The following is a 56541-nucleotide window of genomic DNA, read 5'->3' as shown; positions in this document are numbered from 1 at the left end:
TGGCCTTTTTTAATGGCGTCGCCGGGCGACCAGAGTGAATTTATAGTCGTCGCTCTTAAAGATATTCCGGCTGTATTCAAACACCTTGCCGTCTTTTAAAAAACCGCGCGAGATTTTCTCCAGCGTCGGACGCGCCGGATCGAGATTCAGGGCTTTCGCCACTTCCGGCGTCGGCATCACCGCCAGGATCTCCTGTTCGCTGCGGTCGATCACGCGCTTTTTCACCGCTTCGATATAGTGATATTTCGATTTCTCCATCACTTCCCAGGTGAGATCCGGGAATAGCGCCAGCGGCATCCAGGTCTCCTCCAGCGTGACCGCTTTTTGCTTAATAAACCGCAGCCGCTTAACGTGCCACACCTTGTCGCTTTCGGTCAGATTCAACTGCCCGGCGAGGTGCGGGTCCGGGTTAATCACTTCGAAGGTTAATACCTCGCTGTGGGTTTCAACGTTCCGGTCGGCCAGTTTCTCGTAAAAGCTGGTGAGCTGGTAAATATCGTAATTGACCCGCTCCTCCTTCACATAGGTCCCGCTGCCCTGGATGCTCTCAACCACATTCTGCTCGGTAAGCTGTTTCAGCGCCTGGCGCACCGTCACCCGGCTGACGCCAAACTGCGCCTGCAATGCCGATTCGGTGGGCAGCGCGTCGCCAGGCTTTAACAGCCCCTGTTCGATCTGCTGACCAATCGCATCCGCGATCTGGCGATACTTCGGCTTCTGCGCCATTCCAACCCCCGTTTAATACTATTCCCACACGATTTAACGATTCTGGCAGAATGCGGGGGATAGTAAACAATACAAATACAATACAAATATTGCTAAAATTGAAAGTGATCACATAAAGGTATTATTAATTCTGTCAGGATAGACCCATGCGGCAACTGACGCCGCGAGTCAATCTGAGCGAGGACGTATGGACCTGACCGCGTTAACCCATCCTGACTGCGTTTTACTCCGCCAAACCTTTGCCGATCGCGACCAGGCGTTACGGAAGCTGGCAGAGAGCCTGATGCAGCAGGGAAAATTGCAGGATGTGGATCTGTTTTTGGCTGATGTGCTGGCGCGTGAGGCGCAGGGCCCAACGGCGTTAGGTGAAGGACTGGCGGTGCCGCACGGTAAATCGGCGGCGGTCGCCTCAGCCAGCTTCGCGCTGGCGACGCTGGCGCAGCCGCTGGCCTGGCAGGGGGTTGACGGCGATGAGCAGGTGAACCTGATTATCCTGCTGGCCATTCCGCCTCAGGAGGCGGGGTCGACGCATATTCAACTGCTGACCGAACTCACCTCGCGGCTGGTGGATGACGCGGTGCGCGAGCAATTGCTGGCGGCAACCTGCCCGGAGCAGGTGTTTGCGCTACTGAATGCCCAGCCAGAACAGCCACCCGCTGCGCCGCAGCCGGCGCAACAGAAGCCGACCATCGTCTGCGTTACCGCCTGCCCGGCGGGCATCGCCCATACCTTTATGGCGGCGGAGTATCTGGAAAAAGCCGGACGCCAGATGGGCATCAACGTCCATGTGGAAACCCAGGGGGCAAATGGCATTGAGGGGCGGTTGACGCCGGAACAGCTGCGTGATGCCCGCGCCTGCATTTTTGCCGCCGAAGTGGCGGTTAAAGAAGCCGAACGCTTTGCGCATCTGCCGTGTTTATCCGTGCCGGTCGCCGAGCCAATCCGCCGTGCGCCGGAACTGCTCCAGCAGGCGCTGGCGCTGGAGCCGGTTTCAACGAAACAACGCCCCGCATCCACAGAACCCGCCGCGCGCGGCGTGAAAGCGGAGCTTAAGCAGGCGCTGCTGAGCGGTATTTCTTATGCCGTACCCTTGATTGTGGCGGGCGGGACGGTGCTGGCGGTGGCGGTGCTGCTGGCGCAGATCTTCGGTTTACAACATCTGTTTGATTTAGAGAACTCGTGGCTGTGGATGTACCGCAAGCTGGGCGGTGGGATGCTCGGCACGCTGATGGTGCCGGTACTGGCGGCATACACTGCGTATTCCCTGGCGGATAAACCGGCGTTAGCGCCCGGCTTTGCAGCAGGGCTGGCTGCCAACATGATCGGCGCGGGTTTCCTCGGCGGCGTGGCAGGGGGGCTGATCGCCGGTTACCTGATGCGCTGGGTGAAGCGCCATATCCGCCTCTCCAGCCAGTTCAACGGCTTCCTGACTTTTTACCTTTATCCGGTGATTGGCACGTTAGTGGCGGGCAGCCTGATGCTGTTTGTGATCGGCGGGCCAGTGGCCTGGCTAAATAACGGGCTGACCCAGTGGCTTAACGGGCTGTCAGGCACCAACGCGCTACTGCTCGGGGCGATTATCGGTTTTATGTGCTCCTTTGACCTGGGCGGACCGGTGAACAAAGCCTCCTACGCGTTCTGCCTGGGTGCGATGGCGAATGGCGTGTTTGGTCCCTACGCCATTTTCGCATCGGTAAAAATGGTGTCGGCCTTCACGGTGACCGCCTCAACGCTGATCGCGCCGCGTCTGTTTAAGCAATTTGAAATTGAAACCGGGAAATCCACCTGGCTGCTGGGGCTGGCGGGGATCACCGAAGGGGCGATCCCGATGGCGATTGAAGATCCGTTACGGGTCATTGGTTCCTTCGTGCTGGGGTCGATGGCGACCGGTGCCATTGTGGGGGCAATGCATATCGGTTTGTCGACCCCAGGCGCGGGGATTTTCTCGCTGTTTTTACTGCACGACGGCGGATTTGGCGGCGTGGTCGCGGCAGCGGGCTGGTTTGGCGCGGCGCTGGTCGGCACGGCAATTTCTACCACCATTTTATTGCTCTGGCGTCGTCATGCGGTGAAGCATGGCAAGTATGACGTCTGTGCTGAGACTGAATAAAAGGAAACCCCGATGAAAGCGGTATCGCGTGTTCACATTACTCCCCATATGCACTGGGATCGCGAGTGGTATTTTACCACCGAAGAGTCGCGTATTTTGCTGGTCAACAATATGGAGGAGATCCTCGCCCGGCTGGAGCAGGACCCGGAGTATCCGTTCTACGTGCTCGACGGCCAGACGGCGATCCTCGAAGACTATTTCGCCGTGAAGCCGGAAAACCGCCAGCGGGTCAAAGCGCTGGTCGCGGCGGGAAGGTTAATTATCGGCCCCTGGTATACCCAGACCGACACCACCATCGTAGCGGGGGAGTCGATTGTCCGTAACCTGATGTATGGCCTGCGTGATTGTCGGGAATTTGGCGAGCCGATGATGATTGGTTACCTGCCGGATTCGTTTGGCATGTCGGGCCAGCTACCGCATATCTTTAACGGCTTTGGCATTACCCGCGCCATGTTCTGGCGCGGCTGCTCGGAGCGCCACGGCAGTGATAAAACCGAGTTTTTATGGCAAAGCGGGGAGGGCAGCGAAGTGGTGGCCCAGGTGCTGCCGCTGGGTTACGCCATCGGCAAATATCTGCCTGATGACGAAGCGGGTTTACGTAAACGGCTCGACAACTATTTTGAGGTGCTGGAAAAGGCCTCGCTGACCAAAGAAATCCTGCTGCCGAACGGCCACGACCAGATGCCGCTCCAGCAAAATATTTTTAATGTGATCGCGAAACTGCGCGAGATTTACCCGCAACGCGAATTTGTGATGAGCCGTTTTGAAACGGTGTTTGAGCAGATTGAACAGCAGCGTGAACGGCTCGATACGCTCAAGGGCGAGTTTATCGACGGCAAATATATGCGCGTGCACCGCACCATTGGCTCAACGCGGATGGATATTAAAATTGCCCATGCGCGCATTGAGAACAAAATCGTCAATCTGCTGGAGCCGCTGAAAGCTATCGCCTGGAGCCTGGGTTTTGATTACCACCATGGCCTGCTGGAGAAAATGTGGAAGGAGATCTTAAAAAATCACGCCCATGACAGTATCGGCTGCTGCTGTAGCGATAACGTGCACCGGGAGATCATGGCGCGTTTTGCGCTGGCCGAAGATATGGCGGATAACCTGCTGCGTTTTACCCAGCGCAAAATTGTCGATGCCATGCCAGAAGGGCAGGGCGACAAGCTCACGTTGTTTAACCTGATGCCGTATCCGCGCCAGGAAGTGATTAATACCACGCTGCGAATTCGTGCCGCACAGTTTGCGCTGCGGGACAGCGCGGGCAACCCGGTGGAGTATTTCATCCGTGATGCCCGGGAAATCGACCCGGGGCTGGTGGACCGGCAAATTGTCCATTACGGCAATTACGAGCCGTTTATGGAGTACGACATCCAGTTGTGCCAGGTATTGCCGGCCATGGGCTATCTGACACTGGATGTCATCCCAGAGAAAGGGCAGCAAAAAGCGTTGCCGGCCTGTACCGATGCCTTGCTGGAAAATGGCTTCTGGCGCATCGATATCAATCCTGACGGCACCTTGAAAATGCGGGATAAGCAAACCGGTCTGGTTTATGACCGGGTGCTGACGCTGGAGGACGGTTCCGATGATGGCGATGAATACGACTATTCCCCGGCGCGTGAGGAGTGGATTGTCTGCTCATCTGAGGGTGAACATCAGGTTGAGGTGATCCACGAGGCCTGGCAGAGCACGGCGGTGCTGCGTTTAACGATGGCAGTGCCCCAGGATCTGGCCGAGCGTGCGCGCCGTGAAGCCACCGGGCGCATCGACGCGGAGTGCCGCATTACCCTGGCGCACCATCAGCGGCGGGTGGATGTGGAAATGATCATTGATAATCAGGCCGACGACCACCGCCTGCGGGTACTGATCCCGACGCCGTTTCACTGCGAAAACGTACTGTGCGACACCCAGTTCGGCGCGATCCAGCGGCCCGTTGAGGATAGCGCGATGGCAACCTGGCAGCAGGAAGGCTGGAAAGAAGCGCCGGTGCCGGTGTGGAATTTCCTTAATTACTGCGCGCTGGAATCACAACGCCAGGGGATGGCGCTGTTTAGCGAAGGGCTGCGGGAAGTGGAAATCATCGGCGAGCGGCAAAAGACCTTTGCGTTGACGCTGTTGCGCGCGGTCGGGCTGCTGGGTAAAGAGGATTTATTGCTGCGTCCTGGGCGGCCTTCCGGCATTAAGCTGCCGGTTCCTGACTCGCAAATGCGTGGCAAACTGCATTGCCGCTTTAGCCTGTTCAGCTATACCGGGACGGCGGCCGGAGCAGGCGTTGCGCAGCAGGCCCGCGCCTGGCTAACGCCGGTGCAGTGCTATAACAAAATCCCGTGGAACGCGATGAAGCTAAACAGCGTGCCGTTCACCACGCCACGGCATTATTCGCTGATGACCATGTCGCCGGTCGAGTGCCAGTTGAGTGTACTGAAAAAAGCGGAAGATGATGAGGCGCTGATCGTGCGCGTTTACAACCCATCCCACGATGAAACCTGTGAAGGGCGGCTCGCGTTTACGGTACCCGTTGCGCAATGGCAGGAAACGGACATGCAGGAAACGGTGTACCCGCATCGTCAGTGTCAATCTGCCACAACCGGGGAGTTAAAACCTGGTCAGTCGCGAACGTTTAAAATGACAATAACCGCGCAGTCCTGAATAAATCACGACGCCTGAAGGGAAACCAACAGGCGTCAATTTTTTATATAAAAGTTAATTGTTAATTAAATGATAATAAAGTGAACCTGTTGTTATGAATAACCAATAAAAACGGCGTTTAAATAAAATTTCGTGATGTATTTAACACTCTTTCTATTTCCCTCTATTTAATTTTACCTGTTCGGGTCCCTACCGCCTCTTTCCTGCCAATTATTGCTGGCAATTAACTCACCTGCCAGGGGTGCCACAAATAATTAACAATATGATCACCAAGGTTTCTCGTGTGAAACATAATTAACATGAATGTCATAAATTGAGTGAGATCAATGCTTAACGCGCGGTCATATCACGATAATTTTGTAAATTTGCGCCAAATCAATCTAGCGCTTCTAACTCATTTTCGCTATAAATTGATCACCGTCGAAAAATGCAAATAACACTATGCAAAAACCTGTTTATTGTAAGGGAATTGCGGCGTAGTATATTTGCGGGATCAATTTGTATTTCTTATTAACGTATTTGCAACCTTACTCGCTTCTCTGTCACATTGTGCCGGGGGAATCGTGATGTTATGGAAGCAATATTTGTATTGGGGCATGCGTTTGGGGACCGATAACGGCAACCGCGTTCAACGTCTTCATGCAAAGAGCAAGGAGTCAAGATGTTAGATATAGTCGAACTGTCGCGCTTACAGTTTGCCTTGACCGCGATGTATCACTTTCTGTTTGTGCCGCTAACGCTGGGTATGGCGTTCCTGCTGGCTATTATGGAAACGGTCTATGTGCTTTCCGGCAAACAAATCTATAAAGATATGACCAAATTCTGGGGCAAGTTGTTTGCAATCAACTTCGCTCTGGGTGTCGCTACCGGTTTGACCATGGAGTTCCAGTTCGGGACTAACTGGTCTTACTATTCGCATTATGTAGGCGACATTTTTGGCGCGCCGCTGGCTATCGAAGGCCTGATGGCGTTCTTCCTCGAATCTACGTTTGTTGGTTTGTTCTTCTTCGGCTGGGATCGTTTAAGCAAAGTGCAGCACATGGCGGTAACCTGGCTGGTGGCACTTGGCTCTAACCTCTCCGCGCTGTGGATTCTGGTGGCGAACGGTTGGATGCAAAACCCCATCGCTTCCGACTTTAACTTCGAAACCATGCGTATGGAGATGGTCAGCTTCTCCGAACTGGTGCTTAACCCGGTTGCTCAGGTGAAGTTCGTTCACACGGTGGCCTCAGGTTATGTTGCCGGCGCGATGTTTGTGCTGGGCATCAGCGCCTGGTACCTGCTGAAAGGCCGTGATATCGCTTTCGCTAAACGCTCCTTTGCTATTGCCGCCAGCTTCGGTATGGCTGCGGTGCTGTCCGTTATCGTACTGGGTGACGAATCCGGCTACGAAATGGGCGATGTGCAGAAAACCAAACTGGCTGCCATTGAAGCGGAATGGGAAACCCAACCCGCGCCTGCCGCCTTTACCCTGTTTGGTATTCCGGATCAGGATAAACAGGAAAACCACTTCGCGATTCAGATCCCGTACGCGCTGGGCATTATCGCTACGCGTTCCGTCGATACCCCGGTTATCGGCCTGAAAGATCTGCTGGTTCAGCATGAAGAGCGTATCCGTAACGGGATGAAGGCTTATCAACTGCTGGAAGAGCTGCGTGCCGGTTCTACCGATCAGGGCGTTCGCGACCAGTTCAACGCGGTTAAGAAAGACCTTGGCTACGGCTTGCTGCTGAAACGCTATACCCCGAACGTCACGGATGCGACTGAAGAGCAAATCCAGCTGGCGACCCAGGATTCTATCCCGCGTGTTGCTCCGCTGTACTTCGCGTTCCGTATCATGGTGGCGTGCGGCATCCTGCTGCTGGGCATCATCGCGGCGGCGTTCTGGACCGTTATCCGCAACCGTATCGGCGAGAAGAAATGGGTGCTTAAAGCGGCGCTGTATGGCCTGCCGCTGCCGTGGATTGCTATCGAATCCGGCTGGTTTGTGGCGGAGTATGGCCGTCAACCCTGGGCGGTAGGTGAAGTGCTGCCGACGGCGGTGGCTAACTCCTCCCTGACTGCGGGCGACATCATCTTCTCAATGGTGCTGATTTGCGGCCTGTATACCCTGTTCCTGGTGGCCGAACTGTATCTGATGTTCAAATTTGCGCGCCTGGGCCCAAGCAGCCTGAAAACCGGCCGCTATCACTTTGAGCAATCAAATGTGGGTTCTCAACGTCAATACGAAGAGTCAGTAGTCGACTCGCAACCGGCACGCTAAGACAGGAGACGTCAAATGATCGATTATGAAGTATTGCGTTTTGTCTGGTGGTTGCTGGTTGGCGTCCTGCTGATTGGCTTCGCCGTGACAGACGGTTTTGATATGGGGGTCGGCATGCTGACCCGTTTCCTGGGTCGTAACGACACCGAACGTCGTATTATGATCAACTCCATCGCCCCGCACTGGGACGGTAACCAGGTGTGGCTGATCACCGCAGGCGGCGCGCTGTTCGCGGCGTGGCCGATGGTGTACGCCGCTGCGTTCTCCGGCTTCTATGTGGCGATGATTCTGGTACTGGCGTCGCTGTTCTTCCGTCCGGTCGGTTTTGACTACCGCTCCAAGATTGAAGACACCCGCTGGCGCAACATGTGGGACTGGGGCATCTTCATCGGTAGCTTTGTTCCGCCGCTGGTGATTGGCGTTGCCTTCGGCAACCTGCTGCAAGGCGTACCGTTCAACGTGGATGAGTACCTGCGTTTGACCTACACCGGTAACTTCTTCCAGCTGCTCAACCCGTTTGGTCTGCTGGCAGGTGTGGTGAGCGTGTCGATGATCATCGCCCAGGGCGCAACCTATCTGCAGATGCGTACCGTGGGTGAAATCCACCTGCGTAGCCGCGCAACGGCGCAGGTCGCCGCGCTGGTGATGATGGTGTGCTTCGCGCTGGCTGGCGTGTGGGTGATGTTCGGTATTGACGGTTATGTCGTGACCTCAACGCTCGATCATCACGCATTCTCTAACCCGCTGACTAAAGAAGTCACTCGTGAAGCTGGCGCCTGGTTAGTGAACTTTAATAACGCGCCGGTTCTGTGGGCTATCCCGACGCTGGGCGTGGTGCTGCCGCTGCTGACCGTGCTGATGTCCCGTGCGGAGAAAGGCGCGCTGGCATTCGTGTTCTCTTCATTAACGATTGCCTGCGTGATTCTGACGGCGGGTATTGCTATGTTCCCGTTTGTGATGCCGTCCAGCATCATGATGAACGCCAGTCTGACCATGTGGGATGCGACATCCAGCCAGCTGACGCTGACCGTGATGACCTATGTCGCTATCGTGTTTGTGCCCATTGTTCTCCTGTACACCGCATGGTGCTACTGGAAAATGTATGGCCGCATCACGAAAGAGCACATCGAATCCAACTCAACCTCTCTGTACTAGTAAGGAGCTGATTATGTGGTACTTTGCATGGATTCTCGGCACGCTTCTTGCCTGTGCGTTTGGTGTGATTACCGCGCTGGCGCTGGAGCATGTCGAGGCCGCTAAGCTCGGTAAAGAAAAACACTGATGAGTAAAATTATCGCTCAGCTGTATGCGGTAATGGACAAGGGCCCGTTACGGGCCCTTTCCTTAGTGATGGCGTTAGTGCTGGCGGGTTGTATGTTTTGGGACCCGTCGCGTTTCGCGGCCAAAACCAGCGACTTAACCGTCTGGCACGGCCTGCTGCTGATGTGGGCGGTGTGCGCCGGGGTGATCCACGGCGTCGGTTTTCGTCCACGGGCCATCCACTGGCAAGCGCTGTTCTGCCCGCTTCTCGCCGATATCGTGCTCATCGCCGGGCTGGCGTTTTTCTTCCTCTGAGCACGATTTCACCGTTATGAATTATGGGCTTTCACAAGCCCATAAATTTTTACTTACCCTTTACCTCTACCCATTCCAAACCCCCTTCCTCTTGCGTATAGTAGCAACGTTTATTTGCATTACCGGGATGTAGAGTGAGCACAACGCTGTTTCGATGGCCGGTTCGGGTCTATTACGAAGACACCGACGCCGGTGGTGTGGTTTACCACGCCAGTTACGTCGCTTTTTATGAAAGAGCACGCACAGAGATGCTGCGCCACCACCACTTTAGTCAGCAAGAACTAATGGCGGAGCGTGTGGCCTTCGTGGTACGCAAGATGACGCTGGAGTATTTTGCGCCTGCCCGACTCGACGATATGCTCGAAATTCAAACTGAAATTACGTCGATGCGTGGAACATCCCTGGTTTTCACGCAACGGATCGTCAATGCAGAACAGCAAACCCTCAATGAAGCTGAGGTGCTGATCGTCTGTGTTGATCCACTCTTAATGAAGCCTCGTGCGCTTCCCAAGTCTATTGTCGCGGAGTTCAAGCAGTGACTGACATGAATATCCTTGATTTGTTCCTGAAGGCTAGCCTTCTGGTCAAATTTATCATGTTGATTTTGATTGGTTTTTCCATCGCATCCTGGGCCATCATTATTCAGCGAACGCGTATTCTCAACGCCGCAACCCGTGAAGCGGAAGCTTTTGAAGATAAGTTCTGGTCGGGCATTGAGTTATCTCGTCTGTATCAGGAAAGCCAGGGGCGCCGCGAAAATCTGGCGGGCTCTGAGCAGATTTTTTATGCCGGTTTTAAAGAGTTTGCCCGTCTGCATCGCGCTAACAGCCATGCGCCGGAAGCGATTGTCGAAGGGGCGTCGCGCGCAATGCGGATCTCGATGAACCGCGAACTGGAAACGCTGGAAACTCATATTCCTTTCCTCGGTACGGTCGGTTCTATCAGCCCGTATATCGGGCTGTTCGGCACCGTATGGGGGATTATGCATGCCTTTATCGCGCTGGGCGCGGTGAAACAGGCCACGCTGCAAATGGTCGCGCCGGGTATCGCGGAAGCGCTGATTGCCACCGCCATCGGCCTGTTCGCGGCGATCCCTGCCGTTATGGCATACAACCGCCTTAACCAGCGCGTGAACAAACTGGAACTGAACTACGACAACTTTATGGAAGAGTTCACGGCGATCCTGCACCGTCAGGCATTCGCAAACCCAGAGAGCACCAAGGGGTAAGCCATGGCCAGAACTCGTGGACGGAGCCGTCGCGAACTGAAGTCCGAGATCAACATCGTTCCGCTGCTGGACGTGCTGTTGGTGCTGTTGCTGATTTTTATGGCGACCGCGCCGATTATCACCCAGAGTGTGGAAGTCGATCTGCCGGATGCGATGGATTCACAAACCGTCAGCACTAATGACGATCCTCCGGTGATTATCGAAGTGTCCGGAGTAGGGCAGTACAGCGTGGTGGTTGAAAAAGATCGTATGGATCAGTTGCCTTCCGAGCAGGTGATTGCCGAAGCGCAGCGCCGCCTGCAGGCGAATCCAAAAACGGTCTTCCTTATCGGGGGCGCCAAAGAGGTGCCTTATGATGAAATCATCAAAGCGCTGAACCTGTTGCATCAGGCGGGTGTTAAGTCTGTGGGCTTAATGACGCAGCCTATCTGAAAATCCGCTTAACAGGCGAAAAGTTTTTGGGAACCGAGAGTGTCAAAGGCAACCGAACAGAACGACAAGCTGAGACGAGCGATCATCATTTCAGTGGTGCTGCATATCATCCTGATTGCAATACTGATCTGGAGCTCGTTTGACGAAAACATTGACGCCAGCGCAGGCGGCGGTGGCGGCTCGGCAATTGATGCCGTCATGGTCGATCCGGGTGCCGTGGTAAATCAGTACAATCGTGAGCAGGAGCAGCGCGCCAGCGCGAAACAGGCTGCCGAGCAGCGTGAAAAGCAAGCCCAGCAGCAGGCAGAAGAGTTACGTGAAAAGCAGGCGGCTGAGCAGCAACGTTTGAAGGACCTGGAAAAAGAGCGCTTGCAGGCGCAGGAAAACGCCCGCGAGCAGGCTGAGCAGCAGAAACAGGCTGAAGAAGCGGCGAAACGGGCTCAGGAACAGCAGAAGCAGGCTGAAGCCGCCGCCGCGAAAGCCGCCGCTGACGCCAAAGCGCAGGCGGACGCGCAGGCCAAAGCGGCCGCAGACGCCGCGAAGAAAGCGCAGGAAGACGCGGCTAAAGCCGCTGCCGCCGCGAAGAAACAAGCGGAAGCCGAGGCAGCAAAAGCCGCCGCGGACGCGAAGAAGAAAGCCGAAGCTGAAGCCGCGAAAGCCGCCGCAGAAGCCGAGAAAAAAGCGCAAGCCAAAGCCGCTGCCGACGCAGAGAAGAAAGCCCAGGCCGAAGCCGCTAAACAGGCTGCCGCAGAGAAAGCGGCAGCAGAGAAGGCCGCCGCCGAGAAAGCTGCAGCAGCCAAAGCGGCGGCGGACAAGAAAGCGGCCGCTGAAAAAGCCGCCGCCGAGAAAAAAGCGGCAGCAGCCAAAGCAGCGGCAGAAAAAGCCGCAGCGGCCAAAGCGGCAGCCTCTGACGTTGACGACCTGTTCGGTGATTTAAGTTCAGGTAAGAATGCGCCGAAAACCGGGGGCGGTAATAAAGGAAACACGGCATCCGCTGCGGGTCAGGGGAATAATAAGACCAACGGCGATAGCGGCGCGAGTAATGCTGATATCAGCCGGTATACAAATCAGATTAAAGTGGCTGTTAAAAGCAAACTTTATAACGCAGATTTGCTTGCCGGTAAGTCTTGCGATTTACATATCTCTTTGAGACCTGACGGCTCATTGAGCAATATTGAATCGAAAGGCGGCGATCCAGAGTTATGTGCTGCGGCGTTGAACGCGGCGCGTGCCGCCAATATGCCGGTACCGCCCAGCAAAGAGGTCTATGAACGTGTCAAAGACGCTACGCTGGTGTTCAAGCTGTGATCGAGACTTTCAGTTTACGCCTCTGGCTCTAAACTAAAGTGGTCATGTAGGTTTAAAATTTGGGTTTGTTAACATTCTGCTAAATTATCGTGGGCATTATGTCCGGGTAAGGGAGAAATGATGAAGCAGGCATTACGAGTAGCATTAAGCTTTTTGATGCTGTGGGCAGCGGTGCTGCATGCAGAAGTGCGTATTGAAATCACCGAAGGGGTGGATTCAGCACGTCCGATTGGTGTTGCTCCATTTAAATGGGCAGGCCCGGGCGCTGCGCCGGAGGATGTCGGCGGTATTGTTTCGGCTGACCTTCGCAACAGCGGTAAATTTAATCCACTGGACCGTTCACGTCTGCCGCAGCAGCCGGGCTCCGCTCAGGAAGTCCAGCCTGCCGCATGGTCGGCACTGGGCATTGACGCCGTGGTGGTAGGGCAGGTGACACCAAACGGCGACGGCAGCTATACCGTGGCGTATCAGCTGGTGGATACCGGCGGCGCGCCGGGCACCGTGCTGGCTCAGAACTCTTACAAAGTGAACAAGCAGTGGCTGCGCTATGCGGGCCACACGGCGAGTGACGAAGTGTTCGAAAAACTGACCGGTATCAAAGGCGCGTTCCGTACCCGTATCGCCTACGTTGTACAGACTAACGGCGGCCAGTTCCCGTATGAGCTGCGCGTATCCGACTACGATGGCTACAACCAGTTCGTGGTGCACCGTTCGCCGCAGCCGCTGATGTCCCCGGCCTGGTCTCCGGACGGTTCTAAACTGGCTTACGTAACCTTCGAAAGCGGTCGTTCTGCGCTGGTTATCCAGACGCTGGCCAACGGCGCCGTGCGTCAGGTGGCTTCCTTCCCGCGTCACAACGGTGCTCCGGCCTTCTCGCCAGACGGCTCCAAACTGGCGTTCGCGCTGTCTAAAACCGGTAGCCTGAACCTGTACGTGATGGATATTGGCTCTGGTCAGATCCGTCAGGTTACCGACGGTCGCAGCAACAACACCGAACCAACCTGGTTCCCGGATAGCCAGACTCTGGCCTATACCTCTGACCAGGCGGGTCGTCCGCAGGTTTACAAGGTTAGCGTTAACGGCGGCGCGCCGCAGCGTATCACCTGGGAAGGTTCTCAGAACCAGGATGCGGACGTAAGCGCTGATGGCAAATTTATGGTGATGGTGAGCTCCAACGGCGGCGCTCAGCACATTGCTAAACAGGATCTGGTAACGGGCGGCGTACAAACTCTGTCGTCAACGTTCCTGGATGAAACGCCAAGTCTGGCACCTAACGGCACGATGGTAATCTACAGCTCTTCTCAGGGGATGGGATCTGTGCTGAATTTGGTTTCAACAGATGGGCGTTTCAAAGCGCGTCTTCCGGCTACTGATGGACAGGTCAAATTCCCTGCCTGGTCGCCGTATCTGTAATAATAATTAATTGATTACTAAAGGAATCATTGAAATGCAACTGAACAAAGTGCTGAAAGGGCTGATGATCGCTCTGCCTGTAATGGCAATCGCAGCGTGTTCTTCTAACAAGAATGCAAGCAACGATGGCAGCGAAGGCGGCATGCTGAACGGCGCCGGCACTGGTATGGACGCTAACGGCAGCGGCAACATGTCTTCTGAAGAGCAAGCGCGTCTGCAAATGCAGCAGCTGCAGCAGAACAACATCGTTTACTTCGATCTGGATAAGTACGACATCCGTTCTGACTTCGCTGCAATGCTGGATGCTCACGCTAACTTCCTGCGTAGCAACCCGTCTTACAAAGTCACCGTAGAAGGTCACGCGGACGAACGTGGTACGCCTGAGTACAACATCTCCCTGGGTGAACGTCGTGCTAACGCCGTTAAGATGTACCTGCAGGGTAAAGGCGTTTCTGCTGATCAGATCTCCATCGTTTCTTACGGTAAAGAAAAACCTGCCGTTCTCGGTCATGACGAAGCGGCTTACGCTAAAAACCGTCGTGCCGTACTGGTTTACTAAGAGAATCGCATGAACAGTAACTTCAGACATCATCTGATGAGTCTGTCGTTACTGGTTGGCATAGCGGCCCCCTGGGCCGCTTTTGCTCAGGCGCCAATCAGTAGTGTCGGCTCAGGCTCGGTTGAAGACCGTGTCACGCAACTTGAGCGTATCTCTAACGCTCACAGTCAGCTTTTAACCCAACTCCAGCAGCAACTCACCGATAACCAGAATGATATTGATTCCCTGCGCGGTCAGATTCAGGAAAGCCAGTATCAGTTGAATCAGGTTGTCGAGCGTCAGAAGCAGCTGTTGTTGCAGATAGATAGCCTTAGTAACGGCGGTGCAGCCGCACAGTCCGGCGATACCAGCGCGCAGAACAACGCTGGCGCAGCCGCTGGCGACAGCGCGGCAAACGCGCCTGCTGCCAGCACAGGCGCGCCGGTGCAAAGCGGTGATGCGAATACCGACTACAATGCGGCTATCGCATTAGTGCAGGATAAGTCACGCCAGGATGACGCTATCGCGGCATTCCAGAACTTTGTGAAAAAGTACCCGGATTCAACGTATCAGCCGAACGCCAACTACTGGCTTGGGCAGTTGAATTACAACAAGGGTAAGAAAGACGATGCGGCGTATTACTTCGCCTCGGTGGTGAAAAACTACCCGAAATCACCGAAAGCCTCTGACGCCATGTATAAAGTGGGCCTGATCATGCAGGACAAAGGCGATAGCGCGAAAGCCAAAGCGGTGTATCAGCAAGTCATCAGTAAATATCCCAATACCGATGGCGCGAAACAGGCGCAGAAACGCTTAAGTGCAATGCAATAGTTCAGGGTTCGACCAGAATGCGGTTTTTCTGGTCTCACCGTGTGAAACTTAAGCAGTTAAGTGATCTCTATCGAAATTTTTGTTGCGCCTGATTCTGAAATCAGTAATATATGCCGCCGTTGCCGAGGGATATGAAACAAACCCGAGGTGGCAAAAAGTGGGTCGTTAGCTCAGTTGGTAGAGCAGTTGACTTTTAATCAATTGGTCGCAGGTTCGAGTCCTGCACGACCCACCACTATCAAGGTGGAAAGCAGTAGCAAAACGTGAAGGATAACGTTGCGTCAGCAACGGCCCGAAGGGCGAGGCGAAGCCGAGTCATCCTGCACGACCCACCAATTAAAGTATTAGTAGTGCCTCAGTGGGTGATTAGCTCAGTTGGTAGAGCATCTCCTTTACACGGAGGGGGTCGGCGGTTCGAGCCCGTCATCACCCACCACTTGGGTCGTTAGCTCAGTTGGTAGAGCAGTTGACTTTTAATCAATTGGTCGCAGGTTCGAATCCTGCACGACCCACCAATATTTAGGTGGAAAGCAGTAGTAAAGCGTGAAGGATAACGTTGCGTCAGCAACGGCCCGAAGGGCGAGGCGAAGCTGAGTCATTCTGCGCGACCCGCCAATATTAAGTTTTACCCGCATTCAGATGTGACCCTGTAGGGGTCGTTAGCTCAGTTGGTAGAGCAGTTGACTTTTAATCAATTGGTCGCAGGTTCGAATCCTGCACGACCCACCACTCTGAAAATAATCTGCGGCAGCATTTCCCGAAAGGGTCGTTAGCTCAGTTGGTAGAGCAGTTGACTTTTAATCAATTGGTCGCAGGTTCGAATCCTGCACGACCCACCAATGCAAAAAAGCGCCCTAAAGGCGCTTTTTTGCTATCTGCGATATACAAGATTCGAACCTGCAGCAGGTTCGGGTCTCACGAAGTGAGACAACGGAGCCGCTTGCGGCGACGGCCCGTAGGGTGAGCGAAGCGAGTCATCCTGCACGACCCACCAATGCAAAAAAGCGCCCTAAAGGCGCTTTTTTGCTATCTGCGATAGACAAGATTCGAACCTGCAGCAGGTTCGGGTCTCACGAAGTGAGACAACGGAGCCGCTTGCGGCGACGGCCCGAAGGGCGAGGCGAAGCGAGTCATCCTGCACGACCCACCAATGCAAAAAAGCGCCCTAAAGGCGCTTTTTTGCTATCTGTAGTCCATACAACGATTAGAAGCGGTAACCCACGCCAACGTTAAAGCCGTTGATTGAGCGGCTGCCTTCCAGGTCCGCATTGGTTCCTTCATACCCCACGTTAACCGAGAAGTTTTCTACCGGGTTAAAAATCACCCCTGCGCCATAGGCAAATGAGGTGGATTTCTCAGAAATGCTGTCGCGGCCAACATAGCCGTCACCCGCGTTATGCCAGGTGGTACGGCCTTCCGCTTTTGAGCGCGCAACGCCGCCCAGCGCATACAGAGAAACATACTCATTAATACGATAAGCCGGCCCCACTAACAGGGAGTAATATTTCGCTTCAACGTGGTTCTCAATATAGTCTGAGGCGAGATAATAATTCTGGTCATCATCGCCTTTCATATAGGTGAAAGAACCCAGGAAGCTTACTGGCGAATCAAATTCATAACGGTACTGAACATTAACGCCACGGATATTTTTGAAATCCTCAACCTTGCTTTGCGCATAACCTACTGAAAACGTATGGTTATCAGCCAGCGCTGCGCCACTTACCATCCCGCCTACCAATAAAATTGCCAGAGATACCTTTTTCATTGTTGTTAATCCTTTTTATGTGCCGTTTGTATTTTTCCCTGGGCGAGCCGGTCCTTTACTCAACAAAAATACCGCCTCATCCCGGGCGGATAAAATTGTTACTTTTATGTTTACTCGTTGAAACACAGAACATTCTTAAAGGCGCGAAAATGGCCTTTTCAGCCATCCCAAAATATGGTGGGTAATATCAGAGTTAATAAAAAACCAGATTACTGTACCCGTGCAATTTCCCCACGACTTTTGCTGCGCGATCGGCTATCTTGTTTAGCATATAAAACAATCCTGCCTTTTCAGGCAGGAATCAGGCGCTGTAACCACTAAATGGTTCAGCCAGCAAAACGAGATTGCATGATGAGCGTAATGTTTAGACCTGAAGATGCCATTTACCCATTCCCGCCCAAACCGCGCCCGCTAAGCGATGACGAAAAGATTTTCTATAAAGAGAAAATCAAACGCCTGCTGAAACAGCGCGATGCCGTGATGGTGGCGCATTATTACACCGACCCGGAAATCCAGGCGCTGGCGGAAGAGACCGGTGGCTGCATTTCAGATTCGCTGGAAATGGCGCGCTTTGGCGCAAATCATCCCGCCTCGACGTTGCTGGTTGCAGGCGTGCGGTTTATGGGCGAAACCGCCAAAATCCTCAGCCCGGAAAAAACCATCCTGATGCCGACTTTGCAGGCGGAATGCTCGCTGGATTTAGGCTGCCCGATTGAGGCGTTCAGCGCGTTCTGCGATGCGCACCCGGATCGCACCGTGGTCGTTTACGCCAACACTTCGGCAGCAGTGAAAGCGCGCGCCGACTGGGTGGTGACCTCCAGTATCGCGGTGGAGTTAATCGAGCATCTCGACAGCCTGGGCGAAAAAATTATCTGGGCCCCGGACCGTCATCTCGGCAATTACGTGCAAAAGCAGACTGGCGCAGACGTTCTGTGCTGGCAGGGTGCCTGTATCGTTCATGATGAGTTTAAAACCCAGGCGCTGACGCGTATGAAAGCACTCTATCCGCAGGCCGCAGTGCTGGTGCATCCGGAATCCCCGCAGGCGATTGTCGATATGGCCGATGCGGTGGGTTCAACCAGCCAGCTTATTGCTGCCGCCAAAACGCTGCCGCACCCGCAGCTGATCGTGGCCACCGATCGCGGGATCTTCTACAAAATGCAGCAGGCCTGTCCGGAGAAAGAGCTGCTGGAAGCGCCGACGGCGGGTGAGGGGGCGACGTGCCGCAGCTGCGCCCACTGCCCGTGGATGGCGATGAACGGCCTTCAGGCCATCGCAGAAGGGCTGGAAGCGGGCGGTAGCGCCCATGAGATCCATGTGGATGCCGCGCTGCGTGAAGGCGCGTTGGTGCCGCTTAACCGCATGTTGGATTTTGCGGCTACACTACGTCGTTAATAATGTTAATAAACGACGCGTATCACAGTACGCTTTGGGGAAAATATGGATTTTTTTAGCGTTCAGAATATCCTGGTTCACATTCCGATTGGCACCGGCGGTTATTCCTTGTCATGGATAGAAGCGATTGGCACCGTCGCCGGGCTGCTGTGTATCTGGCTGGCGAGCCTCGAGAAAATCATCAACTACTTCTTTGGGCTGATTAACGTCACGCTGTTTGCGGTGATTTTTTTTCAGATCCAGCTATACGCCAGCCTGCTGCTCCAGCTCTTCTTCTTTGTTGCCAATATCTACGGCTGGTACGCCTGGTCCCGGCAGACCAACAACAACGAAGCGCTGCTAAAAATTCGCTGGCTACCGTTGCCGAAAGCCATGGGCTGGCTGGCCGCCTGCGTGGTGGCGATTGGTTTGATGACCGTGTATATCGATCCGGTGTTTGGTTTCCTGACCCGCGTCGCGGTATCTATTATGCAGGCGCTGGGCCTTAACGTGACCCAACCGGAACTTCAGCCAGATGCTTTCCCGTTCTGGGATTCCTGCATGATGGTGCTGTCGATTGTGGCGATGATCCTGATGACCCGTAAATACGTCGAGAACTGGCTACTGTGGGTGATTATTAACGTCATCAGCGTGGTGATCTTCGCGTTGCAGGGCGTGCTGGCGATGTCTCTCGAATATATGATTCTGACCTTTATCGCCCTGAACGGCAGCCGGATGTGGATTAAATCAGCCCGCGAGCACGGCTCACGGGCGCTGAGTTAATGATGATGGTGATGCGCGTCCGGCGTTGACTGGTACAGATGGCAATCCGGCCCGCTACAGGGCTGGTATTCCATCTGCACCGTTGCATGTTCAACGTGATACTCATGTTCCAGGAAATGGTGAATGCGGCTTAACAGCGCGTCATGATCGTGCGGCGGGATCACCTGAACATGCAGCGTCATCACCGGTTTTTCGCCCACCAGCCAGATGTGCACATGATGCACGTCGCGCACTTCAGGAATTGAACGGCTGAGGTTGCGCTTCAGCGCCGCGATATCCAGCGCTTTTGGCGCGCCTTCCAGCAGTTCGTTCACGCTTTCTTTAAGTAATCGCCAGGCGCTGCGCAATACCAGGCACGACACCAGCACCGAGAGTATCGGGTCGACCGGGGTCCAGCCGGTCCACAGGATCACCAGCGCGGCGATAATCGCCCCCACCGAACCCAGCAAATCCCCCAACACATGCAGCGCAGCGGCGCGCACGTTCATATTTTTCTCTTCGCTGCCGCGATGCAGGATCCAAAATGCCAGCAGATTGGCGAACAGTCCGGCGACGGCAATCACCATCATGGTCTTCCCGGCAATCGGCTGTGGATGATAAAAACGTACAAACGCCTCGTACACAATCAGCACGGTGATCAGCACCAGCGCGATGGCGTTAATAAATGCGGCCAGCGTGGTCAGCCGCAGCCAGCCGAAAGTATGCTGATTATTCGGCGGGCGGCGGGCGAAATAAACCGCGAGAAAGGCGAACAGCAGCGCAGCGGCGTCCGTGAACATATGTCCGGCGTCGGCGAGCAGGGCCAGCGAGCCGGAAATCAAACCGCCGATGACCTCCAGCAGCATAAAGGTGGCGGTAACGACAAACGCAGCCAGCAGCCTTTTGCTGTTGCCGTTGCTGTCAGAAGCGGGTGAATGAGAATGTGAGTGGGCCATAGCTACCTGATTTCTTGTTAGCATCCATGAATGATCAGGTTAAGTTACCAAAAATAAAGGAGAGCGAAAGCTCTCCTTTGTATCAATCACTGTTTATTAGTGAGTGGTGCCGTCAGTGTTGGGGTTGACGTTATCGCCACCCTGGCCAGTCTCGACTTTGTCGTTTACGTCAGGACATTTACCGTCTTTACACTGGGTGTTTTTATGGATCTCATCGGATGAGGTTGGGCCGGTAGAGGTTGCACTGTTGGTGCTGCTGGAGTCAGGATGCAGCATGGTGCCGCCAGTGCCTGTCCCGGTGGTCCCGGTACCGGAAGTGCCCGTATTGGTGCCGGTGGTGCCGGCGTTGCTCATATTTTTATTGCCGGTATTGATATCATTATTATCAACACCTTTTGGCGCGACGTTTTCTTTTGCTTCCGGCGTGCCTACCCCTGCGCTTGCCGCAGCGTTAGCGGTGCCGGTATTGTCGCTGGAACCGGCGTTATTGTCTGCGGCCAGAGCCGCGCCACTGGCTAAAGAGAGCGTTGCGCTAAGAATCAATGCAGTCAGTTTGTTCATCGTCATGCTCCTGTTTTAGTCATTGTGCTGGAAAGCTTTCTTCCAACGTTACGTCAGATTGTGCTGGCAATAATCTGAAGCTAAGTTAAAAAATTTGCAGCTCGGTAATAAGTCAGCATGCAATTTTAGAAAAAGGCAAAAACAGAGTGGTTACAAGTAAAAATTGTAGACTCGATCGCGCTTTTCGCTACTTTCTGGCGTTTATTAGCTTATTTCCAGGAATTTTCTGCCCGAAGTGTAAAAGCGCGTTTACACTTCGGGCGTGACGAGATAGATTGAAGGGATTGCACTTACTCGAAATTGTTGAGCTCCACTGGAAAGATCATGAATTATCAGAACGACGACTTACGAATCAATACTATCAATGAGTTATTACCCCCTGTTGCACTGTTAGAAAAGTTTCCCGCCACCGAAAAAGCCGCTGAAACCGTTTCTCAGTCACGTCAGGCTATTCATCAGATCCTGAAAGGCCAGGACGATCGTCTGCTGGTGGTGATCGGCCCGTGCTCCATTCACGATCCTAAAGCCGCGAAAGAGTATGCCGCCCGCCTGCTGAACCTGCGCGAAAGCCTGAAAGGCGAGCTGGAAGTGGTCATGCGTGTCTATTTTGAAAAGCCGCGTACCACGGTGGGCTGGAAAGGGCTGATTAACGATCCGCATATGGATAACTCTTTCCAGATTAATGACGGCCTGCGTATCGCCCGTAAACTGCTGCTGGACATCAACGACTCTGGCTTACCGGCCGCTGGCGAGTTCCTGGATATGATTACGCCGCAATACCTGGCGGATTTGATGAGCTGGGGAGCCATTGGCGCGCGTACCACTGAATCTCAGGTACACCGCGAACTGGCATCGGGTCTTTCCTGCCCGGTTGGTTTCAAAAACGGCACCGACGGCACCATTAAAGTGGCCATTGACGCCATCAACGCCGCCAGCGCGCCGCACTGCTTCCTGTCGGTAACCAAGTGGGGCCATTCTGCTATCGTCAACACCAGCGGCAACGGCGACTGCCATATCATTCTGCGCGGCGGCAAAGAGCCGAACTACAGCGCAGCGCATGTGGCGGAAGTCAAAACCGGCCTGACCAAAGCGGGTTTAACCCCACAGGTGATGATCGATTTCAGCCATGCCAACTCCTGCAAACAGTTCCAGAAGCAGATGGAAGTGGGCGCGGACGTATGCCAACAGATCGCCAACGGTGATAAAGCCATTATGGGCGTGATGATTGAAAGCCATCTGGTGGAAGGCAACCAGAGCCTGGACAGCGGCGAACCGCTGGTGTACGGCAAAAGCGTGACCGACGCCTGCATCGGCTGGGACGACACCGAAACGCTGTTGAACCAACTGGCTGCAGCGGTGAAAGCGCGTCGCGCCTAAGCGAATCGCGGCAATAAAAAAGGCGTGGTCGCTACCACGCCTTTTTCGTATTCGGTAGCGACTTACTTCGCTTTACCCTGGTTGGCTACCGCCGCAGCTTTCGCCGCGATCTCGTCAGCGTTACCCAGATAGTAGTGCTTGATCGGTTTGAAGTTTTCGTCGAACTCATATACCAACGGCACGCCGGTCGGGATATTCAGTTCCAGAATTTCGTCTTCGCCCATATTGTCGAGGTATTTCACCAGCGCGCGCAGGGAGTTGCCGTGTGCAGCGATGATTACGCGCTCGCCGCTTTTCAGGCGCGGCAGAATAGATTCATTCCAGTACGGGATCACGCGATCGATAGTCAGCGCCAGGCTCTCAGTCAGCGGCAGCTCTTTCTCGGTCAGTTTTGCATAACGCGGATCGTGGCCCGGATAACGCTCATCGTCACGGGTCAGTTCCGGCGGGGTTACCGCAAAGCCGCGACGCCACTGTTTAACCTGCTCGTCACCGTATTTTTCTGCGGTTTCCGCTTTGTTGAGGCCCTGCAGCGCGCCGTAGTGGCGTTCGTTGAGTTTCCAGGACTTCTCAACCGGCAACCACGCCTGGTCCAGCTCATCCAGAACATTCCACAGAGTGTGGATGGCACGTTTCAGCACAGAGGTATAAGCAAAATCAAAGCTGAAGCCTTCTTCTTTCAGCAGCTTGCCCGCCGCTTTGGCTTCGCCCACCCCTTTTTCAGACAGGTCTACGTCATACCAACCGGTGAAGCGGTTTTCGTTGTTCCACTGACTTTCACCGTGACGAACCAGTACCAGCTTAGTAACAGCCATAGATATACTCCTGGGTTAAATGATAACGATAATCATTATATTGCCGTGCTCGCGACAGCGGCAATGCTAATTCTCTAACATAGCGAAAATAGCGGCAGAGTGTAAGGCGGTTGTGACGTCAGGGTTATGATTTTGTCGTGTAAAGAGCAGAAAATCAGCGATGTGGCGAAAAAAAGCCCTCCATAAAAGGAGGGCTTAGCGGTTATTGCGGTTTGAACTGATAAATCGTCACGCTGCGATACGCTTCGCCAGGGCGCAGGATGCAGTCCGGCTGCGGCCATTCCGGATGGTTCGGGCTATCCGGCAGGAATTCGCTTTCCAGCGCCAGCCCTTGCCAGGCGGAATAATTGCCTTGCTCGCGCGCCGGTGTGCCTTCCAGGAAATTCCCTGAGTAAAATTGCAGGGCAGGAGCGGTGGTAAATACCGTCATCTGCAGTTTGTCATCGCTTGACCAGAGATGCGCCGCCGGCCGGGACAGGTCGCCTTTGGCCTGCAATAAAAACGCGTGATCGTAGCCTTTGACCTGCTGCTGATCGGCATCGCTCATAAAATCCTGGGCGATAGTTTTCGGCTGGCGGAAATCAAAGCTGGTCAGCGCCACTTTAGTCAGATCGCGCGTTGGAATGCCCATGCTGTCTACCGGCAAATAGGCGTCGGCAAAAAGTTGCAGGCGGTGATTGCGCACATCGCCCTGCACGCCATCCAGGTTGAAATAGGCGTGATTGGTCAGGTTCACCGGGCAAGGTTTATCCACCGTGGCGCGGTATTCAATCACCAGCTGGTTATCCTGCGTCAGGGTGTAATGCGCCCATGCGCGCGCTTCGCCAGGAAATCCCTGATCGCCATCCACAGAGGTGAGGGTATACACCACTTCCGATTCATTCTTGCGTTCGATCAGCCAGCGGCGTTTATCAAAACCTTCCGGCCCGCCGTGCAGCTGGTTTTCGCCCTGGCTTGGCGTTAACGTGTAGGTTTCGCCATCCAGGGTAAAGGTCGATTTGGCGATGCGGTTGGCGTAGCGGCCAATGCTGGCGCCTAAAAAGGCGGTCTGGTTTTGCCACTCTTCCGGCGAGGGGCAGCCCAGCAGGGTTTCACGCACCGTACCGTCGCTCATCGGCACCCGTGCGGATAACAGCGTCGCGCCCCAGTCCATTAATGTGACCACCATCCCCGCGCTGTTGCGCAGGGTGGTGAGCCGATAGGGCAGCCCGTCAGGGGCGAGCGCCGTGGTTTCTCTTAGCACTGTCCGGCTCCTTCTGATGCTTTGCACACATAAAAGGTTTCTTTAATGCCCGTTTTCGCCTGGTACTGATTAGCGACGGCCTCTTTAACCGCGGGGACTAACGCGTCCGGCATCAGCGCCACGATGCAGCCGCCGAAGCCGCCGCCGGTCATACGCACGCCGCCTTCGTCGCCAATCACGTCTTTAACGATCTCTACCAGGGTGTCGATCTGCGGGACGGTGATTTCAAAATCATCACGCATCGAGGCGTGAGATTCCGCCATCAGCACGCCCATGCGTTTCAGATCGCCGCGCGCCAGCGCGTCTGCGGCTTCAACGGTACGGGCGTTTTCAGTCAGCACGTGACGTACGCGTTTCGCAACAACCGGGTCCAGCTCGTTCGCCACCGCGTTGAACTGCTCCAGCTTCACATCGCGCAGCGCTTTCTGGGTAAAGAAACGCGCGCCGGTTTCGCACTGCTCGCGGCGGGTGTTGTATTCGCTGCCCACCAGGGTACGTTTAAAGTTACTGTTGATAATGACCACCGCCACGCCTTCCGGCATCGGCACCGCTTTGGTGCCCAGAGAGCGGCAGTCGATCAGCAGGGCATGATCTTTTTTACCCAGCGCGGAAATCAGCTGATCCATAATCCCGCAGTTACAGCCAACAAACTGGTTTTCCGCTTCCTGGCCGTTAAGGGCGATTTGCGCGCCGTCCAGCGGCAGATGATAAAGCTGCTGGAACACGGTGCCGACCGCCACTTCCAGCGATGCCGACGAGCTTAATCCCGCGCCCTGCGGCACGTTGCCGCTGATCACCAGGTCCGCGCCGCCGAAATTGCGGTTGCGCTGTTGCAGATGCTTCACCACGCCGCGCACGTAGTTAGACCACTGCTGGGAATCGTGGCTGAGGATCGGCGCATCCAGAGAAAACTCATCGATTTGATTGTCATAATCGGCGGCAATGACCCGCACCTGGCGGTCATCACGGGCCGCGCAGCTAATCACGGTCTGATAATCAATGGCGCAGGGCAGCACAAAACCGTCGTTATAGTCGGTGTGCTCGCCAATCAGGTTGACGCGCCCCGGTGCCTGAATGGTATGGGTGGCAGGGTAGCCGAACGCGTCAGCAAACAGGGATTGGGTTTTATCTTTCAGACTCATTGTTATTCTCCGGACTCGCGAAAGTGGATGTCGCTTACTGCGCGCAGGCGCTCGGCAGCTTGCTCAGCGGTTAAATCACGCTGGGTTTCGGCCAGCATTTCATAGCCCACCATAAATTTGCGCACCGTGGCGGAGCGCAGCAGCGGCGGGTAGAAATGGGCATGCAACTGCCAGGGCGCGGCATCGTCTGCGGTAAACGGCGCGCCGTGCCATCCCATGGAATAGGGGAAGGAGCACTTAAACAGGTTGTCATAGCGGCTGGTGAGTTTTTTCAGCGCCAGCGCCAGGTCGCGGCGCTGGTCGTCGCTCAGTTCGGTAATGCGTGTGACGTGCGCTTTCGGCAGCAGCAGGGTTTCAAACGGCCAGGCCGCCCAGTAAGGCACCACGGCCAGCCAGTGCTCGGTTTCTACCACGGTGCGGCTGCCGTCCGCCAGCTCGCGCTGAACGTAGTCCACCAGCATCGGGCGGCCCTGTTCGGCAAAATACTCGCGCTGCAGCTTATCTTCCCGCGCCGCTTCGTTGGGCAGGAAGCTGTTAGCCCACACCTGGCCATGCGGATGCGGGTTGGAGCAGCCCATCGCCGCGCCTTTGTTCTCAAACACCTGCACCCACGGATAGGTTTTACCCAGCTCTTCGGTTTGCGTCTGCCAGGTGCTGACCACCTCTTCCAGCGCAGCGACGGTGAGTTCCGGCAGCGTTTTGCTGTGATCCGGCGAGAAGCAAATCACCCGGCTGGTGCCGCGCGCGCTTTCGAGGCGCATCAGCGGATCCTGAGTTTCCGGCGCATCCGGCGTATCGGTCATCAGCGCTGCAAAATCGTTGGTAAAAACGTACGTGCCGGTGTAGTCCGGGTTTTTATCGCCGGTAACCCGCACATTACCCGGGCACAGGAAGCAGTCGGGATCGTGGGACGGCAGCACCTGGCTTGACGGCGTCTCCTGAGCGCCCTGCCAGGGGCGCTTGGCACGGTGCGGCGAAACCAGGATCCATTGCCCGCTGAGCGGGTTATAGCGGCGATGCGGATGATCGACCGGGTTAAACTTTTCCATCAGCGTTCCTTAATCTGCATAACCTTGCGGATGGCGCGATTGCCAGCGCCAGGTGTCCTGGGCCATTTCATCCAGCGTGCGCGTGACGCGCCAGTTCAGTTCTTTATCCGCTTTGCTGGCGTCGGCCCAGTAGGCCGGGAGATCGCCGTCGCGGCGCGGCGCAAAGTGGTAATTCACCGGCTTGCCGCAGGCTTTGCTGAAGGCGTTAACCACATCCAGCACACTGCTGCCGACGCCCGCGCCGAGGTTGTAAATATGCACGCCCGGTTTGCCCGCTAACTGCTGCATCGCGGCGACATGGCCGTCGGCCAGGTCCATCACGTGGATGTAATCGCGCACGCCGGTGCCGTCCTGGGTCGGGTAGTCATTGCCGAAAATCGCCAGCGAGTCGCGGCGGCCTACCGCCACCTGGGCGATATACGGCATCAGGTTATTCGGGATGCCCTGCGGGTCTTCGCCCATATCGCCTGACGGGTGCGCGCCGACCGGGTTGAAATAGCGCAGCAGCGCGATGCTCCATTGCGGGCTGGCTTTTTGCAGGTCAGTGAGGATTTGTTCCACCATCAGCTTACTTTTGCCATACGGGCTTTGCGGCGTGCCGGTAGGGAAGCTTTCCACGTAGGGGATTTTGGGCTGGTCGCCGTACACCGTGGCGGACGAGCTGAAAATAAAATTGGTCACGTTGGCGGCGCGCATGGCGGAAATCAGGCGCAGCGTGCCGTTGACGTTGTTATCGTAATATTCGAGCGGCTTTGCGACGGATTCGCCCACGGCCTTCAGCCCGGCGAAATGGATCACGGTATCAATGGCGTGATCGTGCAGAATTTCGGTCAGCAGGCTTTCGTTGCGAATATCCCCTTCGATAAACATCGGCTGTTTGCCGCCCAGGGTTTCAATAACCGGTAACACGCTGCGTTTACTGTTGCAGAGATTATCAAGAATGATGACGTCGTGGCCGTTTTGCAGCAGTTGCACGCAGGTATGACTGCCTATGTAACCGCTACCACCCGTTACTAAAACTCTCATCTTTCGCTCCATTACGCTTATGGTATGTATTAATCCTAGCATAACAGACGGTAGTAAACTGTGATATCGGATAAAATAGTGGAATCGTTTACACTAAATTATCACGTTGATTCATTTCCCTGATAAATGATTTTAAAACAAGGTATTAGCAGCGGGAAGGTGCGGCAAGTCTGAAAATGGGCGCGTGTCGCGCCCTTGTCCTGACTATTTCAGTGCGGCGAATTGATAACGGTAAACTTCACCGTCCGGCACAAAGGTCAGGCGATGGGTAATACAGTCCGGCGCGTCTTCCGCGTGGTGTGAGACAAACAGCAGTTGGGTGGTGCCTTCGCCGATCAGCACATCGACAAAGCGCCGTACCAACTGGCGGTTAAGCGGATCGAGCCCCTGTAACGGCTCATCGAGGATCAGCAGGGTGGGGTGTTTGACCAGCGCGCGGGCGATCAGCGCCAGCCGCTGCTGCCCCCAGGAGAGACTCTGGAACGGCGCGTCGGCCATCTTGTCGCTGATGCCGAGAATATCCAGCCACTGGCGGGTGAGCTTACGCTGACGATCCGACACCGCCTGATAGATGCCGATAGAATCGAAATAGCCGGAAATAATCACATTTCGTACCGTGGTGCTGACCCGGTAATCAAGATGCAAGCTGCTGCTGACATAGCCAATATGCTTTTTGATATCCCAGATGGTTTCGCCGCTGCCACGACGGCGGCCAAACAGGGTTAAATCGTTACTGTAGCCCTGGGGATGATCGCCGGTAATCAGGCTCAGCAGAGTAGATTTGCCCGCGCCGTTCGGCCCGACAATTTGCCAGTGTTCGCCGGGATTTACCGTCCAGCTCAGCTTATGCAAAATCGGGCGATCGTTATACGACACCACGCCATCGCGCAGCACGATACGCGGGGCGTCTGCCGCCAGCGTCACCGGCGTGATCACATCGGGTTCGGGAAGGGTTGCGCCCGCCAGCTTTTCACTGTGCGCCAGCTGGGCGATCAGCGCCTGCTCCAGCAGTTGCGCTTTTTTCCCCACCTCAGTCAGTACGCAGTCCGCCAGCACGCCAGCGTTTTCGACAAACGCCGGGATCTCGTCAAAGCGGTTTAATACCAGCGCCAGGGTATGGCCCTGCTGGTGTAACTGGCCCAACAGCTGGGCAAGCTGCTCACGGGAGTGCACGTCCAGGCCGTCGAACGGCTCATCCAGGATCAACAGATCCGGATCGGGCATCAAGGCCTGGCACAGCAGGGTTTTGCGGGTTTCTCCGGTAGAGAGATATTTAAAGCGCCGCTCAAGCAGATGGCTAATGCCGAAGCGTTCCGCGAGCAGCTGGCAGCGCGCAGGATCGTGGATCTCTTCCTGAATTATTTGCGCGGTAGTGCGCCCGGTATCCTCTTCGCCGGGGCTGAGCAAATCAGTGTTATTACGCTGCCACTCTTCGCTGACCAGCTTTTGCAACTGCTCAAATGACACGCGCACGATGCGCTGGAAAGCGCATTCGCGCTGGCCTTTCAGCAGCGGCAGCTCCCCCGCGAGCGCCCGGGCCAGCGCTGATTTCCCGCTGCCGTTGGCACCCACAAACGCCCAGCTTTCACCGGCGCGCAGGGTTAGCCCGGCAAGTTCAAGGGTACGGGTATCGCCAATACGAAACGTGCCTTGCGAAATATGCAATACTGACATGTGTTATCCCATTTTTTGCAGCAAATAAGCATCAGGGATACGTCGCGCGCCCGGAATTGTCAACCGGACGCGGGGTTTTAGCACAGCGTGGCGACGATCAAGGAATCGGCATTAAAAAATGCTGTGACCTCAGCACCTTCTTCTGGATTGAGCGCCGCGACCTGTGCAGCCGTCAACGTGGCGCACACCCGCTGCCCACCAGCCACGGTAACGACCACTTCACTCTGCTCCCCGGCGTGTTCAACCGCGCTAATAACTCCAGCGAGCTGGTTGTCCGCGCCCGCTGCCTGGGCCGCGTCGCGGGTGATATGCACCCAGGGCGCTTTCAGCAGCACCAATACTTCCCGGCCATTCTCCAGCCCGAGCCGCTGCGCGCTGCGCGTGGTAATCGCCGCGTTTAATCGGGTGACGCCATCCGCCAGTAAAATGGTGAGATGTTCCTGTACCGAGTGGCGATCGCGATGCGTCACGGTGCCGAACCACTGGTTACGGGCGCTGGTTTGCAGAGAAAACCGCGAGATCGCCGCCAGCAGGCTGTCCAGCGGCAGGCTGTCATCGCTCAGCACGTCGAAGGCTTTCTGCTGGATTTGCCCCAGCAGATCGTAGAGCTGGATCAGGCGCTTGCCGTAAGCCGTCACTACCGCGCCGCCGCCGCCTTTGCCACCGGTCGCCCGGTCCACCAGCGGCTGGTCGCTGAGCTGGTTCATCTCGTTGATGGCGTCCCAGGCGCTCTTATAACTGATGTTGGCGAGCTTCGCGCCCTGGCTAATTGAACCGGTATGTTCTATTTGTTTAAGCAGCGCAATGCGTCGCGGGTCAGCAAACAGGCGCTGCTGGAGTTTAAGAGTAAGAAGAATTTCCGCTTGCATATCCGGCTCCTGGTAAAACGGCTATTGTGACTGAAAGCCGGACGACGACGCAAATGGCACAAAAAGGAGAGTGCGTTTTTTATGAGGGACGTTAAAATAACGCTCCCTGTATTCTGGAGGCTACCATGTTAGAGTTGTTGAAAAGTCTGGTGTTTGCCGTAATCATGGTGCCCGTGGTGATGGCTATCATCCTGGGTTTGATTTATGGCCTGGGCGAAGTATTTAACGTCTTCTCCACCATTGGTCACAAAGACCGCTCAAAGCAGCAGCACTGATTCCCCTAACGCCCGGTTTATCCGGGCGTTTTCTCTCAAGTCCCCTCACATTTTGCCGATTAATGCTTTGAATATCTGATGTGCACCGTTATATTTCTCGCTACATAACGATGCTCAATGGAGAAGCACATGGCGAACAAATGGTTAAAACTGACGGCGGGTATGGCGTTGTCTTTAGGGCTGGCGACACAAACCCTGGCGGCTGACGGCAAAATCACCGTCTTTGCGGCGGCGTCCCTGACTAACGCAATGCAGGACATTGCGGCCCAGTATAAAAAAGAGAAGCAGGTGGACGTGGTATCCTCATTTGCTTCTTCATCGACGCTGGCGCGTCAGATTGAAGCGGGCGCACCGGCGGATCTGTTTATCTCCGCCGACCAGAAATGGATGGATTACGCCAGTGATAAAAAATCCATCGACACCGCCAGCCGCGAAACGCTGCTGGGCAACAGTCTGGTGGTGGTGGCGCCGAAAGCGAGCCAACAAGGTGATATCGCCATTAACCAGAAAACCGACTGGCAGAGCCTGCTGAAAGGCGGCCGTCTGGCGGTGGGCGATCCAGAGCATGTTCCGGCAGGCATTTACGCCAAAGAAGCGCTGCAAAAGCTCGGCGCGTGGGATAAAGTCAGCCCAAGCCTGGCCCCGGCGGAAGACGTGCGCGGCGCGCTGGCGCTGGTGGAGCGTAACGAAGCGCCGCTCGGCATCGTTTACGGCTCTGACGCGGTTGCCGGTAAAGGCGTGAAAGTGGTGGGCACCTTCCCGGAAGATTCCCACAAAAAAGTGGAATACCCCATGGCCATCATCGACGGGCATAATAACGCCGAGGTGAAGGCGTTTTACGATTACCTGAAAGGGCCGCAGGCAGCGGCAATCTTTAAACGATACGGATTTACCACCCACTCATGATCTTAACGGAACCCGAATGGCAGGCCGTGTTGCTGAGCCTCAAAGTCTCATCGATTGCAGTAATGATCAGTTTGCCCTTCGGGATCCTGTGTGCCTGGGTGCTGGTAAGATGCAGCTTCCCGGGCAAATCGCTGTTCGATAGCCTGATCCATCTGCCGCTGGTGCTGCCGCCCGTTGTGGTCGGGTATTTGCTGCTGGTGGCGATGGGGCGGCGCGGGTTTATTGGCCAGTGGCTGTACGACTGGTTTGGTCTCACCTTCGCCTTTAGCTGGCGCGGCGCGGTACTGGCCGCCGGCGTCATGTCATTCCCGCTGATGGTGCGCGCGATCCGCCTGGCGCTGGAAGCGGTAGATTTAAAACTCGAGCAGGCGGCGCGCACCCTCGGCGCAGGCCGCTGGCGGGTGTTTTTCACTATCACCTTGCCCCTGACCTTACCCGGCATTATCGCCGGTACTGTACTGGCCTTTGCCCGCTCGCTGGGCGAGTTCGGCGCGACCATTACCTTTGTGTCCAATATTCCTGGCGAAACCCGCACCATTCCTTCCGCCATGTATACCCTGATCCAGACGCCGGGGGGCGAAAGCGCGGCGGCGCGGCTGTGCCTGATTTCCATCGTGCTGGCGGTGATGTCGCTGATGATCGCCGAATGGCTGGCCCGCGTTAGCCGTAAGCGGATGGGGAACTGATCATGCTGGAACTCAATTTTTCCCAGACGCTGGGCAGCCATCATCTGAATATCAATGAAACCCTGCCGGGCCAGGACGTGACGGCGGTTTTCGGCGTTTCCGGCGCGGGTAAAACCTCGCTGATTAACGCCATTGGCGGGCTAACCCGTCCTGAATCCGGGCGGATTGCGCTTAATGGCCGGGTACTGAGCGACGCGGAACAAAAGATTTTCCTGCCACCGGAAAAACGCCGGGTCGGCTATGTATTCCAGGATGCGCGCCTGTTCCCGCACTATAAAGTGAGCGGAAACCTGCGCTACGGCATGGCGAAGTCCATGGCCGGGCAGTTCGATAAGCTGGTGGCGCTGCTCGGCATTGAGCCTCTGCTGGATCGCTTGCCCGGCGCGCTCTCCGGCGGCGAAAAGCAGCGGGTAGCGATTGGCCGCGCGCTGTTAACCGCGCCGGAGCTGCTGCTGCTAGACGAGCCGCTGGCCTCGCTGGATATTCCGCGCAAACGCGAATTGCTGGCTTATCTCCAGCGGCTGACGCGCGAGATCCAGACCCCCATGCTCTACGTCAGCCATTCGCTGGAAGAGATCGTCCAGCTTGCCGATAACGTGCTGGTGCTGGATAACGGCAGCGTCAAGGCGTTTGGCAGCCTGGAATCGGTATGGGGCAGCACGGTGATGCACCCATGGCTGCCGCGCGAACAGCAAAGCAGCGTGCTGAAAGTCAGCGTGCTGGAGCACCATCCCCATTACGCCATGACCGCGCTGGCGCTGGGCGATCAGCATATCTGGGTCAACCGCATCGATAAGCCGTTGCAATCAACGCTGCGTATTCGCATTCAGGCGTCGGATGTGTCGCTGGTATTGCAACCCCCGGTTAACAGCAGCATCCGCAACGTACTGCGGGCGAAAGTGGTCAATCTGCTGGATGATGACGGGCAGGTGGAAGTGCAGCTGGACGTCGGCACCCGGACGCTGTGGGCGCGCATCAGCCCCTGGGCGCGGGATGAACTGAGTATCAAAGCGGGCCAGTGGCTGTACGCGCAGATCAAAAGCGTGTCGATTACCGCCTGATCACAGCAGGTGCTGATAAATCGCCTCGGCGATGCTCGGCTCGGTATTCAGGCCAATCACCGTGTTGACGCGATCTTTAATCGCCTGGTCGGCGTTGCCCATGGCGATGCCGAGCCCGGCGCGCTCCAGCATACTTAAATCGTTATAGTTGTCGCCGAAGGCCACCACGTCCTGCATGGTCATGCCCTGGGACTCGACCCATTGCGCCAGGCGGTTGCCTTTGCTGTTGCCCGCCAGCGCCACGTCCACCTGATCGTGCCACGACCATTCGCAGGCAAAGCCAAATTGTTCTTCAATATGCGCCACTACCTCATGCAGCCTGCCCAGATCGTGATCGGTGAGCGCGAATTTCCAGATGGCGTCGGCCTGCTGCGCCGCTTCGCGCAGGGAAGGCACCTGCAAAAACACCGGACGCTGATGTTCCGGTAAACTGCGCGCCCAGTTTTCGGTGCGCAGGACGTGCCCGGTCGGCAACTGGTACAGCATGGCGTTGTCTACATACATCAGGCCGTGAACCTGGTGTTGCTCCAGCACATCAATCAATTGCCGGGCTTCAACGGCGGGCATAGGATTGGATGCAAGCACCTTTTTTGCATGATAATCATACAAATAAGTGCCATTACAACAAATAGCAGGTGTATCCAGCGCCAGCGCCTGATAAAAAGGATGGATGGCGACATGATGGCGACCGGTGACAATCAGCACCTGATAACCTGCTTCGCGCGCGCGCTTTAGCGCTTCCAGCGATTCCGGCAAGATGGTCTTTTGCGGCGTAAGCAGGGTTCCGTCTAAATCAAGGGCGATGACACGATAGCGCATGGGCAGATTCCCGTCAGGTATTGTTCAGAAAAGGTTCGGTTGATGGTACACCGCAACCGCGCCGGGTCAAAATCACCGTTTCGCCTTCGGCACATTGCGACAAAACGCGCTACCCTTTTGAAGACTTAACGCTCACGTGAGGAAAGGAGTATTCATGAAACAAACCGTTTATACCGCCAGCCCGGAAAGCCAGCAGATCCACGTCTGGCGTCTTAACCCAACGGGCGAGCTCACGCTGTTGCAGGTGGTCGATGTGCCAGGCCAGGTGCAGCCGATGGTCATCAGCCCGGATAAGCGTTACCTCTACGTTGGCGTGCGCCCTGAATTTCGCGTCATCGCGTATCGCATCTCCCCGGACGAAGCCACGTTAACCTTTGAAGCGGAAGCGGCGCTGCCCGGCAGCCCGACCCATATTTCCACCGATCATCACGGCAAATTCCTGTTCAGCGGCTCTTATGGCGCTGGCTGCGTTAGCGTCACGCCGCTCAACGACGGTATCCCTGGCGAGGTGGTGGATGTGGTGGAAGGGCTGGATGGCTGCCACTCCGCGAACATTTCCCCGGATAATCGCACCCTGCTGGTGCCTGCCCTGAAGCAGGATCGCATTTGCCTGTTTACCGTGAGCGATGACGGCAACCTGACTGCGCAGACCCCGGCGGAACTGACCACCGTGGAAGGCGCAGGCCCACGTCATATGGCGTTCCACCCGAATCAGCAGTTTGCCTACAGCGTGAACGAGCTGAATGGCACCGTCGACGTCTGGGCGCTACAGTCGCCGAACGGCAAAATTGAATGCATCCAGACCCTGGACATTATGCCGCCGGACTTTGCCGATACCCGTTGGGCGGCAGATATTCATATCACCCCGGATGGCCGCCACCTCTACACCTGCGACCGTACCGCCAGCATCGTGACGGTGTTCAGCGTCTCCGAAGACGGCAGCGTGCTGGCGGTGGAAGGGTTCCACCCGACCGAAACCCAGCCGCGCGGCTTTAATATCGACCACAGCGGTAAATTCCTGATCGCCGCCGGGCAGAAATCGCACCATATTTCTGTGCATGCGATTGAAGGCGCGCAGGGCCTGCTGCGTGATGTCGGGCGCTATGCCGTGGGCCAGGGCCCGATGTGGGTGGTGATCGACGCGCGCTAATGGCGTAAAAAAAGCGGACAGGCCTGAGGCGTGTCCGCTCGATTATCAGGCGCATTTTTTAATGCGCCTTTTTTATTACTGTTTCGGCTCGGCAACCACCTGGCTACCCAGGCCACGGTTGTTGAACTCCCACATGCGGTTGAAGTTGTTGTCGTTCAACTCGCGCTGCAGTTTGTCATCCGCCATGGTGCCGGTATTGCCCGCGAACGGACGTTTGGAACCCAGCGCATCGCCCCAGGGTTTGGCTTTGTTAAAGCCTTCGTTAATCACGCTATCGCGGATAACGACCTGTCCGTTTGAGGTCTGGTTAGCGGTATAGCCATTTTCAGTCGCTTCGATATCCCACGCGCGGCCCAACTGCGCCACGCCGTCGCCGCTCGCCACGAAGCGGCTGTTGGTCGCCAGGAAGCCGTACCAGATGTTCGGCTGAGTGGCTGGGGCAAATACGTAGCCTTCCTGCTGGGTACGGGAATTCACCACCCGGAACTCGGTGTTATCGAACACCACCGCGCCGCGACCGGCAACCAGATCCACGTCGCCTTCCACATAGCTGTTGGTCACCAGGGTGCGGGTCTGACGGTTGTTCACGAAACGGTTTTGCAGATCGCTGTTAGTCACCAAGAAGGTGTTCTGACGGCCCAGAATATTCACTTTATCGATCTGTACTTTGTCGCCATCGCTACGCAGCGCCACCGCCTGGTGATTACCGGCATCCACGCTGTCGCCCAGATTGTTTTCGATGGTTAGATTATGCAGTTGCAGCCCGTTGTTCTGGGACCACACCACGGCGGAACACATCACGCCGACCGTGGCCTCGCGGCGATTCTGGCAGTTATCGAACATATACCAGGCCGGTTTGCCCGGCATATATTTACCTGACGGGTTAACCGTATGACGCCAGGCCGAGCGATCCATTTCAGAATCCAGCGCCGCGCCGATTATCACGTCCGCCGGGTTTTCACCCAGGCCGTACAGCGTCACGCTGCCGGACGCCGCAGGAATATACACCGTGCCTTCATAGGTGCCGGGCATAATCGCAATGTACTGACGGGTGCTGGTGTGCTTGATAATCGCCGCATCCACCGCCGCCTGAATCGAGGTATGGGTCACGCCTGCGGTGCCTGCCGGGCCAACCACGAAGTTAGGCTGGGCGGGAATGGCGATTTTCGCCGGTGACCACGGAGCCGCGTTCGGGTCCATTTCAGAGAAATAGCGTGCCGCGACAAAGTTCTGCGCTTCGTTAGCCGACAGGATCGGGCGCGATGCGGTGCCTGGCGCTGCCTGCTCGGACGGACGTTGGTCCGGCGGCGTTGAGCTACAAGCGGTCAGTGTCACGCCAACGGCAAAAGCCAGCGCCAGACGGGAAACCGAAAATCTGTTCAAGGGATGCTCCTTGCTGTGTCAAAAAGGATGAGTGCGTAAATAGCCTGCTTTTTTAACCTAACTTGATCAAAACGGGAAGCTAAAGCGCTAAAAAGTTAATTTTATCCGTGCTTTCGTGAACTGTGAATGGCAGGCAGGTTGACAAGTCCAGCAGGTTACCAATAAATGTATAGACAACCCATGACAAGCGAACATCATGATCACAACCCTGCTTCCCGGTGATGTTATCTGGCGCAACGGGCGTCTTGCCACGCTCAACCCGGCTATTGATACGCCCTATGGGCTGCTGGAACATCACGATCTTATCGTCCGCCAAGGCACGATCCTGGCCGTAACGCCCGCGCATCCGCACCCCGCCTGTGAAATTATCGACCTGCAAGGACGTCTGGTGACGCCGGGACTGATTGATTGCCATACCCATCTGGTTTACGGCGGCAACCGCGCCGCCGAGTGGGAACAGCGGCTGAACGGCGTTTCCTACCAGCAAATCAGCGCCCAGGGCGGTGGAATTAATGCCACCGTCAAAGCCACTCGCGCCGCGTCTGCCGAACAGTTGCAGCAAACGGCGCAGCAGCGGTTGAACGCGTTGATGCGTGAAGGGGTGACGACGATTGAAGTGAAATCGGGATATGGGCTAAATCTGGACGGTGAAGAGAAAATGCTGCGGGTGGCGCAACAGCTGGCGGCAACCAATCCGGTCGAGATCTGCGCAACCCTGTTGGCGGCCCACGCCACGCCGCCGGAGTATAAAGGCGATCCCGACGGCTATATCGACTACGTCTGTGAAACGATATTGCCCGCGCTATGGGAGCAAAAATTGTTCGACGCCGTAGATGTGTTTTGTGAAAACGTTGGCTTCAGCGTGGCGCAGACCGAACGGGTGTTTGCCGCCGCGCAGGCGCTGGGCATCCCGGTGAAAGGCCACGTTGAACAGCTTTCTAATCAGGGCGGTTCGGCGCTGGTGGGGAAATACCACGGCCTGTCCGCCGATCATATTGAATATCTCGATGAGCGGGGCGTAATGGCGCTTCAACAGGCTGGCAGCGTCGCGGTGCTGCTGCCCGGCGCGTTCTATTTCCTGCGTGAAACCCAGCGCCCGCCGGTGGAACTGCTGCGCCAGCATAATGTGCCGATGGCGATCGCCACCGATATCAACCCCGGCACCAGCCCGTTCGCCAGCCTGCATCTGGCGATGAATATGGCTTGCGTCCAGTTTGGCCTGACGCCGCAAGAGGCTTGGGCAGGCGTGACGCGCCACGCCGCGCGGGCGTTAGGGAAGCAGCATACGCACGGGCAGCTTGCTGCCGGGTTTGTGGCCGACTTTATCGTCTGGGATGCCGAACAGCCGGTGGAAATGGTCTACGAACCCTGCCGCAATCCGCTCCATTGCCGGGTTTATCGCGGCGAGGCTCAATTTTTAGAGGGGAAAACCCTGTGACACTCTGGCAATCGGCAAACGCCGCGTTATGGCAGGGGCGCAACGATTTGGCGGAAGCCGACAATGCGTTGCGCGTGTTTCAGACCATCCAACACCGCACGGCGTTTGCCCCTCAAGCTGACGGCATCGCGCTGCTGGGCTTTGCCTGTGATGAAGGCGTGAAGCGCAATCATGGTCGACCCGGCGCGCACAAGGGGCCGGACGCGTTACGCAGCGTGCTGGCGAATATGGCCAGCCATCGCGGCCACGACCGTCTGGTGGACTTAGGAAATATTCACGCCGAGCCGGAGGCGCTGGAAGCCGCGCAGGATGCGCTGAGCGATGCGGTAAAACAGTGCCAGCAGGCCGGAATGCGCACCCTGGTGTTTGGCGGCGGTCATGAAACCGCCTTCGGGCACGGGCGCGGCGTGCTCGACGCCTGGCCCGATGCGCGCATCGCCATTATCAATATCGACGCCCATCTCGATTTACGCCGCGCCGCTCAGGCCACTTCCGGTACGCCGTTCCGCCAGCTGGCGCTGCACTGCGAACAGCAGGGGCGTGAATTCAATTACACCTGCATTGGCGTTAATCCCGCCGCCAATACCCAGGCGCTGCTGGACGAAGCCGCCCGGCTTAATGTCAACATTATCTGGGATACCGACTGCCAGCGCCCGGAACAAACCGGCGCAGCGGCGCAGATTGCCGCGCTGTTGGCGTGGGCGGATAAAATTTATTTAACTATTGATCTGGACGCGCTGCCGGGCTGGCAGATGCCGGCGGTATCGGCACCCGCTGGCCTTGGCGTCCCGCTGGACACACTGTTGACGCTGCTGGAACCGCTGTGCCGTAGCCCAAAACTTCAGGCCGTTGACCTGGTCGAATTTAACCCGGAATTTGACCGCGATGGCCTTGGCGCCAAAGTGGCGGCGCGGCTGGCGTGGCAAATCGTCCATAACTGGTCTGATGCAGAAAATCATGCATAAGGAACGCTGACTCACTATGTTTTCATCTCAACCCCGTCTGGCGACGCAGGAACCGGTGCCGTTTTACGAAAAAGTAAAACAGGCCATCAGCGGCAATATTCACGCCGGTATCTGGAAACCGCACGACCGCATTCCTTCCGAAGCGGAGCTGGTGCAGCAGTTCGGTTTTAGCCGCATGACCATCAACCGGGCGCTACGTGAGCTTACCGATGAAGGGCTGCTGGTGCGTTTGCAGGGGGTGGGGACCTTCGTCGCCGAGCCCAAGGGCCAGTCAGCGCTGTTTGAAATTCGCAGCATTGCCGATGAAATTGCCGCGCGTAATCACCGCCACCGCAGCGACGTATTGCTTCTGGAGCGGATTAACGCCGATGCCCGCCAGGCCGCGGCGCTGGGGCTTGCGGAAGGCACGCCGGTGTTTCACTCGCTGCTGGTCCATTACGAAAACGACATACCGGTGCAAATTGAGGATCGGGTAGTGAATACCCACGCGGCCCCGGACTATCTGGCGCAGGATTTCACCCTCACCACGCCCCATGCTTATCTGTCGCAGGCCGCGCCGCTAACCGAAGGCGAGCATATCGTTGAGGCGGTGCGCGCGAGCCCGCAGGAGCGCGACTGGCTCAGTATCGACGTTGACGAGCCGTGCCTGCTGATCCGCCGCCGCACCTGGTCGGTCAATCATATTGTCTCCCATGCGCGGCTGCTGTTTCCCGGTTCCCGCTACCGCCTGCAAGGGCGATTCATGTCCTGATGATGTAACTATTTTGTTAATTATGTGATGACCTGCACAGGGTCATCACGCCAGTACGGCTAAATTTTTTAAATGTCTATACAAGTATAGTCCTCTATATTCTGTTACCCCTGTTCAAGGAGCTGGTCATGCAGCACGATAAATACCGCGAAGGTGACATTCGCGCCCCCCGAGGCACCACGTTGAATGCCAAAAGCTGGCTAACCGAAGCCCCGCTGCGCATGTTGATGAACAACCTCGACCCTGACGTTGCGGAAAATCCTCACGCGCTGGTGGTGTATGGCGGTATTGGTCGTGCGGCGCGTAACTGGGAGTGCTATGACGCCATCATCAAGGCGTTAAAAGCGCTGGAAGACGATCAGACCCTGCTGGTGCAGTCCGGCAAGCCGGTAGGGGTTTTTACCACCCACAGTAACGCCCCGCGCGTGCTGATTGCCAACTCCAACCTGGTGCCGCGTTGGGCCTCCTGGGAGCATTTTAACGAACTCGACGCCAAAGGCCTGGCGATGTACGGGCAGATGACCGCCGGGAGTTGGATCTACATCGGCAGCCAGGGCATCGTGCAGGGCACTTATGAAACCTTTGTTGAAGCCGGTCGCCAGCATTACAACGGTAATTTACAGGGCCGCTGGGTGTTAACCGCCGGGCTGGGCGGTATGGGCGGCGCGCAGCCGCTGGCCGCGACCCTGGCAGGGGCCTGTTCGCTGACCATTGAGTGCCAGCAAAGCCGTATCGATTTCCGCCTGCGCACCCGCTATGTGGATGAACAGGCCGACTCGCTGGACGACGCCCTGGCGCGCATCAAACGCTATACAGAAGCGGGCAAAGCGGTCTCCATCGCCCTGTGCGGCAACGCGGCGGAAATTTTGCCGCAGCTGGTGGAACGCGGCGTGCGCCCGGATATGGTCACCGACCAGACCAGCGCCCATGATCCGCTGCGTGGCTATCTGCCTGCGGGCTGGAGCTGGGAAGAATATCAACAGGCCGGTACACAGGAACCGGAGCGTGTGATCGCGGCGGCGAAACACTCCATGGCCCAGCATGTGCAGGCCATGCTGGCGTTCCATCAGAGGGGGGTGCCGACGTTTGATTACGGCAATAACCTGCGCCAGATGGCCAAAGAGAGTGGGGTGGAAAACGCTTTTGATTTCCCGGGCTTCGTTCCGGCGTTTATTCGCCCGCTGTTCTGCCGCGGCATCGGCCCGTTCCGCTGGGTCGCGCTGTCCGGCGACCCGGAAGATATCTATAAAACCGACGCCAAAGTAAAGGAACTGATTACCGATGATGTGCACCTGCACCGCTGGCTGGACATGGCTCGCGAGCGCATCAGCTTCCAGGGCTTACCGGCGCGCATCTGCTGGGTCGGGCTGGAGTGGCGGCAAAAACTCGGCCTGGCGTTTAACGAAATGGTGCGCAGCGGCGAAGTCAGCGCGCCGATTGTGATTGGCCGCGACCATCTGGACTCCGGCTCGGTTGCCAGCCCGAACCGGGAAACCGAAGCCATGCGCGACGGTTCCGACGCGGTCTCCGACTGGCCGCTGCTCAACGCCCTGTTGAACACCGCCAGCGGCGCGACCTGGGTATCGCTGCATCACGGCGGCGGCGTGGGCATGGGCTTTTCACAACACGCGGGCATGGTGATCGTCTGCGACGGCACTGACGAAGCCGCTCAGCGTATCGCTCGCGTCCTGCACAACGACCCGGCTACCGGCGTGATGCGTCATGCCGATGCGGGCTACCAAAGCGCAATCGACTGTGCGGTGGAGCAAGGGCTGAATTTACCGATGGTTGCGGCAACCCAGGAGAAAAAATAATGCGTACCCTTCGACTGACGCCGGGCCAATTGAGCCTGGCGGATCTGCGCCAGATCTACAGCGCGCCCGTTAAGCTGGAGCTGGATGACGGCGCGTTTGACGACATCAACCGCAGCGTGCAGTGCGTTAACGATATCCTCGCCGAAGGCCGCACCGCCTATGGCATCAACACCGGTTTTGGCTTGCTGGCCTCGACGCGCATCGCCAGCGAGGATCTGGAAAATCTCCAGCGCTCGCTGGTGCTGTCCCATGCGGCGGGCGTGGGCGAGGCGCTGGACGACGCGCTGGTACGGTTGATTATGGTACTGAAAATCAACAGCCTGGCGCGCGGCTATTCCGGCATCCGGCTGGAGGTGATTCAGGCGCTCCAGGCGCTGGTGAATGCGGAAGTTTACCCGCGTATCCCGGCGAAAGGCTCAGTAGGCGCCAGCGGCGACCTGGCCCCGCTGGCGCATATGTCCCTGACGCTGCTGGGCGAAGGGCAGGCGCGCTACAACGGCGAGTGGCTGCCTGCCGTCGAGGCGCTGTCCAAAGCCGGGCTAACGCCGATCACTCTGGCGGCGAAAGAGGGGCTGGCGCTGCTCAACGGCACGCAGGCGTCCACCGCATTCGCGCTGCGCGGTCTGTTTGAGGCAGAAGATCTGTTTGCTTCTGCGGTGGTCAGCGGGGCGTTAACCACCGAAGCGGTGCTTGGTTCACGCCGTCCGTTTGATGCCAGGATTCACGCGGTGCGCGGCCAGAAAGGGCAAATCGACAGCGCGGCGCTGTTCCGTCACGTGCTCACCGACGACAGTGAGATCTCCCAGTCCCATCACAACTGTGAAAAAGTGCAGGACCCGTACTCGCTGCGCTGCCAGCCGCAGGTGATGGGGGCGTGTCTGACCCAAATGCGCCAGGCGGCGGAAGTATTGCTGGTGGAAGCCAACGCAGTATCCGATAACCCGCTAGTCTTTGCCGAGGAACAGGAAGTGATTTCCGGCGGCAATTTCCACGCCGAACCGGTGGCGATGGCGGCCGATAACCTGGCGCTGGCGCTGGCGGAAATCGGCGCGCTGTCCGAACGGCGCATCGCGCTAATGATGGATAAACATATGTCGCAGCTGCCGCCGTTCCTGGTGAAAAACGGCGGAGTGAACTCCGGATTTATGATCGCCCAGGTAACCGCAGCGGCATTAGCCAGTGAAAACAAAGCGCTGGCGCACCCGTCAAGCGTGGACAGCCTGCCGACCTCGGCCAACCAGGAGGATCATGTCTCTATGGCTCCCGCCGCAGGACGCCGGTTATGGGAAATGGCCAGCAACACCCGCGGCGTGTTAGCGGTAGAGTGGCTGGCGGCCTGCCAGGGGATTGATTTGCGTGAGGGGCTGAAATCCAGTCCGATTCTGGAGAAAGCGCGCCATATTTTGCGCGATAAAGTGACGTACTACGCCCAGGATCGCTACTTCGCGCCGGATATCGAAGCGGCAATATCTTTGCTCAGCCAGCGGCGGCTGGCGGCGTTACTGCCTGATTTCCTGTAAAGCTGACGGCAGCGAAAGGTCTGGCTATTGATTTTGTCATGTAGAAAATCCGTAATCCTCTGGGGTTACGGATTTTCATTTCGTTACTTATCATTCTGGGGTGTTTATTGCCGAAATCTAAATCCTGTATTCATTACGATATTGCAAGAGATGAGCCGGATGTGTACTTTTTATTAAATATCGTATTTTGTGAAGCGAAAAAACTTAGCTCACCAACAATACTGGGGAGAAGGAAGGTTGAATACTTCATGTGTTTAGTCAAATAACCACTTTCCCGCCTTCGCTGACTCAGCAAACATCCTCACTGTCAGTGGTTTCTTCGTTTGTACGAGTGGTTTAGTTGTAAACCATTTACGAAAAAACCATTCAACTTTCCATGGGTAATAATGAGCCATATCTAAACTTGATACATCAACCCCAAATATTTCGCCATATTTTTCTATAGCATAACTTATGTCATCACTTTCCGCATAAGCCTGTAAAGGCGTGTCCATTTCGACAGGAATGGGTTTGAGGGATAATGTTGTCATTAAAGGTAACTCATGCCTAAAAAAAGCCAATACTTCCTCATCTTTTACCATATCCTCTCATTGCCTCTGGCAATCCGGTTGTAAGTCGTTGTCGCTTTATAAGTAATAATTGCGACATCATTGGCAAGCAGCACCCAGCCAATAACCGGAACAGCACGCCCAACAAATTTACCAAGATTATTAACCCACATTGGTTTGAGGTAGGTCAGGCTTTTGTTAGTAAAGGTTGGCAAACGAAAAGGAAGTTCTACGTCTAAGTAACGTCTGGCGTAAATTGATGCTACTGACGTTCCGACGGTAGCAGTATGAAATTTTTGTCTGGTCCCTTGGGTTGGTTGACCCAAAAGAATCAGCGCCACTGTTCCTAAATCACCAATCCCGCCCGTCTGATCGCCTATTTCATCAAGTAATATCTAAAAAAATAATTCACTCGCAGAAATATTACAAATTCCTTTGTAAAAATAAGTTCCATTTAATTCTTCCACCGTATCCTTTATCAATCCTTTAATTTTGGGATAAAACTCGATTTTGCTTTGCCACGAGTCTATTAGTCAATCCATTTAATATATAGACGTGTGGAGCGAACGCTCCACAATGTAATTTTAAGATAAATGCCGGTCACGCTTAAGGTAACCGGTTTTATAATGAAATATCCTGCTTTATCCGCGGCGAATAAGCGTTTCACTACACGTAAATCGCCGTCAGCGAGGCGCTGCCCAGGCTGTGGAAATGCACGTTAAAGCCCACCATCGCGCCGCTGGCCTCTTCGTCCACTTCGATACGCTCCACATCCAGCGCATACACGGTAAAGATATAGCGGTGGGATTCGCCCTTCGGCGGGGCCGCGCCGCCGTAGCCCGTTTTGCCGAAATCAGTACGGGTCTGTACCGCGCCTTCCGGTAACGCTGCCTGGCCTGAACCGGACCCCTGCGGCAGCACACTGGTATCCGCCGGTAAGTTGGCCACCACCCAGTGCCACCAGCCGGAACCGGTCGGCGCGTCGGGATCGTAGCAGGTCACGACAAAACTTTTGGTGCCTGGCGGCACCTCGTCCCAGGCGAGATGCGGGGAGATATTATCGCCTTCGTATCCCATGCCGTTAAACACATGGCGGAGCGGGAGCTTTTCGCCGTCCGTTATGTCCCGACTGAATAATTTCATAGGGGCTCCTTAAGCGGTTTTGAATGAATTTCACTTCACGAAGTGTATACCCTAAATAATTCGAGTTACAGGACAAAGCCTAAAGGGCTTTGAACAGCGCTTGCGCTGGCCCCGAAGGGGCGAAGCCGAAGGCTGAGTCACGCGGCAAGGGAGGGAATCCCCAGGAGCGTACATAAGTACGTGACTGGGGTGAGTGAGCGCAGCCAGCGTACCTGTAACTTGAAGTATGACGGGTATAGTGCATTCGCCCTTAAATTAGCGAAACAGCGTCGGGTCGTTAACGGCTTTAACCACGGTGGCGGTTAACCGGCTTAACTGTTCCGGGGATATCACATACGGCGGCATCAGGTAAATCAGCCGACCAAATGGTCTGATCCACACTCCGTGCTCGACAAAGAACTTCTGGAGCCGCGCCATATCGACCGGGGAGCGGGTTTCTACCACGCCAATCGCGCCCAGCACCCGCACATCCGCCACTTGTGGCGATTCCCGGCACGGGGCCAGTTCGGCGTTTAGCTGTTTTTCAATTGCGGCCACCTGCTCGCGCCATGCGCCGGTTTCCAGGATCGCCAGGCTTTCCGCGGCTACCGCGCAGGCCAGCGGGTTGCCCATAAACGTTGGGCCGTGCATAAAGCAGCCCGCTGCGCCGTCACTGACCGTATTCGCGACGTGGCGTGTGGCCAGGGTGGCGGAAAGCGTCATGGTGCCGCCGGTAATGGCCTTACCGAGACATAAAATATCCGGCGTGATGCCCGCATGCTCGCAGGCGAAGAGCTTGCCGCTGCGGCCAAAGCCGGTGGCAATTTCATCGGCAATCAGCAGGATACCTTCACGATCGCACATCTTGCGGATGCGCCGCAGCCATTCCGGATGGTAAAAGCGCATCCCGCCCGCGCCCTGGACGATCGGCTCAAGAATAATGGCGGCGATCTCATGGCGATGGGCCGCCATTAGCCGGGCGAACGGCGCGATATCCCGCTCGTCGAATTCCCCGCCGAAACGGCTGGCCGGTGCCGGCGCGAACAGGTTTTCCGGCAGGTAACCTTTCCACAAACTGTGCATTGAATTATCCGGATCGCACACCGACATCGCGCCAAACGTGTCGCCATGATAGCCGTGGCGGAAGGTCAGGAAACGCTGACGCGATTCGCCCCTGGCGTGCCAGTACTGCAACGCCATTTTCATCGCCACTTCCACCGCCACCGAACCGGAGTCCGCCAGGAAGACGCACTCCAGCGCGGCAGGCGTCATCTCTACCAGTTTGCGGCACAGCGCAATGGCGGAAGGGTGGGTGATGCCACCAAACATCACGTGGGACATCTGGTCAATCTGGTTTTTCATCGCCGCGTTCAGGCGCGGATGATTATAGCCATGGATAGCCGCCCACCAGGATGACATGCCGTCCACAAGCCGCTCGCCGCTCGCCAGCTCCAGCTCACATCCCTCGGCCCGCACTACCGGATACACCGGCAGCGGCTGGGTCATCGAGGTATACGGATGCCAAATATGCTGTTGGTCGAAGGCAATGTCCTGTTGCGTTATCATGACTTGTAAACCATTTTAAAAAGAACTAGGTTTACAAGTATAAACCGAACCGATAAGAAGCAACACCCTTTTGGAGAAGCAAGATGGCTGATTCCCCACGCTGGACACTGTCGCAAGTCACTGCACTGTTTGAAAAACCGCTCCTCGATCTGCTGTTTGAGGCGCAGACTGTCCACCGTCAGCACTTCGATCCGCGCCAGGTGCAGGTCAGTACGCTGCTGTCGATCAAGACCGGGGCCTGCCCGGAAGACTGTAAATATTGCCCGCAAAGCTCGCGCTACAAAACCGGCCTGGAAGCCGAAAAACTAATGGAAGTGGAGCAGGTGCTGGATTCGGCGCGCAAAGCCAAAGCTGCGGGTTCGACCCGTTTTTGCATGGGCGCGGCCTGGAAAAACCCTCATGAGCGCGATATGCCGTATCTGGAGCAGATGGTACAGGGCGTCAAATCTATGGGCCTGGAAGCCTGTATGACGCTGGGTACGCTGTCGGATACGCAGGCCCAACGCCTGGCCTCGGCGGGGCTGGACTACTACAACCACAACCTCGATACCTCGCCGGAATTCTACGGCAACATCATCACCACCCGCAGCTATCAGGAGCGGCTCGACACCCTGGATAAAGTGCGCGACGCCGGGATCAAAGTCTGTTCCGGGGGCATCGTCGGGCTGGGTGAAACCGTCACCGATCGCGCCGGGTTGTTGCTGCAACTGGCTAACCTGCCGACGCCACCGGAGAGCGTGCCCATCAACATGCTGGTGAAGGTCAAAGGCACGCCGCTGGCGGATAACGACGATGTCGACGCCTTTGATTTTATCCGCACCATCGCGGTGGCGCGCATCATGATGCCGACCTCGTTTGTGCGCCTTTCCGCCGGGCGTGAGCAGATGAACGAGCAGACCCAGGCAATGTGCTTTATGGCAGGCGCCAACTCGATTTTCTATGGCTGCAAATTGTTGACCACGCCGAACCCGGAAGAGGACAAAGACCTGCAACTGTTCCGCAAACTGGGCATCAACCCGGAGCAAACGGCGGTGCTGTTGGGGGATAACGAGCAGCAACAGCGGCTGGAAGCGCAGCTCCAGACGCCGGATACCGACGATTACTATAACGCGGCGGCGGTATGAGCTGGCAACAGCGCATCACTACCGCCCTTAACGAACGCCGGGCGGCAGACGCCTTGCGTACCCGGATCGTCGGGGAAAGCGATGCCACGGGGTTTATCCACCAGGGCCGGCGCTACCGTAATTTTTCCGGTAACGACTATCTGGGATTAAGCTGCCATCCGGCTATCGTCGAGGCCTGGCAGCAGGGCGCACAGCGCTACGGCGTGGGCAGCGGCGGCTCCGGGCATGTGACCGGTTTCCATCAGGCGCATCATCAGCTGGAACAGACCCTGGCGGCGTGGCTGGGCTATCCGCGCGCGCTGCTGTTTATCTCCGGATTTTCGGCGAACCAGGCGGTAATCAGCGCGTTAATGCAAAAAGAGGACCGCATCGTCGCCGACAGGCTAAGCCACGCTTCGCTGCTGGAGGCCGCGAGCTTAAGCCCGGCTACCCTGCGCCGCTTTCACCATAACGACGTTGAGTCGCTACAAGCCCTGCTGAGCAAACCCCTTAGCGGCCAGCAACTGGCAATCACGGAAGGCGTATTCAGTATGGATGGCGACCGCGCGCCGCTGGCTGAGATCGCGACGGTGAAGCGCAATGCGCTGCTGATGGTGGATGACGCCCACGGCATCGGCGTGGTGGGCGAGGGCGGGCGCGGCAGTTGCGCGGCGGCCAACGTCAAACCGGATATCCTGGTGGTGACTTTCGGCAAAGCCTTTGGTCTGAGCGGCGCGGCGGTGCTGTGCAGCGACGATCTGGCGGATTATCTGGTGCAGTTTGCCCGGCACCTGATTTACAGCACCGCCATGCCGCCCGCCCAGGCGCACGCGCTGCAAACCGCCGTTGCGGTGATCCAGCAGGCGGATCAACAACGCGCCACGCTTCAACGCCATATCGCGCGTTTTCGTCGCCAGATGGCCGCGATCCCGCTCCAGTTAGCGGCGTCTCAAACCGCCATTCAGCCGATTATCGTCGGAGACAATCAACGTACCCTGCAACTGGCCGCCAGCCTGCGCGAACGTGGGCTGTGGGTGACCGCCATCCGTCCGCCGACGGTGCCGGCGGGCAGCGCCCGCTTGCGTATTACCCTGACGGCGGCCCATGACGACGCGGATATCGACGCACTGCTGGAGGCGCTCCATGACATCACCCGTGAATAAAACTGCGGTTGCCGCCGCCTTTGGCCGCGCCGCCGCGCACTATGACAAGCACGCCGCGTTTCAGCGCGAAAGCGGCGAGCGGCTGTTGCGCCTGTTGGATAAAACCTCGTTTGACCGGGTGCTTGATGCGGGCTGTGGCACCGGCCATTTCAGCCGTTACTGGCAGCAGCAGGGGAGTTACGTGACGGCGCTGGATCTTTCCGACGCGATGCTGAGCGCCGCCGAGGCCAATCAGGCGGCGCAGCGTTATTTACAGGGCGATATTGAAAACCTGCCGTTGACAGCGGGCAGCGTCGATTTAGCCTGGAGCAACCTGGCGGTGCAGTGGTGCAGCGATCTGTGCGGTGGAATTCGCGAGCTGTGGCGCGTGACGCGTCCCGGCGGACGCATCGCCTTTAGCACGCTGGTGGCCGGATCGCTCGACGAGCTGCATCAGGCGTGGCGCGGCGTGGATAACGCCTGTCACGCCAATACGTTTATGCCCGTCGAAACGGTGCTGGAAGCCTGCGCGCCGTACCCGCTGCACTGGCAGCAAAGCCCGCTGACGCTGCATTTCGCCGATCCGCTCAGCGCCATGCAGTCGTTGAAGGGCATTGGCGCGACCCATCTGCATCACGGGCGCGAGAACCGGGTGTTGACCCGTAGCCAGTTACAGCAGCTGGCGCTGGCCTGGCCGCAACAGGGCGGACGCTTTCCGCTGACCTATCAACTTTTTTGTGGAGTATTTATCCGTGAGTAAACGCTGGTTCGTCACCGGAACCGACACCGAAGTGGGCAAAACCGTCGCCAGCTGCGCGTTATTGCAGGCGGCAACACGCGCGGGCTACCGCACTGCCGGATATAAGCCCGTCGCTTCCGGCAGCGAAATCACCCCTGAGGGCGTGCGCAACAGCGACGCACTGGCGCTCCAGCGCAACAGTTCACTGGCGCTGGGATATCACGAAGTGAACCCCTATGTATTTGAAGAACCCACGTCGCCGCATCTGGTGAGCCGTACTAGCGGTATCGCCATTGAACGCGCCGTGATGTCGCAGGGACTGGCGGCATTAGAAACGAAATCCGACTGGGTGCAGGTGGAGGGCGCGGGCGGCTGGTTTACCCCGCTCAGTGAAACCTGGACCTTTGCCGATTGGGTAAGAGAAGCGCAGTTGCCGGTGATCCTGGTGGTGGGCGTCAAGCTGGGCTGCATCAACCACGCCATGCTGACCGCGGCGGCGGTGCAAGCCGCCGGGCTGCGGCTGGCGGGCTGGATCGCCAATGACGTTACGCCGCCCGGCGCGCGTCATCAGGACTATTTAGCCTCGCTACAGGCGCGCATCCCCGCGCCGATGCTGGGGGAAATCCCATGGCTCAACGACCCGTTTGCTCAGGATACGGGCCGTTTTCTGGATATCTCCCTGCTGGATTAGCAGTGAAGCAAGGGCAGCAGGCGTGGGTTATCGAGCTGCGCCACGCTGCCCTGGGCCACGCTTCTGCCCTTATGCAACAGACAGAAGCGCTCGGCGACGCGGCGGATAAAGGACATCCGCTGCTCCACCATCAATATCGACAGACCAAAATCGCGGTTCAACCGCAGTAGCACGTCACCCAGCTTGTGAATAAACCCGGCGCTGTTGCCGCGCGTCGGCTCATCCAGAATCAGCAACCTTGGTTGGATCACCAGCGCATTCGCCAGCGCCAGCCGCTGCTGATTTTCATCGCTCAACGCCGCGCCGCGCGTGTGGCGCAGGGGATAAAGCTCGGGAAACAGCGTAAAGGTCGATTCCGGGATAGCGCCCTGGGTGTCCCCGGCGGCGCGCAGGGCGATTTGCAGGTTTTCCTCCACCGTCAGGCCGGAAAAAATCCGCCGGTCATGCGGCACGTAGCCGATACCCAGCGCCGCGCGCATATCGGCGCTGGCGTCGTTCAACTGCTGCGGCGCAAGCCCGCCATGGCGCCAGACGATAGTGCCGCTCTGTACCGGCAGATGCCCAGTAATGCAGTTTAACAGCGTGGTTTTACCCATCCCCTGCGCGCCGGTAATGCAAATGCACTCTCCCGGCAGCATCTCCAGATCTACATTCCATAAAACATGGCGTTCACCATAAAACTGATTCACTGAATGCAAACTCAACATAAACGCTCCTGGGTTATACCGCGGCGGGTTGGGTGATGCTGCAATTCCTCTGCCAGTGTGGTTGGAGATTTGCCAGGAGACAGAAAATTAAGAATAAACTCACACTTTCAGCGTATTCCCGCTTTTACCGGCGATAGCGCAAGCTAGTGCTGCACTTTAACAGTGCTTTAACATTACCCGCTGGTGCAGCGGGGCGCTGCCGAACGGTGCGGTTGCGCAACGACTTTGGCCTGCATGCCAGGTTTGGCAAAACACCACCAAAATTAGCAATAAAAATTTTTTTACCCCGGCGGCGCGCAAAAAACGGGGTTTCGCCTGGGCGGCGGGGCTTCAGGGCTGCAACCACTTATCCACTATTCCTGTGGATAACCTTGTGCATTAGAGTTAGAAAACTGGTGGGAAGCGAGAGAATACGCGGGTTGCGCCTGAATTGACGCGAAAGGCGGCTGCTAAAAATTTAGCTTATTTTCCAATAGATTAGATAAAATCAATGGTTGTCAAAAAAGTGTCATCACCTGCCATAAAACTTTCATTACCTCGCTTGACAAATGTTAAAAAACCGGTTCGTTTGGGGATAACCCCATATAGCCAGTGGAATGCGTGGTTTGCCCTTTTTCAGCGGCTGGCGACGGCTAAATATTTGTCTTAATTCAAGTCTGTTCGATACTGTTTTTTTATCCAGTCTTTTGCGTTGGCAAATTGACCGCGAGGGAGTAAAATTATCCATTCCCCTCGCAACGCGTCAGGTATCCCATGAGCAAACCCTTCAAACTCAATTCCGCCTTTACGCCCTCCGGTGACCAGCCAGAGGCGATCCGCCGTCTGAAAGAGGGGCTTGAGGATGGCCTGGCCCATCAAACACTGCTTGGGGTAACCGGCTCGGGGAAAACGTTCACCGTGGCGAACGTGATTGCCGATTTGCAGCGCCCAACCATGGTGCTGGCACCTAACAAAACCCTGGCGGCGCAGCTGTATGGCGAGATGAAAGAGTTCTTCCCGGATAACGCCGTGGAGTATTTCGTCTCTTACTACGATTATTACCAGCCCGAAGCCTACGTGCCGAGCTCAGATACTTTCATTGAGAAAGACGCCTCGGTGAACGAACACATTGAGCAGATGCGTTTATCCGCCACCAAAGCGCTGTTGGAGCGCCGGGACGTGGTGGTGGTGGCGTCGGTATCGGCCATCTACGGTCTGGGCGACCCGGACCTGTATCTCAAGATGATGCTGCACCTCACTAACGGCATGATCATCGACCAACGCGCCATTCTGCGCCGCCTGGCGGAGTTGCAGTACACCCGCAACGATCAGGCGTTCCAGCGCGGCACCTTCCGGGTGCGCGGCGAAGTGATCGACATCTTCCCGGCGGAATCGGATGACGTGGCGCTGCGCGTGGAGCTGTTCGATGAGGAAGTGGAGCGGTTATCGCTGTTTGACCCGCTCACCGGCCAGGTGGAAGGGGTGATCCCACGCTTTACTATCTATCCGAAAACCCACTATGTCACGCCGCGCGAGCGCATCGTGCAGGCGATGGAAGAGATCAAAGTGGAACTGGCGGATCGCCGTAAGGTGCTGCTGGCGAATAACAAGCTGCTGGAAGAACAGCGCCTGACCCAGCGCACCCAGTTCGATTTAGAGATGATGAACGAGCTGGGCTACTGCTCGGGCATTGAAAACTACTCGCGCTATCTGTCCGGGCGTGGGCCGGGCGAAGCGCCGCCGACCCTGTTTGACTATCTGCCGGCCGACGGGCTGCTGGTGGTCGACGAATCCCACGTGACTATCCCGCAAATCGGCGGGATGTACCGCGGTGACCGGGCGCGTAAAGAAACCCTGGTGGAGTACGGCTTCCGTCTGCCGTCGGCGCTGGACAACCGCCCGATGAAATTTGAAGAGTTCGAAGCGTTGGCCCCGCAGACCATTTACGTATCGGCCACGCCGGGCAACTACGAACTGGAGAAATCCGGTAACGAGATTATTGACCAGGTGGTGCGCCCGACCGGGTTGCTCGATCCGGTTATCGAAGTGCGCCCGGTGGCGACTCAGGTGGACGATCTGCTGTCAGAAATCCGCAAGCGCGCCGCCATCAACGAGCGCGTGCTGGTGACTACCCTGACCAAACGCATGGCGGAAGATCTCACCGAATATCTTGAAGAGCATGGCGAGAAGGTGCGCTATCTGCACTCGGATATCGACACCGTGGAGCGTATGGAAATTATCCGCGACCTGCGTCTGGGCGAGTTTGACGTGCTGGTGGGCATTAACTTACTGCGCGAAGGCCTGGATATGCCGGAAGTCTCGCTGGTGGCGATTCTGGATGCCGATAAAGAGGGCTTCCTGCGTTCCGAGCGGTCGCTTATCCAGACCATTGGCCGCGCGGCGCGTAACGTCAACGGGATGGCGATCCTCTACGGCGATAAAATCACCCCGTCCATGGCCAAAGCCATTGGCGAGACTGAACGTCGTCGCGAGAAGCAGCAACGCTATAACGAAGAGCACGGCATTGTGCCGCAGGGGCTGAACAAGAAGGTGGTGGATATTCTGTCGCTGGGCAGCGGTATCGCCAAAACCCGCACCAAAGGGCGTGGTAAAACGCGCAGCGCCGCCGAGGTGGAAGCGGCAGAACTGGCGCTGACGCCAAAAGCGCTTCAGCAGAAAATCCATCAACTGGAGGCGCAGATGCTGCAACATGCGCAAAATCTGGAGTTCGAAGAAGCGGCGGCCATCCGCGATCAGCTGCACCAGCTGCGCGAACTGTTTATCGCCGCCTCCTGACAGCCCGATTTACCCCATCTTCTGAACCACTTTATCCAGTGCCGCCCGCAGCAAATGTCTGTCGTGGCGGTAAGGGATGTCTTCTGCTTCCAGCGGCTCCTGAATAATCACCTTGTCTGCCAGCCCGGAAACATCGACCTTCGGGCCAACCACCACGGCATCCACCAGCGGTTTACCCACATAGCGCTCCATAATGGCCAGTTTTTCCGGGATCGACAGCTGCGCCGCAGGGACGCTCAGCTCGCGGCCTAAATTGCCGATATAGACTACCGGCGCGGGGGTACGTCTCAGGGCCTGGGCGAGATCCGGCAACAGCAGTAGCGGCATCAAACTGGTATAAAAACTTCCCGGCCCCATCAGGATCAAATCCGCTTCGCCAATCGCCTGTAGCGCCTCGCGGGTCGCTGGCGCGGTGGGGTAGAGCGATAACTGCTGGGGCGGCTCGCGCAACTGATCGATATTCACTTCGCCATACACATCGTGCCCGTCGGCGTCTGTCGCCATTAAATCTACCGGTTGCTCAGACATCGGAATTAAAAACGCGTCCACTTTCAGCAGGTTTCTTATTAAATTAATGGCCTCTAAGGGCCTGACGCTTAAGTGATCCAGTGCCTTTAACATCAGGTTTCCGAGGTTATGGCCGGATAATTCGCCATTACCGCCAAAACGGTACTCAAACATCGCAGAAGCGACGCTGGGTTCGGTTATTAACTGATTTAAACAGTTGCGCATATCACCCCAGGCGATCCCCCCTTCGGAGCGGCGAATACGGCCCGTCGATCCCCCGTTATCGGTCGTGGTCACGATACCGGTCAGGCGTGAGCCCAGGGAGGAGAGCGAGGACATCACGCGTCCTAAACCATGCCCGCCGCCGAGCGCCACCACCCGGTCTAAATCCGCTAAGGTGCGATTACGCATAGATGTTCCTTCATTCTGTTGATAAGCAATACGTTAGCTCAATCCATAAAAAAGACGAACCTTGCGGATTAAAATGATGCATGTCAAAACAAAACCGCGAGTTTTACGTATTCTGTAACCAAATCGCAGAATAACATCGTTATATACAATTTTATACAGCGAAATTGAACATGGCAGGCGCGTTTAATCCACGCTACTATGCCAGTAACCCGCTTCATCATATGAAGCATACACTCAAGCCTCTTTGCCTACGTCGATGATATGGCAATTTGGCCGTGACGAACGTCACCAGGGTGCAGAAAGAAATGCCTGCATCTCCCGTATCTGGAAAGGTGTACATGGTCTCTCAACTTACCGATGCCTTCGCGCGTAAGTTTTTTTACTTACGTTTGTCGATTACCGATGTGTGTAACTTCCGTTGCACCTACTGCCTGCCGGATGGCTACAAGCCTGCCGGGCACACCAATAAAAGCTTTCTGAGCGTCGAAGAAATTCGCCGGGTGGCGCGCGCATTCGCCAACATGGGCACCGAAAAAGTGCGCCTGACCGGCGGCGAGCCGTCGTTGCGTCGCGACTTTACTGACATCATCGCCGCTATCCGCGAAAACGAAAATATTCGCCAGATTGCCGTGACCACTAACGGCTATCGTCTGGCGCGCGACGTCGCTGCCTGGCGCGATGCCGGGTTAACGGCGATTAACGTCAGCGTCGACAGCCTCGACGCCCGCCAGTTTCACGCGATTACCGGCCAGGACAAATTCCATCAGGTAATGGACGGTATCGACGCCGCCTTTGACGCCGGTTTCAGTAAAGTTAAAGTGAATACCGTGCTGATGCGCGACGTCAATCATCATCAGCTCGACACCTTCCTGGACTGGATCCAGCCGCGTCCCATCCAGTTACGCTTTATTGAGCTGATGGAAACCGGCGAAGGCAGCGATCTGTTCAAAAAACACCATATCTCCGGCATGACGCTGCGTGATGAACTGTTAAAGCGTGGCTGGATCCACCAGCTCCGCCAGCGCAGCGACGGCCCGGCCCAGGTGTTCTGCCACCCGGATTATGCGGGCGAAATCGGCCTAATCATGCCCTATGAGAAAGATTTCTGCGCCAGTTGCAACCGGCTGCGGGTCTCTTCGCTGGGCAAACTGCACCTGTGCCTGTTTGGCGAAGGCGGCGTGGATCTGCGCGATTTGCTGGCGGAAGATACACAGCAAGCGGCGCTGGAAGCGCGTATCGCCGAGGCGCTGCATCATAAAAAACAGACGCATTTCCTGCATCAGGGAAATACCGGGATCACCCAGAATCTGTCATACATCGGCGGTTAAGCCGGTCCTCAGGAGAACACTATGAGCCAGGTGAGCGCAGAATTTATTGCGACGCGTATCGCTATTCTTACCGTTTCCAGTCGTCGCGGCGAAGAGGACGACACCTCGGGCCACTATTTACGCGATGCGGCGCATGACGCCGGGCATCACATCGTTGCTAAAGCGATTGTCAGAGAGAACCGCTACGCCATTCGCGCCCAGGTCTCCGCCTGGATTGCCGATGACAACGTACAGGTGGTGCTGATTAACGGCGGTACCGGTTTTACCGACGGCGACCAGGTGCCGGAAGCGCTGCTGCCGCTGTTCGATCGCGAAGTGGAAGGCTATGGCGAACTGTTCCGTATGCTCTCCTTCGAAGAGATTGGCACCGCCATGATGCAGTCCCGCGCGGTGGCGGGGATTGCCAACCGCACCTTGATTTTCGCGATGCCGGGCTCGACGCGCGCCTGCCAGACCGCCTGGGAGCATATCATCTCCGGTCAACTGGATGCCCGTAACCGCCCGTGCAACTTCCACCCCCATTTGAAGAAATAATCATGTCGCAACTCACTCATCTTAACGCCGCAGGCGAAGCCCATATGGTGGACGTCAGCGCCAAAGCGGAAACCGTGCGGGAAGCGCGCGCTGAAGCCTTTGTCACCATGCGTGCCGACACCCTCGCTATGATCGTCGACGGCAGCCATCATAAAGGCGATGTGTTCGCTACGGCGCGTATCGCCGGCATTCAGGCCGCGAAACGCACCTGGGAGCTGATCCCGCTGTGCCATCCGCTGCTGCTCAGCAAAGTGGAAGTGCAACTCGACGCGGAACCGGAACACAACCGGGTGCGCATTGAAGCGGTGTGCCGTCTGAGCGGCAAAACCGGGGTAGAGATGGAGGCGCTGACGGCGGCATCGGTGGCGGCGTTGACCATTTACGATATGTGCAAAGCGGTGCAAAAAGATATGGTGATTGGCCCGGTGCGGCTGCTGGCGAAAAGCGGCGGCAAATCCGGCGATTTCAGCGTGGAGGAGTCATGATTAACGTTCTGTTTTTCGCCCAGGTGCGTGAACTGGTGGGTTGCGACCGGCTGGAAATCGCAGCAGACTTCCCGACGGTGGAATCCCTGCGTCAGCATCTCGAAAGCCGGGGAGGTCGCTGGGAGTTGGCGCTCGAGTCCGGCAAACTGCTGGCGGCGGTGAATCAGACGCTGGTGGCGTTTGATCATCCGCTCAGCGAAGGCGATGAAGTGGCCTTTTTCCCACCGGTCACCGGAGGCTGAGATGCAGGAAACTAAAATTCGCGTAGGTCACGAGGGTTTCAACGTCGGCGAAGAATACCAGTGGCTGGCGGCCTGCGATGAAGATGGCGCGGTAGTGACTTTTACCGGCAAAGTGCGCAATCACAATCTGGGTGACAGCGTGAGCGCGCTGACCCTTGAGCACTACCCCGGCATGACGGAAAAA

54 protein-coding genes, 5 tRNA genes, 2 other RNA genes, 1 pseudogene and 1 riboswitch (1 of these 63 running past the window's edge) are annotated in these 56541 nt (G+C 56.6%); of the genes and pseudogenes, 43 read left to right on the top strand and 19 right to left on the bottom strand.

Features of this window, described 5'->3' with window-relative positions; genetic code table 11:
- Positions 1-9 precede the first annotated feature (9 nt).
- Positions 10-726 carry a GntR family transcriptional regulator gene (locus FHW74_RS13395; protein WP_183170907.1) on the bottom strand — a complete coding sequence of 239 codons (717 nt, stop codon included), beginning with the start codon at positions 724-726 and terminating at the stop codon, positions 10-12.
- Between the two features lie 187 nt (positions 727-913).
- Here FHW74_RS13395 and mngA point away from each other — a divergent pair, with 187 nt between their 5' ends.
- The 20 genes from mngA to FHW74_RS13295 all read left to right on the top strand — a co-directional run bounded on the left by mngA (position 914) and on the right by FHW74_RS13295 (position 16226).
- Positions 914-2836, top strand: coding sequence for a PTS 2-O-a-mannosyl-D-glycerate transporter subunit IIABC (gene mngA / locus FHW74_RS13390; RefSeq protein WP_183170906.1), 1923 nt, complete (start codon positions 914-916; stop codon positions 2834-2836).
- A gap of 12 nt (positions 2837-2848) precedes the next feature.
- Complete coding sequence (gene mngB / locus FHW74_RS13385) at positions 2849-5488, top strand: mannosylglycerate hydrolase (protein WP_183170905.1); 2640 nt, start codon at positions 2849-2851, stop codon at positions 5486-5488.
- Between the two features lie 661 nt (positions 5489-6149).
- Entirely contained in the window at positions 6150-7751 is a 1602-nt protein-coding gene (cydA, locus tag FHW74_RS13380; RefSeq protein WP_183170904.1) for a cytochrome ubiquinol oxidase subunit I, read from the top strand.
- A gap of 15 nt (positions 7752-7766) precedes the next feature.
- On the top strand, positions 7767-8906 hold the full coding sequence (gene cydB / locus FHW74_RS13375; RefSeq protein WP_183170903.1) for a cytochrome d ubiquinol oxidase subunit II: 1140 nt from the start codon (positions 7767-7769) through the stop codon (positions 8904-8906).
- Positions 8907-8919: 13 nt separating this feature from the next.
- The gene (gene cydX, locus FHW74_RS13370) at positions 8920-9033 is read left to right on the top strand and encodes a cytochrome bd-I oxidase subunit CydX (protein ID WP_183170902.1); all 114 of its coding nucleotides are present in this window, start codon (positions 8920-8922) and stop codon (positions 9031-9033) included.
- Positions 9033-9326, top strand: a complete 294-nt coding sequence (ybgE, locus tag FHW74_RS13365; RefSeq protein WP_125294502.1) for a cyd operon protein YbgE — start codon at positions 9033-9035, stop codon at positions 9324-9326. The genes cydX and ybgE overlap by 1 nt, the downstream gene beginning before the upstream one ends.
- 134 nt (positions 9327-9460) lie before the next feature.
- Complete coding sequence (ybgC, locus tag FHW74_RS13360) at positions 9461-9865, top strand: tol-pal system-associated acyl-CoA thioesterase (RefSeq protein WP_125294501.1); 405 nt, start codon at positions 9461-9463, stop codon at positions 9863-9865.
- Entirely contained in the window at positions 9862-10554 is a 693-nt protein-coding gene (gene tolQ, locus FHW74_RS13355) for a Tol-Pal system protein TolQ (protein WP_144129014.1), read from the top strand. The genes ybgC and tolQ overlap by 4 nt, the downstream gene beginning before the upstream one ends.
- Before the next feature lie 3 nt (positions 10555-10557).
- Positions 10558-10986 carry a colicin uptake protein TolR gene (gene tolR / locus FHW74_RS13350; RefSeq protein ID WP_125294499.1) on the top strand — a complete coding sequence of 143 codons (429 nt, stop codon included), beginning with the start codon at positions 10558-10560 and terminating at the stop codon, positions 10984-10986.
- A 39-nt stretch (positions 10987-11025) separates the two neighbouring features.
- Positions 11026-12294 carry a cell envelope integrity protein TolA gene (gene tolA, locus FHW74_RS13345; RefSeq protein ID WP_183170901.1) on the top strand — a complete coding sequence of 423 codons (1269 nt, stop codon included), beginning with the start codon at positions 11026-11028 and terminating at the stop codon, positions 12292-12294.
- A 120-nt stretch (positions 12295-12414) separates the two neighbouring features.
- On the top strand, positions 12415-13707 hold the full coding sequence (gene tolB / locus FHW74_RS13340; protein WP_183170900.1) for a Tol-Pal system beta propeller repeat protein TolB: 1293 nt from the start codon (positions 12415-12417) through the stop codon (positions 13705-13707).
- Positions 13708-13741: 34 nt separating this feature from the next.
- Positions 13742-14266: a peptidoglycan-associated lipoprotein Pal gene (pal, locus tag FHW74_RS13335; RefSeq protein WP_161659777.1), complete on the top strand. Its 525-nt coding sequence runs from the start codon at positions 13742-13744 to the stop codon at positions 14264-14266.
- Positions 14267-14275: 9 nt separating this feature from the next.
- Positions 14276-15076 (top strand): cell division protein CpoB, encoded by an 801-nt coding sequence (cpoB, locus tag FHW74_RS13330; protein WP_183170899.1) that lies wholly within the window; start codon positions 14276-14278, stop codon positions 15074-15076.
- Positions 15077-15235: 159 nt separating this feature from the next.
- Positions 15236-15311, top strand: a tRNA-Lys gene (locus FHW74_RS13325).
- Positions 15312-15436: 125 nt separating this feature from the next.
- Positions 15437-15512: transfer RNA gene (locus tag FHW74_RS13320), tRNA-Val, on the top strand.
- A gap of 3 nt (positions 15513-15515) precedes the next feature.
- Positions 15516-15591, top strand: a tRNA-Lys gene (locus FHW74_RS13315).
- Between the two features lie 138 nt (positions 15592-15729).
- A tRNA-Lys gene (locus FHW74_RS13310) sits at positions 15730-15805 on the top strand.
- Positions 15806-15839: 34 nt separating this feature from the next.
- A tRNA-Lys gene (locus FHW74_RS13305) sits at positions 15840-15915 on the top strand.
- Positions 15916-15944: 29 nt separating this feature from the next.
- Positions 15945-16070, top strand: a non-coding RNA gene (locus FHW74_RS13300) — RtT sRNA.
- Positions 16071-16100: 30 nt separating this feature from the next.
- A non-coding RNA gene (locus tag FHW74_RS13295) (RtT sRNA) lies at positions 16101-16226 on the top strand.
- A 54-nt stretch (positions 16227-16280) separates the two neighbouring features.
- On the opposite strand, the gene FHW74_RS13290 is transcribed toward FHW74_RS13295, so the two are convergent.
- Complete coding sequence (locus tag FHW74_RS13290; protein WP_183170898.1) at positions 16281-16841, bottom strand: Ail/Lom family outer membrane beta-barrel protein; 561 nt, start codon at positions 16839-16841, stop codon at positions 16281-16283.
- Between the two features lie 351 nt (positions 16842-17192).
- Between FHW74_RS13290 and nadA the strand changes: the two genes are divergently transcribed.
- Together nadA and pnuC are read left to right on the top strand one after the other, a co-directional pair.
- Positions 17193-18236, top strand: a complete 1044-nt coding sequence (gene nadA, locus FHW74_RS13285) for a quinolinate synthase NadA (protein WP_183171018.1) — start codon at positions 17193-17195, stop codon at positions 18234-18236.
- A gap of 45 nt (positions 18237-18281) precedes the next feature.
- Positions 18282-18998, top strand: a complete 717-nt coding sequence (pnuC, locus tag FHW74_RS13280) for a nicotinamide riboside transporter PnuC (RefSeq protein WP_183170897.1) — start codon at positions 18282-18284, stop codon at positions 18996-18998.
- Here pnuC and zitB read toward each other — a convergent pair.
- Together zitB and FHW74_RS13270 are read right to left on the bottom strand one after the other, a co-directional pair.
- Entirely contained in the window at positions 18995-19933 is a 939-nt protein-coding gene (zitB, locus tag FHW74_RS13275; RefSeq protein WP_183170896.1) for a CDF family zinc transporter ZitB, read from the bottom strand. The two genes, pnuC and zitB, sit on opposite strands and share 4 nt — an antisense overlap.
- Before the next feature lie 96 nt (positions 19934-20029).
- Complete coding sequence (locus tag FHW74_RS13270) at positions 20030-20500, bottom strand: protein YbgS (protein ID WP_183170895.1); 471 nt, start codon at positions 20498-20500, stop codon at positions 20030-20032.
- A gap of 318 nt (positions 20501-20818) precedes the next feature.
- On the opposite strand from FHW74_RS13270, the gene aroG reads away from it, so the two are divergent.
- Positions 20819-21871: a 3-deoxy-7-phosphoheptulonate synthase AroG gene (gene aroG, locus FHW74_RS13265; protein WP_183170894.1), complete on the top strand. Its 1053-nt coding sequence runs from the start codon at positions 20819-20821 to the stop codon at positions 21869-21871.
- A gap of 62 nt (positions 21872-21933) precedes the next feature.
- On the opposite strand, the gene gpmA is transcribed toward aroG, so the two are convergent.
- The 7 genes from gpmA to modE form a co-directional block, all read right to left on the bottom strand.
- The gene (gene gpmA, locus FHW74_RS13260; protein ID WP_183170893.1) at positions 21934-22686 is read right to left on the bottom strand and encodes a 2,3-diphosphoglycerate-dependent phosphoglycerate mutase; all 753 of its coding nucleotides are present in this window, start codon (positions 22684-22686) and stop codon (positions 21934-21936) included.
- Positions 22687-22888: 202 nt separating this feature from the next.
- Complete coding sequence (galM, locus tag FHW74_RS13255) at positions 22889-23929, bottom strand: galactose-1-epimerase (RefSeq protein ID WP_183170892.1); 1041 nt, start codon at positions 23927-23929, stop codon at positions 22889-22891.
- Positions 23923-25071 carry a galactokinase gene (gene galK, locus FHW74_RS13250; protein ID WP_183170891.1) on the bottom strand — a complete coding sequence of 383 codons (1149 nt, stop codon included), beginning with the start codon at positions 25069-25071 and terminating at the stop codon, positions 23923-23925. Before galK ends, galM begins: the two co-directional genes overlap by 7 nt.
- Before the next feature lie 2 nt (positions 25072-25073).
- The gene (gene galT, locus FHW74_RS13245) at positions 25074-26120 is read right to left on the bottom strand and encodes a galactose-1-phosphate uridylyltransferase (RefSeq protein WP_183170890.1); all 1047 of its coding nucleotides are present in this window, start codon (positions 26118-26120) and stop codon (positions 25074-25076) included.
- Positions 26121-26129: 9 nt separating this feature from the next.
- Positions 26130-27146 (bottom strand): UDP-glucose 4-epimerase GalE, encoded by a 1017-nt coding sequence (gene galE, locus FHW74_RS13240; RefSeq protein ID WP_183170889.1) that lies wholly within the window; start codon positions 27144-27146, stop codon positions 26130-26132.
- A 204-nt stretch (positions 27147-27350) separates the two neighbouring features.
- Entirely contained in the window at positions 27351-28820 is a 1470-nt protein-coding gene (gene modF / locus FHW74_RS13235) for a molybdate ABC transporter ATP-binding protein ModF (RefSeq protein WP_183170888.1), read from the bottom strand.
- Between the two features lie 77 nt (positions 28821-28897).
- Positions 28898-29689, bottom strand: a complete 792-nt coding sequence (gene modE / locus FHW74_RS13230; RefSeq protein WP_183170887.1) for a molybdenum-dependent transcriptional regulator — start codon at positions 29687-29689, stop codon at positions 28898-28900.
- A 125-nt stretch (positions 29690-29814) separates the two neighbouring features.
- Here modE and FHW74_RS13225 point away from each other — a divergent pair, with 125 nt between their 5' ends.
- From FHW74_RS13225 to modC, 4 genes are all read left to right on the top strand, one after another.
- The gene (locus FHW74_RS13225) at positions 29815-29964 is read left to right on the top strand and encodes an AcrZ family multidrug efflux pump-associated protein (protein WP_183170886.1); all 150 of its coding nucleotides are present in this window, start codon (positions 29815-29817) and stop codon (positions 29962-29964) included.
- 129 nt (positions 29965-30093) lie between these two features.
- Positions 30094-30870 carry a molybdate ABC transporter substrate-binding protein gene (gene modA / locus FHW74_RS13220; RefSeq protein WP_183170885.1) on the top strand — a complete coding sequence of 259 codons (777 nt, stop codon included), beginning with the start codon at positions 30094-30096 and terminating at the stop codon, positions 30868-30870.
- The gene (modB, locus tag FHW74_RS13215; protein WP_183170884.1) at positions 30867-31556 is read left to right on the top strand and encodes a molybdate ABC transporter permease subunit; all 690 of its coding nucleotides are present in this window, start codon (positions 30867-30869) and stop codon (positions 31554-31556) included. Before modA ends, modB begins: the two co-directional genes overlap by 4 nt.
- 2 nt (positions 31557-31558) lie before the next feature.
- Complete coding sequence (gene modC / locus FHW74_RS13210) at positions 31559-32617, top strand: molybdenum ABC transporter ATP-binding protein ModC (RefSeq protein ID WP_183170883.1); 1059 nt, start codon at positions 31559-31561, stop codon at positions 32615-32617.
- Here modC and FHW74_RS13205 read toward each other — a convergent pair whose 3' ends face one another.
- Positions 32618-33436: a pyridoxal phosphatase gene (locus FHW74_RS13205; RefSeq protein ID WP_183170882.1), complete on the bottom strand. Its 819-nt coding sequence runs from the start codon at positions 33434-33436 to the stop codon at positions 32618-32620.
- 154 nt (positions 33437-33590) lie between these two features.
- On the opposite strand from FHW74_RS13205, the gene pgl reads away from it, so the two are divergent.
- Positions 33591-34586, top strand: a complete 996-nt coding sequence (pgl, locus tag FHW74_RS13200) for a 6-phosphogluconolactonase (RefSeq protein ID WP_183170881.1) — start codon at positions 33591-33593, stop codon at positions 34584-34586.
- A gap of 75 nt (positions 34587-34661) precedes the next feature.
- Here the strand turns inward: pgl and FHW74_RS13195 are convergent, their stop codons facing one another.
- Entirely contained in the window at positions 34662-35969 is a 1308-nt protein-coding gene (locus FHW74_RS13195; protein WP_183170880.1) for a putative acyl-CoA thioester hydrolase, read from the bottom strand.
- Between the two features lie 196 nt (positions 35970-36165).
- Between FHW74_RS13195 and hutI the strand changes: the two genes are divergently transcribed.
- From hutI to hutH, 5 genes are all read left to right on the top strand, one after another.
- The gene (gene hutI, locus FHW74_RS13190; protein WP_183170879.1) at positions 36166-37407 is read left to right on the top strand and encodes an imidazolonepropionase; all 1242 of its coding nucleotides are present in this window, start codon (positions 36166-36168) and stop codon (positions 37405-37407) included.
- A complete protein-coding gene (gene hutG / locus FHW74_RS13185) occupies positions 37404-38372 on the top strand; it encodes a formimidoylglutamase (protein WP_183170878.1) in 969 nt (322 codons plus the stop codon). The genes hutI and hutG overlap by 4 nt, the downstream gene beginning before the upstream one ends.
- A 16-nt stretch (positions 38373-38388) precedes the next feature.
- On the top strand, positions 38389-39123 hold the full coding sequence (locus FHW74_RS13180) for a histidine utilization repressor (protein WP_183170877.1): 735 nt from the start codon (positions 38389-38391) through the stop codon (positions 39121-39123).
- A gap of 128 nt (positions 39124-39251) precedes the next feature.
- Positions 39252-40937: a urocanate hydratase gene (hutU, locus tag FHW74_RS13175; RefSeq protein WP_183170876.1), complete on the top strand. Its 1686-nt coding sequence runs from the start codon at positions 39252-39254 to the stop codon at positions 40935-40937.
- The gene (gene hutH, locus FHW74_RS13170) at positions 40937-42457 is read left to right on the top strand and encodes a histidine ammonia-lyase (protein ID WP_183170875.1); all 1521 of its coding nucleotides are present in this window, start codon (positions 40937-40939) and stop codon (positions 42455-42457) included. Before hutU ends, hutH begins: the two co-directional genes overlap by 1 nt.
- Positions 42458-42711: 254 nt before the next feature.
- On the opposite strand, the gene FHW74_RS13165 is transcribed toward hutH, so the two are convergent.
- The 4 genes and pseudogenes from FHW74_RS13165 to bioA all read right to left on the bottom strand — a co-directional run bounded on the left by FHW74_RS13165 (position 42712) and on the right by bioA (position 45693).
- Positions 42712-43038 carry a DUF1493 family protein gene (locus FHW74_RS13165; RefSeq protein WP_183170874.1) on the bottom strand — a complete coding sequence of 109 codons (327 nt, stop codon included), beginning with the start codon at positions 43036-43038 and terminating at the stop codon, positions 42712-42714.
- Positions 43032-43484: pseudogene (locus tag FHW74_RS13160) on the bottom strand (STM2901 family protein). Before FHW74_RS13160 ends, FHW74_RS13165 begins: the two are co-directional and overlap by 7 nt.
- Before the next feature lie 187 nt (positions 43485-43671).
- Positions 43672-44148, bottom strand: a complete 477-nt coding sequence (locus FHW74_RS13155; RefSeq protein WP_183170873.1) for a kinase inhibitor — start codon at positions 44146-44148, stop codon at positions 43672-43674.
- A gap of 255 nt (positions 44149-44403) precedes the next feature.
- Entirely contained in the window at positions 44404-45693 is a 1290-nt protein-coding gene (bioA, locus tag FHW74_RS13150) for an adenosylmethionine--8-amino-7-oxononanoate transaminase (protein WP_183170872.1), read from the bottom strand.
- An 83-nt stretch (positions 45694-45776) separates the two neighbouring features.
- Here bioA and bioB point away from each other — a divergent pair, with 83 nt between their 5' ends.
- From bioB to bioD, 4 genes are read left to right on the top strand one after another with little or no spacing between them, the layout of a single operon-like run.
- On the top strand, positions 45777-46817 hold the full coding sequence (gene bioB, locus FHW74_RS13145; protein ID WP_183170871.1) for a biotin synthase BioB: 1041 nt from the start codon (positions 45777-45779) through the stop codon (positions 46815-46817).
- Entirely contained in the window at positions 46814-47959 is a 1146-nt protein-coding gene (gene bioF, locus FHW74_RS13140) for an 8-amino-7-oxononanoate synthase (protein WP_183170870.1), read from the top strand. Before bioB ends, bioF begins: the two co-directional genes overlap by 4 nt.
- On the top strand, positions 47940-48698 hold the full coding sequence (gene bioC / locus FHW74_RS13135) for a malonyl-ACP O-methyltransferase BioC (protein WP_183170869.1): 759 nt from the start codon (positions 47940-47942) through the stop codon (positions 48696-48698). The genes bioF and bioC overlap by 20 nt, the downstream gene beginning before the upstream one ends.
- A complete protein-coding gene (bioD, locus tag FHW74_RS13130) occupies positions 48691-49368 on the top strand; it encodes a dethiobiotin synthase (protein WP_183170868.1) in 678 nt (225 codons plus the stop codon). The genes bioC and bioD overlap by 8 nt, the downstream gene beginning before the upstream one ends.
- On the opposite strand, the gene FHW74_RS13125 is transcribed toward bioD, so the two are convergent.
- Entirely contained in the window at positions 49365-50075 is a 711-nt protein-coding gene (locus tag FHW74_RS13125; protein WP_183170867.1) for an ABC transporter ATP-binding protein, read from the bottom strand. The genes bioD and FHW74_RS13125 overlap by 4 nt on opposite strands.
- 753 nt (positions 50076-50828) lie before the next feature.
- On the opposite strand from FHW74_RS13125, the gene uvrB reads away from it, so the two are divergent.
- Positions 50829-52850, top strand: coding sequence for an excinuclease ABC subunit UvrB (uvrB, locus tag FHW74_RS13120; protein ID WP_183170866.1), 2022 nt, complete (start codon positions 50829-50831; stop codon positions 52848-52850).
- Positions 52851-52859: 9 nt separating this feature from the next.
- Here uvrB and yvcK read toward each other — a convergent pair whose 3' ends face one another.
- Positions 52860-53768, bottom strand: coding sequence for a uridine diphosphate-N-acetylglucosamine-binding protein YvcK (gene yvcK, locus FHW74_RS13115; protein ID WP_183170865.1), 909 nt, complete (start codon positions 53766-53768; stop codon positions 52860-52862).
- A gap of 219 nt (positions 53769-53987) precedes the next feature.
- Positions 53988-54119, top strand: a riboswitch (molybdenum cofactor riboswitch).
- On the opposite strand from yvcK, the gene moaA reads away from it, so the two are divergent.
- The 5 genes from moaA to moaE form a co-directional block, all read left to right on the top strand.
- Positions 54107-55096, top strand: coding sequence for a GTP 3',8-cyclase MoaA (moaA, locus tag FHW74_RS13110; RefSeq protein WP_183170864.1), 990 nt, complete (start codon positions 54107-54109; stop codon positions 55094-55096). Its footprint overlaps the riboswitch before it by 13 nt.
- 21 nt (positions 55097-55117) lie before the next feature.
- Positions 55118-55630, top strand: a complete 513-nt coding sequence (gene moaB, locus FHW74_RS13105) for a molybdenum cofactor biosynthesis protein B (protein ID WP_183170863.1) — start codon at positions 55118-55120, stop codon at positions 55628-55630.
- Positions 55631-55632: 2 nt separating this feature from the next.
- Entirely contained in the window at positions 55633-56115 is a 483-nt protein-coding gene (moaC, locus tag FHW74_RS13100) for a cyclic pyranopterin monophosphate synthase MoaC (protein ID WP_183170862.1), read from the top strand.
- Complete coding sequence (moaD, locus tag FHW74_RS13095) at positions 56112-56357, top strand: molybdopterin synthase sulfur carrier subunit (RefSeq protein WP_183170861.1); 246 nt, start codon at positions 56112-56114, stop codon at positions 56355-56357. Before moaC ends, moaD begins: the two co-directional genes overlap by 4 nt.
- 1 nt (position 56358) lies before the next feature.
- Positions 56359-56541, top strand: partial view of a molybdopterin synthase catalytic subunit MoaE gene (gene moaE, locus FHW74_RS13090; protein WP_183170860.1) — the 5' end (the start) only. It continues 270 nt past the right edge of the window; only the first 183 of its 453 coding nucleotides appear in the window; the start codon lies at positions 56359-56361; its stop codon lies beyond the right edge, outside the window.

The sequence above is a fragment of the Atlantibacter sp. RC6 genome (genome assembly GCF_014193285.1).
In the GTDB taxonomy this organism is placed as follows: domain Bacteria; phylum Pseudomonadota; class Gammaproteobacteria; order Enterobacterales; family Enterobacteriaceae; genus Atlantibacter.
The sequence above is the reverse complement of the archived record's forward strand: the minus strand, read 5'-3'. Positions and strand labels throughout refer to the sequence as shown.

Bases quoted from the DNA above. Each gene is read 5' to 3' on its own strand.
- gpmA (WP_183170893.1), bottom strand. From the start codon at position 22,686: ATGGCTGTTACTAAGCTGGTACTGGTTCGTCACGGTGAAAGTCAGTGG.
- moaA (WP_183170864.1), top strand. From the start codon at position 54,107: ATGGTCTCTCAACTTACCGATGCCTTCGCGCGTAAGTTTTTTTACTTA.
- zitB (WP_183170896.1), bottom strand. From the start codon at position 19,933: ATGGCCCACTCACATTCTCATTCACCCGCTTCTGACAGCAACGGCAAC.
- bioC (WP_183170869.1), top strand. From the start codon at position 47,940: ATGACATCACCCGTGAATAAAACTGCGGTTGCCGCCGCCTTTGGCCGC.
- hutU (WP_183170876.1), top strand. From the start codon at position 39,252: ATGCAGCACGATAAATACCGCGAAGGTGACATTCGCGCCCCCCGAGGC.
- pgl (WP_183170881.1), top strand. From the start codon at position 33,591: ATGAAACAAACCGTTTATACCGCCAGCCCGGAAAGCCAGCAGATCCAC.
- FHW74_RS13180 (WP_183170877.1), top strand. From the start codon at position 38,389: ATGTTTTCATCTCAACCCCGTCTGGCGACGCAGGAACCGGTGCCGTTT.
- modE (WP_183170887.1), bottom strand. From the start codon at position 29,689: ATGCAAGCGGAAATTCTTCTTACTCTTAAACTCCAGCAGCGCCTGTTT.
- galK (WP_183170891.1), bottom strand. From the start codon at position 25,071: ATGAGTCTGAAAGATAAAACCCAATCCCTGTTTGCTGACGCGTTCGGC.
- ybgE (WP_125294502.1), top strand. From the start codon at position 9,033: ATGAGTAAAATTATCGCTCAGCTGTATGCGGTAATGGACAAGGGCCCG.
- FHW74_RS13165 (WP_183170874.1), bottom strand. From the start codon at position 43,038: ATGGTAAAAGATGAGGAAGTATTGGCTTTTTTTAGGCATGAGTTACCT.
- pnuC (WP_183170897.1), top strand. From the start codon at position 18,282: ATGGATTTTTTTAGCGTTCAGAATATCCTGGTTCACATTCCGATTGGC.
- modF (WP_183170888.1), bottom strand. From the start codon at position 28,820: ATGTCAGTATTGCATATTTCGCAAGGCACGTTTCGTATTGGCGATACC.
- bioF (WP_183170870.1), top strand. From the start codon at position 46,814: ATGAGCTGGCAACAGCGCATCACTACCGCCCTTAACGAACGCCGGGCG.
- cydB (WP_183170903.1), top strand. From the start codon at position 7,767: ATGATCGATTATGAAGTATTGCGTTTTGTCTGGTGGTTGCTGGTTGGC.
- FHW74_RS13225 (WP_183170886.1), top strand. From the start codon at position 29,815: ATGTTAGAGTTGTTGAAAAGTCTGGTGTTTGCCGTAATCATGGTGCCC.
- nadA (WP_183171018.1), top strand. From the start codon at position 17,193: ATGAGCGTAATGTTTAGACCTGAAGATGCCATTTACCCATTCCCGCCC.
- galT (WP_183170890.1), bottom strand. From the start codon at position 26,120: ATGGAAAAGTTTAACCCGGTCGATCATCCGCATCGCCGCTATAACCCG.
- tolB (WP_183170900.1), top strand. From the start codon at position 12,415: ATGAAGCAGGCATTACGAGTAGCATTAAGCTTTTTGATGCTGTGGGCA.
- hutI (WP_183170879.1), top strand. From the start codon at position 36,166: ATGATCACAACCCTGCTTCCCGGTGATGTTATCTGGCGCAACGGGCGT.
- modB (WP_183170884.1), top strand. From the start codon at position 30,867: ATGATCTTAACGGAACCCGAATGGCAGGCCGTGTTGCTGAGCCTCAAA.
- aroG (WP_183170894.1), top strand. From the start codon at position 20,819: ATGAATTATCAGAACGACGACTTACGAATCAATACTATCAATGAGTTA.
- moaC (WP_183170862.1), top strand. From the start codon at position 55,633: ATGTCGCAACTCACTCATCTTAACGCCGCAGGCGAAGCCCATATGGTG.
- galE (WP_183170889.1), bottom strand. From the start codon at position 27,146: ATGAGAGTTTTAGTAACGGGTGGTAGCGGTTACATAGGCAGTCATACC.
- FHW74_RS13290 (WP_183170898.1), bottom strand. From the start codon at position 16,841: ATGAAAAAGGTATCTCTGGCAATTTTATTGGTAGGCGGGATGGTAAGT.
- mngB (WP_183170905.1), top strand. From the start codon at position 2,849: ATGAAAGCGGTATCGCGTGTTCACATTACTCCCCATATGCACTGGGAT.
- tolR (WP_125294499.1), top strand. From the start codon at position 10,558: ATGGCCAGAACTCGTGGACGGAGCCGTCGCGAACTGAAGTCCGAGATC.
- FHW74_RS13270 (WP_183170895.1), bottom strand. From the start codon at position 20,500: ATGACGATGAACAAACTGACTGCATTGATTCTTAGCGCAACGCTCTCT.
- cydX (WP_183170902.1), top strand. From the start codon at position 8,920: ATGTGGTACTTTGCATGGATTCTCGGCACGCTTCTTGCCTGTGCGTTT.
- moaD (WP_183170861.1), top strand. From the start codon at position 56,112: ATGATTAACGTTCTGTTTTTCGCCCAGGTGCGTGAACTGGTGGGTTGC.
- FHW74_RS13205 (WP_183170882.1), bottom strand. From the start codon at position 33,436: ATGCGCTATCGTGTCATCGCCCTTGATTTAGACGGAACCCTGCTTACG.
- FHW74_RS13395 (WP_183170907.1), bottom strand. From the start codon at position 726: ATGGCGCAGAAGCCGAAGTATCGCCAGATCGCGGATGCGATTGGTCAG.
- FHW74_RS13125 (WP_183170867.1), bottom strand. From the start codon at position 50,075: ATGTTGAGTTTGCATTCAGTGAATCAGTTTTATGGTGAACGCCATGTT.
- moaB (WP_183170863.1), top strand. From the start codon at position 55,118: ATGAGCCAGGTGAGCGCAGAATTTATTGCGACGCGTATCGCTATTCTT.
- cydA (WP_183170904.1), top strand. From the start codon at position 6,150: ATGTTAGATATAGTCGAACTGTCGCGCTTACAGTTTGCCTTGACCGCG.
- bioB (WP_183170871.1), top strand. From the start codon at position 45,777: ATGGCTGATTCCCCACGCTGGACACTGTCGCAAGTCACTGCACTGTTT.
- yvcK (WP_183170865.1), bottom strand. From the start codon at position 53,768: ATGCGTAATCGCACCTTAGCGGATTTAGACCGGGTGGTGGCGCTCGGC.
- modC (WP_183170883.1), top strand. From the start codon at position 31,559: ATGCTGGAACTCAATTTTTCCCAGACGCTGGGCAGCCATCATCTGAAT.
- FHW74_RS13155 (WP_183170873.1), bottom strand. From the start codon at position 44,148: ATGAAATTATTCAGTCGGGACATAACGGACGGCGAAAAGCTCCCGCTC.
- cpoB (WP_183170899.1), top strand. From the start codon at position 14,276: ATGAACAGTAACTTCAGACATCATCTGATGAGTCTGTCGTTACTGGTT.
- hutH (WP_183170875.1), top strand. From the start codon at position 40,937: ATGCGTACCCTTCGACTGACGCCGGGCCAATTGAGCCTGGCGGATCTG.
- pal (WP_161659777.1), top strand. From the start codon at position 13,742: ATGCAACTGAACAAAGTGCTGAAAGGGCTGATGATCGCTCTGCCTGTA.
- uvrB (WP_183170866.1), top strand. From the start codon at position 50,829: ATGAGCAAACCCTTCAAACTCAATTCCGCCTTTACGCCCTCCGGTGAC.
- modA (WP_183170885.1), top strand. From the start codon at position 30,094: ATGGCGAACAAATGGTTAAAACTGACGGCGGGTATGGCGTTGTCTTTA.
- mngA (WP_183170906.1), top strand. From the start codon at position 914: ATGGACCTGACCGCGTTAACCCATCCTGACTGCGTTTTACTCCGCCAA.
- bioA (WP_183170872.1), bottom strand. From the start codon at position 45,693: ATGATAACGCAACAGGACATTGCCTTCGACCAACAGCATATTTGGCAT.